The organism is Propionicimonas sp. (assembly GCF_034927565.1).
Lineage (GTDB): Bacteria > Actinomycetota > Actinomycetes > Propionibacteriales > Propionibacteriaceae > Propionicimonas.
The window spans coordinates 1-56,631 of record NZ_JAYFPT010000001.1; the positions used below are offsets into that span (position 1 = coordinate 1).

Annotated in this window: 57 protein-coding genes, 3 tRNA genes and 2 pseudogenes (1 of these 62 only partly in view); 57 read left to right on the top strand and 5 right to left on the bottom strand. The window is 67.9% G+C overall.

All coding sequences use genetic code 11. The annotated features are described in order from the left end of the window. The 12 genes and pseudogenes from VB080_RS00005 to VB080_RS00060 all read left to right on the top strand — a co-directional run. Window positions 1-400 (top strand): annotated as a pseudogene (locus VB080_RS00005) (hypothetical protein); the annotation flags it as partial. Between the two features lie 251 nt (window positions 401-651). Then, complete coding sequence (locus VB080_RS00010; protein ID WP_323416357.1) at window positions 652-1,536, top strand: SIS domain-containing protein; 885 nt, start codon at window positions 652-654, stop codon at window positions 1,534-1,536. Window positions 1,537-1,567: 31 nt separating this feature from the next. Beyond that, the gene (locus tag VB080_RS00015; RefSeq protein WP_323416358.1) at window positions 1,568-2,530 is read left to right on the top strand and encodes a sugar ABC transporter permease; all 963 of its coding nucleotides are present in this window, start codon (window positions 1,568-1,570) and stop codon (window positions 2,528-2,530) included. After that, a complete protein-coding gene (locus VB080_RS00020) occupies window positions 2,530-3,378 on the top strand; it encodes a carbohydrate ABC transporter permease (protein WP_323416359.1) in 849 nt (282 codons plus the stop codon). The genes VB080_RS00015 and VB080_RS00020 overlap by 1 nt, the downstream gene beginning before the upstream one ends. Beyond that, window positions 3,375-4,364: a sugar kinase gene (locus tag VB080_RS00025; RefSeq protein ID WP_323416360.1), complete on the top strand. Its 990-nt coding sequence runs from the start codon at window positions 3,375-3,377 to the stop codon at window positions 4,362-4,364. Before VB080_RS00020 ends, VB080_RS00025 begins: the two co-directional genes overlap by 4 nt. Continuing rightward, a complete protein-coding gene (locus tag VB080_RS00030) occupies window positions 4,361-5,269 on the top strand; it encodes a 1-phosphofructokinase family hexose kinase (protein ID WP_323416361.1) in 909 nt (302 codons plus the stop codon). The genes VB080_RS00025 and VB080_RS00030 overlap by 4 nt, the downstream gene beginning before the upstream one ends. Then, the gene (locus VB080_RS00035; protein ID WP_323416362.1) at window positions 5,266-7,035 is read left to right on the top strand and encodes a hypothetical protein; all 1,770 of its coding nucleotides are present in this window, start codon (window positions 5,266-5,268) and stop codon (window positions 7,033-7,035) included. The genes VB080_RS00030 and VB080_RS00035 overlap by 4 nt, the downstream gene beginning before the upstream one ends. Before the next feature lie 327 nt (window positions 7,036-7,362). After that, complete coding sequence (locus tag VB080_RS00040) at window positions 7,363-9,504, top strand: glycoside hydrolase family 36 protein (protein ID WP_323416363.1); 2,142 nt, start codon at window positions 7,363-7,365, stop codon at window positions 9,502-9,504. A 38-nt stretch (window positions 9,505-9,542) separates the two neighbouring features. Continuing rightward, window positions 9,543-10,862: an ABC transporter substrate-binding protein gene (locus VB080_RS00045; RefSeq protein ID WP_323416364.1), complete on the top strand. Its 1,320-nt coding sequence runs from the start codon at window positions 9,543-9,545 to the stop codon at window positions 10,860-10,862. 57 nt (window positions 10,863-10,919) lie between these two features. Further along, window positions 10,920-11,852, top strand: coding sequence for a sugar ABC transporter permease (locus tag VB080_RS00050; RefSeq protein WP_323416365.1), 933 nt, complete (start codon window positions 10,920-10,922; stop codon window positions 11,850-11,852). 59 nt (window positions 11,853-11,911) lie between these two features. Further along, entirely contained in the window at window positions 11,912-12,703 is a 792-nt protein-coding gene (locus tag VB080_RS00055; RefSeq protein WP_323416366.1) for a carbohydrate ABC transporter permease, read from the top strand. Window positions 12,704-12,738: 35 nt separating this feature from the next. Continuing rightward, window positions 12,739-13,758, top strand: coding sequence for a LacI family DNA-binding transcriptional regulator (locus tag VB080_RS00060; RefSeq protein WP_323416367.1), 1,020 nt, complete (start codon window positions 12,739-12,741; stop codon window positions 13,756-13,758). Between the two features lie 19 nt (window positions 13,759-13,777). Here the strand turns inward: VB080_RS00060 and VB080_RS00065 are convergent, their stop codons facing one another. Next, window positions 13,778-15,169 carry a class II fumarate hydratase gene (locus tag VB080_RS00065; RefSeq protein WP_323416368.1) on the bottom strand — a complete coding sequence of 464 codons (1,392 nt, stop codon included), beginning with the start codon at window positions 15,167-15,169 and terminating at the stop codon, window positions 13,778-13,780. Between the two features lie 57 nt (window positions 15,170-15,226). Between VB080_RS00065 and VB080_RS00070 the strand changes: the two genes are divergently transcribed. The 15 genes and pseudogenes from VB080_RS00070 (at window position 15,227) to rplL (ending at window position 24,065) form a co-directional block, all read left to right on the top strand. Next, window positions 15,227-15,511, top strand: a complete 285-nt coding sequence (locus VB080_RS00070) for an MGMT family protein (RefSeq protein WP_323416369.1) — start codon at window positions 15,227-15,229, stop codon at window positions 15,509-15,511. A gap of 301 nt (window positions 15,512-15,812) precedes the next feature. Further along, window positions 15,813-15,885 (top strand) — tRNA-Thr (locus VB080_RS00075). A gap of 61 nt (window positions 15,886-15,946) precedes the next feature. Beyond that, window positions 15,947-16,019 (top strand) — tRNA-Met (locus VB080_RS00080). Between the two features lie 36 nt (window positions 16,020-16,055). Beyond that, window positions 16,056-16,226 carry a 50S ribosomal protein L33 gene (gene rpmG / locus VB080_RS00085; protein ID WP_323416370.1) on the top strand — a complete coding sequence of 57 codons (171 nt, stop codon included), beginning with the start codon at window positions 16,056-16,058 and terminating at the stop codon, window positions 16,224-16,226. 71 nt (window positions 16,227-16,297) lie between these two features. Continuing rightward, a complete protein-coding gene (locus VB080_RS00090) occupies window positions 16,298-16,729 on the top strand; it encodes an FAS1-like dehydratase domain-containing protein (protein WP_323416371.1) in 432 nt (143 codons plus the stop codon). Next, on the top strand, window positions 16,726-17,145 hold the full coding sequence (locus VB080_RS00095; RefSeq protein WP_323416372.1) for a MaoC/PaaZ C-terminal domain-containing protein: 420 nt from the start codon (window positions 16,726-16,728) through the stop codon (window positions 17,143-17,145). The genes VB080_RS00090 and VB080_RS00095 overlap by 4 nt, the downstream gene beginning before the upstream one ends. Further along, window positions 17,138-18,223 carry a UDP-N-acetylmuramate dehydrogenase gene (locus VB080_RS00100; protein WP_323416373.1) on the top strand — a complete coding sequence of 362 codons (1,086 nt, stop codon included), beginning with the start codon at window positions 17,138-17,140 and terminating at the stop codon, window positions 18,221-18,223. The genes VB080_RS00095 and VB080_RS00100 overlap by 8 nt, the downstream gene beginning before the upstream one ends. A gap of 137 nt (window positions 18,224-18,360) precedes the next feature. Next, window positions 18,361-19,554, top strand: coding sequence for an amino acid aminotransferase (locus tag VB080_RS00105; protein WP_323416374.1), 1,194 nt, complete (start codon window positions 18,361-18,363; stop codon window positions 19,552-19,554). A gap of 113 nt (window positions 19,555-19,667) precedes the next feature. Beyond that, a tRNA-Trp gene (locus VB080_RS00110) sits at window positions 19,668-19,740 on the top strand. A gap of 61 nt (window positions 19,741-19,801) precedes the next feature. Beyond that, window positions 19,802-20,197 (top strand): preprotein translocase subunit SecE, encoded by a 396-nt coding sequence (gene secE, locus VB080_RS00115; protein WP_323416375.1) that lies wholly within the window; start codon window positions 19,802-19,804, stop codon window positions 20,195-20,197. Window positions 20,198-20,219: 22 nt separating this feature from the next. Beyond that, entirely contained in the window at window positions 20,220-21,038 is an 819-nt protein-coding gene (nusG, locus tag VB080_RS00120) for a transcription termination/antitermination protein NusG (protein WP_323416376.1), read from the top strand. 74 nt (window positions 21,039-21,112) lie between these two features. Continuing rightward, on the top strand, window positions 21,113-21,544 hold the full coding sequence (rplK, locus tag VB080_RS00125; RefSeq protein WP_323416377.1) for a 50S ribosomal protein L11: 432 nt from the start codon (window positions 21,113-21,115) through the stop codon (window positions 21,542-21,544). Window positions 21,545-21,660: 116 nt separating this feature from the next. After that, window positions 21,661-22,362, top strand: coding sequence for a 50S ribosomal protein L1 (rplA, locus tag VB080_RS00130; RefSeq protein WP_323416378.1), 702 nt, complete (start codon window positions 21,661-21,663; stop codon window positions 22,360-22,362). Between the two features lie 608 nt (window positions 22,363-22,970). Next, a pseudogene (rplJ, locus tag VB080_RS00135) lies at window positions 22,971-23,483 on the top strand (50S ribosomal protein L10); the annotation flags it as partial. A 186-nt stretch (window positions 23,484-23,669) separates the two neighbouring features. Then, complete coding sequence (rplL, locus tag VB080_RS00140) at window positions 23,670-24,065, top strand: 50S ribosomal protein L7/L12 (protein WP_323416380.1); 396 nt, start codon at window positions 23,670-23,672, stop codon at window positions 24,063-24,065. A 250-nt stretch (window positions 24,066-24,315) separates the two neighbouring features. Here rplL and VB080_RS00145 read toward each other — a convergent pair whose 3' ends face one another. Continuing rightward, window positions 24,316-24,474, bottom strand: a complete 159-nt coding sequence (locus VB080_RS00145; protein WP_323416381.1) for a hypothetical protein — start codon at window positions 24,472-24,474, stop codon at window positions 24,316-24,318. A 123-nt stretch (window positions 24,475-24,597) separates the two neighbouring features. On the opposite strand from VB080_RS00145, the gene VB080_RS00150 reads away from it, so the two are divergent. The 8 genes from VB080_RS00150 (at window position 24,598) to VB080_RS00185 (ending at window position 39,018) form a co-directional block, all read left to right on the top strand. Continuing rightward, entirely contained in the window at window positions 24,598-25,881 is a 1,284-nt protein-coding gene (locus tag VB080_RS00150; protein ID WP_323416382.1) for a helix-turn-helix transcriptional regulator, read from the top strand. Window positions 25,882-26,256: 375 nt separating this feature from the next. Further along, window positions 26,257-29,730 carry a DNA-directed RNA polymerase subunit beta gene (gene rpoB / locus VB080_RS00155; RefSeq protein WP_323416383.1) on the top strand — a complete coding sequence of 1,158 codons (3,474 nt, stop codon included), beginning with the start codon at window positions 26,257-26,259 and terminating at the stop codon, window positions 29,728-29,730. 34 nt (window positions 29,731-29,764) lie between these two features. After that, window positions 29,765-33,646 (top strand): DNA-directed RNA polymerase subunit beta', encoded by a 3,882-nt coding sequence (locus VB080_RS00160; RefSeq protein ID WP_323416384.1) that lies wholly within the window; start codon window positions 29,765-29,767, stop codon window positions 33,644-33,646. Window positions 33,647-33,972: 326 nt separating this feature from the next. Beyond that, a complete protein-coding gene (gene rpsL / locus VB080_RS00165) occupies window positions 33,973-34,344 on the top strand; it encodes a 30S ribosomal protein S12 (RefSeq protein WP_323416385.1) in 372 nt (123 codons plus the stop codon). Next, window positions 34,344-34,814, top strand: a complete 471-nt coding sequence (gene rpsG, locus VB080_RS00170; RefSeq protein WP_323416386.1) for a 30S ribosomal protein S7 — start codon at window positions 34,344-34,346, stop codon at window positions 34,812-34,814. The genes rpsL and rpsG overlap by 1 nt, the downstream gene beginning before the upstream one ends. A 103-nt stretch (window positions 34,815-34,917) precedes the next feature. Next, window positions 34,918-37,029 (top strand): elongation factor G, encoded by a 2,112-nt coding sequence (gene fusA / locus VB080_RS00175; protein ID WP_323416387.1) that lies wholly within the window; start codon window positions 34,918-34,920, stop codon window positions 37,027-37,029. Between the two features lie 135 nt (window positions 37,030-37,164). Further along, complete coding sequence (gene tuf, locus VB080_RS00180) at window positions 37,165-38,358, top strand: elongation factor Tu (protein ID WP_323416388.1); 1,194 nt, start codon at window positions 37,165-37,167, stop codon at window positions 38,356-38,358. A gap of 147 nt (window positions 38,359-38,505) precedes the next feature. After that, window positions 38,506-39,018, top strand: coding sequence for a flavin reductase family protein (locus tag VB080_RS00185; protein WP_323416389.1), 513 nt, complete (start codon window positions 38,506-38,508; stop codon window positions 39,016-39,018). 121 nt (window positions 39,019-39,139) lie between these two features. Here the strand turns inward: VB080_RS00185 and VB080_RS00190 are convergent, their stop codons facing one another. Together VB080_RS00190 and VB080_RS00195 are read right to left on the bottom strand one after the other, a co-directional pair. Continuing rightward, window positions 39,140-40,072, bottom strand: coding sequence for a carbohydrate kinase (locus VB080_RS00190; protein ID WP_323416390.1), 933 nt, complete (start codon window positions 40,070-40,072; stop codon window positions 39,140-39,142). Window positions 40,073-40,082: 10 nt separating this feature from the next. Next, window positions 40,083-40,529, bottom strand: coding sequence for a DUF6325 family protein (locus VB080_RS00195; RefSeq protein ID WP_323416391.1), 447 nt, complete (start codon window positions 40,527-40,529; stop codon window positions 40,083-40,085). A gap of 47 nt (window positions 40,530-40,576) precedes the next feature. Here VB080_RS00195 and gltX point away from each other — a divergent pair, with 47 nt between their 5' ends. The 3 genes from gltX to VB080_RS00210 all read left to right on the top strand — a co-directional run bounded on the left by gltX (window position 40,577) and on the right by VB080_RS00210 (window position 46,751). Next, window positions 40,577-42,046, top strand: a complete 1,470-nt coding sequence (gene gltX, locus VB080_RS00200; protein ID WP_323416392.1) for a glutamate--tRNA ligase — start codon at window positions 40,577-40,579, stop codon at window positions 42,044-42,046. A 114-nt stretch (window positions 42,047-42,160) separates the two neighbouring features. Continuing rightward, window positions 42,161-43,852: a glutamine--tRNA ligase/YqeY domain fusion protein gene (locus VB080_RS00205; protein ID WP_323416393.1), complete on the top strand. Its 1,692-nt coding sequence runs from the start codon at window positions 42,161-42,163 to the stop codon at window positions 43,850-43,852. Between the two features lie 13 nt (window positions 43,853-43,865). Beyond that, window positions 43,866-46,751: a PQQ-binding-like beta-propeller repeat protein gene (locus tag VB080_RS00210; protein WP_323416394.1), complete on the top strand. Its 2,886-nt coding sequence runs from the start codon at window positions 43,866-43,868 to the stop codon at window positions 46,749-46,751. Between the two features lie 10 nt (window positions 46,752-46,761). On the opposite strand, the gene VB080_RS00215 is transcribed toward VB080_RS00210, so the two are convergent. Further along, window positions 46,762-47,757 (bottom strand): EamA family transporter, encoded by a 996-nt coding sequence (locus VB080_RS00215; protein WP_323416395.1) that lies wholly within the window; start codon window positions 47,755-47,757, stop codon window positions 46,762-46,764. A gap of 318 nt (window positions 47,758-48,075) precedes the next feature. On the opposite strand from VB080_RS00215, the gene rpsJ reads away from it, so the two are divergent. The 19 genes from rpsJ to rpsE all read left to right on the top strand — a co-directional run. Then, on the top strand, window positions 48,076-48,387 hold the full coding sequence (gene rpsJ / locus VB080_RS00220; RefSeq protein WP_020488540.1) for a 30S ribosomal protein S10: 312 nt from the start codon (window positions 48,076-48,078) through the stop codon (window positions 48,385-48,387). 11 nt (window positions 48,388-48,398) lie between these two features. Next, on the top strand, window positions 48,399-49,058 hold the full coding sequence (gene rplC, locus VB080_RS00225) for a 50S ribosomal protein L3 (protein WP_323416396.1): 660 nt from the start codon (window positions 48,399-48,401) through the stop codon (window positions 49,056-49,058). Continuing rightward, complete coding sequence (gene rplD / locus VB080_RS00230) at window positions 49,055-49,693, top strand: 50S ribosomal protein L4 (RefSeq protein ID WP_323416397.1); 639 nt, start codon at window positions 49,055-49,057, stop codon at window positions 49,691-49,693. The genes rplC and rplD overlap by 4 nt, the downstream gene beginning before the upstream one ends. Beyond that, the gene (gene rplW / locus VB080_RS00235; RefSeq protein ID WP_323416398.1) at window positions 49,690-49,998 is read left to right on the top strand and encodes a 50S ribosomal protein L23; all 309 of its coding nucleotides are present in this window, start codon (window positions 49,690-49,692) and stop codon (window positions 49,996-49,998) included. The genes rplD and rplW overlap by 4 nt, the downstream gene beginning before the upstream one ends. A gap of 23 nt (window positions 49,999-50,021) precedes the next feature. After that, window positions 50,022-50,858: a 50S ribosomal protein L2 gene (rplB, locus tag VB080_RS00240; protein ID WP_323416399.1), complete on the top strand. Its 837-nt coding sequence runs from the start codon at window positions 50,022-50,024 to the stop codon at window positions 50,856-50,858. A gap of 20 nt (window positions 50,859-50,878) precedes the next feature. Beyond that, window positions 50,879-51,160, top strand: coding sequence for a 30S ribosomal protein S19 (rpsS, locus tag VB080_RS00245; RefSeq protein WP_323416400.1), 282 nt, complete (start codon window positions 50,879-50,881; stop codon window positions 51,158-51,160). Window positions 51,161-51,187: 27 nt separating this feature from the next. Then, complete coding sequence (rplV, locus tag VB080_RS00250; RefSeq protein WP_323416401.1) at window positions 51,188-51,580, top strand: 50S ribosomal protein L22; 393 nt, start codon at window positions 51,188-51,190, stop codon at window positions 51,578-51,580. A gap of 2 nt (window positions 51,581-51,582) precedes the next feature. After that, window positions 51,583-52,401: a 30S ribosomal protein S3 gene (rpsC, locus tag VB080_RS00255; protein ID WP_323416402.1), complete on the top strand. Its 819-nt coding sequence runs from the start codon at window positions 51,583-51,585 to the stop codon at window positions 52,399-52,401. Window positions 52,402-52,403: 2 nt separating this feature from the next. After that, window positions 52,404-52,823: a 50S ribosomal protein L16 gene (gene rplP / locus VB080_RS00260; protein WP_323416403.1), complete on the top strand. Its 420-nt coding sequence runs from the start codon at window positions 52,404-52,406 to the stop codon at window positions 52,821-52,823. After that, on the top strand, window positions 52,823-53,053 hold the full coding sequence (gene rpmC / locus VB080_RS00265; RefSeq protein WP_323416404.1) for a 50S ribosomal protein L29: 231 nt from the start codon (window positions 52,823-52,825) through the stop codon (window positions 53,051-53,053). The genes rplP and rpmC overlap by 1 nt, the downstream gene beginning before the upstream one ends. A gap of 5 nt (window positions 53,054-53,058) precedes the next feature. Beyond that, the gene (rpsQ, locus tag VB080_RS00270) at window positions 53,059-53,331 is read left to right on the top strand and encodes a 30S ribosomal protein S17 (protein ID WP_323416405.1); all 273 of its coding nucleotides are present in this window, start codon (window positions 53,059-53,061) and stop codon (window positions 53,329-53,331) included. Window positions 53,332-53,347: 16 nt separating this feature from the next. Further along, entirely contained in the window at window positions 53,348-53,716 is a 369-nt protein-coding gene (rplN, locus tag VB080_RS00275; protein ID WP_323416406.1) for a 50S ribosomal protein L14, read from the top strand. A 1-nt stretch (window position 53,717) separates the two neighbouring features. Next, complete coding sequence (rplX, locus tag VB080_RS00280) at window positions 53,718-54,095, top strand: 50S ribosomal protein L24 (protein ID WP_323416407.1); 378 nt, start codon at window positions 53,718-53,720, stop codon at window positions 54,093-54,095. Then, window positions 54,095-54,724, top strand: a complete 630-nt coding sequence (gene rplE / locus VB080_RS00285) for a 50S ribosomal protein L5 (RefSeq protein WP_323416408.1) — start codon at window positions 54,095-54,097, stop codon at window positions 54,722-54,724. Before rplX ends, rplE begins: the two co-directional genes overlap by 1 nt. Before the next feature lie 8 nt (window positions 54,725-54,732). Beyond that, window positions 54,733-54,918, top strand: coding sequence for a type Z 30S ribosomal protein S14 (locus VB080_RS00290; RefSeq protein WP_323416409.1), 186 nt, complete (start codon window positions 54,733-54,735; stop codon window positions 54,916-54,918). Window positions 54,919-55,002: 84 nt separating this feature from the next. Continuing rightward, window positions 55,003-55,410: a 30S ribosomal protein S8 gene (rpsH, locus tag VB080_RS00295; RefSeq protein ID WP_323416410.1), complete on the top strand. Its 408-nt coding sequence runs from the start codon at window positions 55,003-55,005 to the stop codon at window positions 55,408-55,410. A gap of 15 nt (window positions 55,411-55,425) precedes the next feature. Beyond that, window positions 55,426-55,968: a 50S ribosomal protein L6 gene (rplF, locus tag VB080_RS00300; RefSeq protein WP_323416411.1), complete on the top strand. Its 543-nt coding sequence runs from the start codon at window positions 55,426-55,428 to the stop codon at window positions 55,966-55,968. Then, on the top strand, window positions 55,968-56,351 hold the full coding sequence (gene rplR / locus VB080_RS00305) for a 50S ribosomal protein L18 (RefSeq protein WP_323416412.1): 384 nt from the start codon (window positions 55,968-55,970) through the stop codon (window positions 56,349-56,351). Before rplF ends, rplR begins: the two co-directional genes overlap by 1 nt. 24 nt (window positions 56,352-56,375) lie before the next feature. Beyond that, window positions 56,376-56,631: the 5' portion of a 30S ribosomal protein S5 gene (gene rpsE / locus VB080_RS00310; RefSeq protein ID WP_323416413.1), read on the top strand. The gene runs 353 nt beyond the window's last position; the window shows 256 of its 609 coding nt (coding positions 1-256); it begins with the start codon at window positions 56,376-56,378; its stop codon lies off the right edge, out of view.

Consider the following 56,631-nt stretch of genomic DNA (forward strand, 5'->3'; position numbering starts at 1 on the left):
CCTGAACGGCGACCACCAGACCGTTTCCGGCCCGGACATCTGGGCGCTGACCGATTCCGGCGACGCCAACGAGAACTACTGGTCCTTCGAACTGCTGAAGTGGCTCACCGACCCAGCCCAGGACCTGCGCTGGAACGTCGAATACGGCAACCTGCCGCTGCGCTCCTCCGAGATGGACACCCCCGAGTTCGCGAAGCAGGTCGAGGCCCTGCCCGGCCTGGACGTGATGGCAGCCAACAGCGCCAACGCGAAGCAGGCCCGCCCGACCGTCGCCGGCTATGTGGGGCTCTCCGAAGCCATCGGTTCAGCGATCTCCCAGGTGCTGCAGGGCAAGGGGACGCCGTCCGAGGCTCTGCAACAGGCGGCCGCGAAGGCCGACGAGGCGCTCTCCGGCGACTAGAGCGTGTCTCCCTATCCCCACGGTGGCCTGCTGCGCGGTGCCCCGCGGGCGTCTCGCGGCGTTGTTGTCGGTCGGCGATGCACCACATCGCCTTCCTCCTCCGCCTTGCGAGCCACTCCGCGGAACCCCGCTCGCGACGGCCAGGGACAGGCAGACACGCTCTAGGCCCTCGCCACCACTCACCGATTCCAACCACGGCCACCGCGGCGTGACCGGAGATGCCGTACCACCAAGAGAAGGAAGCCAACCCCGTGACCATCACCACCGTTGAGATCGAGAGCCAGCCCGCTGTCTGGCGCCGGGCGCTGCAGTTGACCGACACCGCCACCGGGCTGCTGCGGCGACCCGACGAGCGGATGCTGGTGGTCGGCTGCGGCACCTCCGCCTTCATGGCCGACTCGTTCGCGATCCTCCGCGAGACTGCCGGTTTCGGCCCGACCGATGCCGCCTACGCCTCCGAGCCCGCCCGCCCGCGTCACTACGACGCGGTGCTCGGGCTGACTCGCTCCGGCACCACCACCGAGGTCGCCGACGCGCTGCGCGCTGTACCGCCGGGGGTGCGGAAGATCGTGGTCACCGGCGTCGCCGACTCGCCCTGCGCCGCCCTGGCCGACGAGGTGCTGGTCCTCGACTTCGCCGATGAGCAGTCGGTGGTGCAGACCAGGTTCCCCACAAGCTTCCTGCTGCTGGCCCGGGCTGCGTTCGGCGAGGACGTCTCCAGCCTGCCGGACGCGGCCGCTGCCGCCCTGGCCGACGAGCCGGAGGTGCTCACCGGCCCGACTTACGACCACTTCGTCTACCTCGGCCGGGGCTGGACGAACGGACTGACGCAGGAAGCGGCCCTGAAGATCCGGGAGGCCGCCCAGGCCTGGGCCGAGAGCTATCCGTTGCTCGACTACCGGCACGGACCGTTGGCGGTCGCCCACACCGGCTCGCTGGTCTGGCTGCTCGGCGCCGACGACCCCGACCTGCGTGAGCAGATCGCGGCCACCGGCGCCACCACGGTTGCCCGGCTGGCCCCCGATCCGCTGGTCGAGCTGGTGCTGGCGCAGCGGCTGGCGGTTCGTACCGCGGGTCGCCGTGGCTTGAACCCGGACAATCCGCGGTATCTGACGCGCGCGGTCGTCCTCGACTGAACTGCGCGGGCGAGGAACCACAATGGCGAGCATGACCCAGGCCGTCCGGCAACCCCCCGCCGCGCAGCAGGCAGACGTGTCCGGCCAGCAGGACGCGGTGCGTCGCCGGGTGCGACGCCGCAAAGGGGTGCGGGCGGCGGCCGAGGGCTGGTCGTTCATTGCTCCCGGCATGGTGTTCGTGCTCGGCCTGTCGATCTTCCCGGCCGCCTGGGCGTTCCTGCTCTCACTGCAGAAGTGGAACGGCTTCGCCGAACCGAAGCTCGTCGGCGCCCGCAACTACACCAAGCTGGTCACCGATGCCGAGTTCTGGCAGGCAGTCACCCAGACCGGGGTGTACCTGCTGTTGTTCGTTCCGACCTCGGTGCTGGCCGGGCTGTTCCTGGCGGTCGCCCTGAACCGGCAGATCCGGTTCATCGGCTTCTACCGGACGGCGATCTTCGTCCCCTTCGTCGCCTCCGCGGCGGCTACCGGCATCCTGTCCACGTACCTGTTCAGCCCGCAGTACGGCCTGGTCAACAATCTGCTCCGGCTGGTCGGCATCCCCGCCCAGGGCTGGCTGGAGGATCCGCACCAGGCGATGATCGTGATCGCTCTGATGTCGTTGTGGGGCGAGGCGGCGTTCACCACGGTGATCTACCTCGCAGCCCTGCAGGACATCCCGGCCGAACTGCTCGAGGCGGCGAGGGTGGACGGCGCCAACCCCTGGCAGACCTTCTGGCGGGTGGTCTGGCCCGAGCTCTCCCCGGTGACCGTGTTCGTGACGATCTGGCAGGCGATCGGTGCGCTGCAACTGTTCGACCTGGTGTACACCACCACCCGCGGCGGACCGCTGGACGCCACCAAGACCATCGTCTACTTCCTGTGGGAGAAGGCGTTCAAGGGACTCGAGTTCGGCTACGGCTCGGCAGCGGCCTACGTCCTGTTCGCGGCGACCCTGCTGATCACCCTCGGCATGGTGATCTACGCCCGGCGCAAGGGAATGGAGGCCTTCTGATGGCGACCACCATCGTGCCGGTGGCCAACCGGCGCCGCCGCCGGATCAGCGGCTGGCACTTCGTCCTCGCGCCGCTGGCGCTGATCTTCCTGATTCCGTTCCTGCAGATGCTGCTGGCGTCGCTGTCCCCGGCAGAGGAGTTGGTGAAGTTCCCGCCGCCGTTCATCCCGTCCCGGCTCACGCTCGACGGGTTCGCCGGGCTGTTCGCCGACACCCAGATCCTGCGCTGGCTGGCCAACAGCACGATCGTGTCGGTGATCGCGATCTGCTCGCAGCTGGTGTTGTGCTCGATGGCCGGCTACGGCTTTGCCCGGCTGCATTTCCGCGGCCGTGACTTCGGGTTCATGGCGGTGATCGCGACGATCATGATCCCTACCCAGCTGCTGATGATCCCCACCTACATCATGTTCTCCCGGCTCAGCCTGATCGACACCCTGGGCGCCGCCTTCGTACCCTGGCTGTCGTCGGCCTTCGGGATCTTCCTGATGCGTCAGTTCTTCTTGTCGATCCCGGTCGAACTGGAGGAGGCCGCGGCCCTGGACGGCTGCACCCGCTGGCAGGTCTTCGGCAGGGTGATCCTGCCGCTGGCCCGGCCGGCGATGGCGACCCTGGCGATCTTCACCCTGTTGGGTTCGTGGAACGACCTGGTCTGGCCGCTGATCGCGATCAGCAACGAGGACCTGTTCACCGTGCAGTTGGGGATCGCCAACTTCCAGGGCACGCGGCGCACGCAGTGGTCACTGCTGATGGCTGGCAATGTGGTGGCGACCGCCCCGCTGATCCTGTTCTTCCTGGTCGCCCAGAAGCACTTCATTGCCACCATGACCATGTCAGGGTTGAAGGGATGAGCAGTCAGGACGGTGGGAGGCCGACCTCCGCCGGCCGGCCCCGTCGGGAGCCCGGCCCGGTGCTGGTCGCCGGTGACGCCAACCTCGACCTGGTGCTTCGCGGCGACATTCGGCCCCGCTTCGGGCAGGCCGAGCAGTTCCTCACCGGTGCCGACCTGGTGCTGGGGTCGAGCGCCGGGATCATGGCGGCAGGGCTGGCCCGGCTGGGAGTCGAGGTCGGCCTGGTCGCGCGGGTCGGCGATGACTGGTTCGGCGAACGTACCCTCGCCCTCCTCGTCGATCACGGGGTGGACGTCGCCGGCGTCCGGACGGTCCCCGGCCCGACCGGACTGTCGGTGATCCTCTCCGACGACGACCGGGCGATCCTCACCCTGCCCGGGGCGATGGCGGGGCTGCAGGCCGCGGACGTCCGTCTGGCGCTGGCCGGTTCAGGGGCCCAGCACCTGCACCTGGCGTCCTTCTTCCTGCTGCCGGAGTTGGCGCGTGACCTGCCCGTGCTGCTGGCCCGGGCCCGGGCTGCCGGGGTGACCACCAGCCTCGACTCGAACTGGGACCCGACTGAACGCTGGTCCGGCGTCGCCGCCTGCTTGCCGCACCTCGACCTGCTCTTCCCCAATGCCACCGAGGCGATCGAACTCGCCGGGGCGCTCGGGACCGGCCGGCCGGCCAATGCCCTCGAAGGGGCCCGGGTGCTGGCTGCCGCCGGCCCGACGGTGGTGGTGAAGGACGGCGCGGACGGCGGCTTCGCTGTCAGCGGCACGCAGGTGGTGCGGGCTGCGGCGTTGCCCGTTCGGGTCGTCGACACCACCGGGGCGGGGGACAGCTTCGACGCCGGCTTCCTGGCCGGCTGGGTGGAGGGGCAGCCGCTGGCCGACTGCCTGGCCTGGGCGGTTGCCGCCGGATCGCTGTCGGCCACCGCCACCGGCGGCACCGCCGGACAACCCGCCCGTACCGACCTGCTCGCGGCCCTTGGCAGGCAGCCATGATCACCTGTCTTGGCCTCTCCCCGGCGCTCGACATCAGCTACGGGCTGCCCGAGGTCGAGGTCGGACGGATTCACCGCCCGTCCTGGGTGGTCGAACTGCCCGGCGGCAAGTCCCTCAATGTCGCGCGGGCCCTGGCCGTGCTCGGGCAGCCAGTGCGGGCGATCGCCCCGCTCGGCGGCCCGGTCGGTCAGGTGATGGCCGAGGCCCTGGTCGCCGCCGGGATCGAGGTCGAGCAGGTTCCGGTCTCGGCCACCCGCCGCTGCGTCTCGGCGTTCAGCCAGAACGACGGCTCGGCCACCGAGTTCTACGAGCCGGCGCTGCCGCTGGATGACGCCGCCTGGCAGCGCCTGTGCACCGCCGTCGAGCATATCGACGGCGGCTGGCTGGCGGTGTCGGGCTCGGTTCCCGCCGATCGGGTTGGGCCGTTGGCCGACGTGGTGGCGGCTGCCTCGGCGCGTGGGGTGCGGGTGGCGCTGGACGTGCACGGGCCGGCCCTGGCCGCCGTGCTGGCGGCGGCCCCGATTGCGGTGGTGAAGGTGAACCGGGCCGAGGCGGTGGACCTGCTCGGTGACGGCCCGGCAGCGGCCCTCGCGGGCGGGTTGCGGCGGGCCGGTGCCGGGCTGGCCGTGGTGACCGACGGTGCGACCGGGGCGGTGGCGCTCGGCGAGGACGGGGGAGCGCTGTGGGCGACTCCTGGCCAGCCGGGCCGGTACGCCGTCGGCTCGGGAGACTGCTTCCTGGCGGGCCTGCTCGCCGAACTGTGTGCCGGTGGCGAGCTCCGTGCGGCACTGGCTCTGGCCACGGCAGCCGCAGCCGCGAACACCCGGGTGCCGGGAGCCGCACGGTTCACCCGGGCCGATGTCGATCGGGCGCTGCGGCAGGTTGACATCAGGAGTGAGGCGTGACGAGCACCCGACGTCGTCGCCACATCACCTGGCCGGTGCTGCTGATCGCAGGGAGTGTTGTGATGGGTTCCTGTTCCGTCCCCCCGCCTGCCGCCACCACGCCGGTGCCAGGGCAGTCCAGCGCGACCGCGCCACCGTCCCGCTCTGTCGCGCCGCAGGCCACCTCCGTCGCGGACGGACCGGCGTTCCCGCTGGTCGATGCCGGCCCCGACGGGGTGCGGATCACCGACGGCGACGACTGGTCGCTGCCAGCCTGGGTGCGTCCGGCGGTCAACTCCGGCTTCTTCTCCGAGGATGCCTCGGCAAAGAACCGTGTCGAGGTCCGCTCGGTCGACCTGACCTGGCGACAGCTTCGTCCGATCGCCGGCGGCCCGCTGGACCGCACCGCGACCGGCGAGGCCCAGGAGATGGCGCTGGCCGGGCTGGACGATCAACTCGCCGAACCCGGCGACTTCTGGATGCGGCTGTTCGCCAGCGGCAAGGACTGGGCCCCGGCGTGGGTTCAGAAGACCTGCGGCGTAGCGACCTACGGGCCCGACTACGACGGCCAGCGGCACCTGCCGATCTGGAACGAGTGCGTCTGGTCAGAGTTGCTGGACACCTACCGCATGCTGTTCCTCGACACCGGCCTGGCCGCCGACCCCCGGCTTCGATTCGTCTACGTGCCCGGCGCGTTCACCTGGGCCGAGTACGACTACGACATCATCGACGCTGCGGTCAGTAGCGACGATCTCGACAAGGCCGCCTACCTGGCCTGGTACTCCCACGCCTGGACCGATCTGGTCGAGCTGTTCGGCGAGCACGCCACCAAACTGGTGTTCACCGGCGAGGACTACCCCTTCGGCCCATTCGATGACGCCGACGACCTGCTTGCCGCCCAGGCCGTCGCCGCCGGAATGGGGATTCGTACCGGCATCACCGAACTGTCGAACTTCCACCTCAACGAGGCGCCGGCCTACGGCTCCCGGATCCAGCCCGACGGGCACCTGGTGGTGGATGAGACCCTGCCGATCCACTCCGGACGCTATGTCGTGGCCACCGAGAACGAGTGCTACACCGACTGCGGCTACCACACCGACGACCCGTACTACGCGGTACGCCAGTCCAATCTGAAGGCCCTGCAGCTGCGGATAAACTGGATCTACGTGGTGCCGGGGCCGTCCTACCTGGCCGAGTACCCCGAGCACTGGGACTGGGTGCGGCACTCGATCGGCCACACCGCCGCCGACTCCGCCGATGCCTGGGCAGCCTTCCGGGATGCCGAGGACACCTACTGGCAGAACAACGGCCTGGCCCGGTTCGCCGACCCGACGCAGTGGCCGTCGCTGCCGTACGTCCGCAACCTCGAACGCTGGCTGGTACAGGTCGACGAGCCCGGCTCGGTGGCCCACCGGACGACAGCCGATGTCCACGCCGAGGTGTTCGAGGCCGACAACGGCACCGCCTACGAGGGTCTGAGCACGAAGGTGGCTGACGGCGACACCGGCTTCGTGCTGGAGGCCGACCTGGCCTTCGCCACCGCTGCCGCTGGCGGACCGAACCTGGTCAAGGTCACCTACCTCGACTCCGGCACCGGCGAGTTCAGCGTCACCACCGACACTGGCAGCACCGCCGCCGTGGCGCGGCAGGATTCCGGCACCTGGCGCACCGCCACGCTCGCCATGCCCGAGGGTTCCCTGGACGCCGCGCATCGTCGGTTGCGCATCGGGTTGGCCAGCGGCGCGGAGGATCTCGTGGTGAGGTTCGTCCGGGTGCTGCGGGGCTGAGCCGCGACCTCAAGCGGTACTTCCTGAGTGCAGGGACGGTGGCACCACCGGTGCGGACGGACGTGATGAGATCGTCGTTCTCCAAGCCGCGAGCCACGGGTGAATTCCTCGGGTGACGAGCTTCAGTGAGCGGTCACGCACGGCGCAGGTGCTCATCGAGATCCGCAATCCCCCAATGACTGATAGCGGTTTCAGGCTATTGACCCAATAGTTTGAAACCGCTATCGTCTCGTACAATAAAGAATCTGATAGCGGTTTCAGACGTTCCTGTTCACGGACGCGGGCACGTCGCAGCCGACGGCGGCGGGCTTCAAGGAAGAAGGCAGGATGACGGGCAGGGTGATGTGGGGAGACGGCGAGTTCGAGCTCGCGATCGCCTGGGACGCCGGTTCGGCGCCGTGCCTGACCGCCGTACGCTCCGGCGAACTTGAACTGGTGCTGCCCGATTCGCGACCGCTGGTCGAGATCCTGACCGTCGCCGATGGCCACGCCCAAGCCAGCGATCGCCTCGCCGGGACGGCAGTGGGTGCTCGGGCGCGGTATCGGCGGCACAGCGAGACCGCGGACGCCCGTGGCACGACGCTGGTGGTGGAGGTCGAGGATCCCGAGACCGGACTCGCTGGGGCGCTGGAGCTCTTTCTGGCTCACGGCACCCGGACGGTGCGGGCCTGCCTGCACGTGGTCAATGATGGGTCGAAGCCAGCAGTCCTGCGCGCGGCCGCCTCCTGGATATCAGCCCTGGGCTGCCCGACCGGGAAGCAGAACCAGGCCGGTGTGGCGGCGTGGACGATCCATCGCGGGTTCTCCGACTGGCTGGGGGAAGGCCGCTGGGCACAACAGCCCGCAAACCGCTTCCGATTTCCGGATCTGGCCCAGGAGTTGACTGGCCATGATCCTCGAGGCGCGTTCACGGTGGTGTCCACCGGCACCTGGTCGACCGGCAAGCAACTCCCGGTGGCCTGCGTGGAGTCGGACGAACTGGGCGCCGCTTGGGCGTGGCAGGTCGAGCACAACGGGCCCTGGCGCTGGGAGGTCGGGCAGAATGCGGGTGACGGCTACTTCGCGCTGAGTGGCCCGACCGATGTTGATCACCAGTGGGTGAAGACGCTGCAACCCGGCGAGCAGTTCACCACGGTCCCGGTCTCGGTCACCTTGGCCCAGGATTTCACCGACGCGATCGACAATCTGACTCGCTACCGCCGGGCGGTTCGACGCCCGCATGCTGACAACCAGGCACCGAAAGTGGTGTTCAACGACTACATGAACACCCTCAACGGGGATCCGACCACCGCCCGCCTGCTGCCGCTGGTTGACGCCGCCGCGGATGTCGGAGCCGAGGTGTTCTGCATCGACGCTGGCTGGTATGACGACGGCGGCGACTGGTGGGACAGCGTCGGGGCGTGGGAGCCATCCACCACGCGATTCCCCGGCGGACTCGGCGAGGTCATCGGACGAATCCAGGACCGGGGCATGATCGCCGGCCTGTGGCTGGAACCCGAGGTGGTCGGGGTGCGCAGCCCGGTGGCCGGCCAATTGCCGGATGCAGCCTTCCTGCAGCGAAAGGGACAGCGGGTTGTCGAGCATGGCCGTTATCACCTCGACCTGCGCCACCCGTCGGCCCGCACCCACCTGGACGCCGTGGTCGACCGGCTGGTCGGACGCTTCGGAGTCGGCTATTTCAAACTCGACTACAACATCAATCCCGGGGCCGGCACCGATTGGTCTACCGATAGTGTTGGTGACGGGCTGCTGGGGCACAATCGCGCCCATCAAGGGTGGCTCGACTCGGTGCTCGACCGTCACCCAGGCCTGATCCTGGAGAACTGTGCCTCGGGCGCGATGCGGGCCGACTTCGCGATGCTGTCGCGGCTGCAGCTGCAGTCGACCTCCGATCAGCAGGACTTCCGCAGGTATGCCCCGATCGCTGCCGCCGCACCGGTATTGATGCTGCCCGAGCAGGCGGCCAGTTGGGCCTACCCGCAACCCGGGATGTCGCCGGAGGAGGTCGGGTTCTGCCTTGCCACCGGCCTGGCCGGCCGGTTCTACCTGTCCGGGCACCTGGATCGGATGAGCCGTGAGCATCGAGCCCTGGTCAGCCAGGCGGTAGCGCTGGCCAAGGACGTGCGCTCCGACCTGGCCCGGTCCGTGCCGTCCTGGCCACTCGGCCTTCCGCAGTGGGACGCCAGCTGGATCTCGTTGGCCCTGACCGGCCCCAACGCGACTTATCTGGTCGTGTGGAACCGGTCGGATGCCGAGCCGGGAACGACCCTGCTGCTGAATCGCCGGGTGTCCTGCACTACCGGGTTGCGGGTCGAGACGGTGTTCCCGACCGACCTGCCCGCCTGGCCGGTCAGCTGGGATGCCGGGGCAGGCAGGTTGCGGGTGACCAACCCGACCGGGGCGATCGGTGCCCGGGTGTTCCGGATCTCGTCGGACGTCGGCAGTGACGTCCGCTTCGCCACACAGTAACCATCGGCGGCTACCGTCGATCAACCAAGGAGAGATCAATGAAGATTGCAGTGAGGAGCCTGGCCGCGGTGGCCGCGGCCGCGACACTGGTGCTCGCGGGGTGCAGCGACCCGGGATCCGGTCAGCAGACCGGCGCCGCCCCGGCGTCCTGGCCCGCGCAGGACACCAAGCTGGACGGTGTCACGCTGACCATCTGGGCCGCCCAGAACTCCAACAAGACCCCGGACAGCGTGATCGCTGGTTTCGAGAAGCTGACCGGTGCGAAGGTCAATGTGGTCACTATCCCCGATCCCTACGAGCAGGGCATCCAGACCAAGGTGGCCACCGGGGACAAGCCCGACCTGGCCTTCTGGCAGCCCACCGCGTCCATGCTGACCGCGCTGAACGCGACCACCAACCTGCAGTCCCTGGACGGGGCGCCGTGGGTGGACAACTACACCGGCAGCCTCAAGGACATCACCGGCATCCTGGACGGAACCCGCTACGCCGCGCTGGTCACCACTCCTGCGGTGGAGGGCGTCTACTACAACAAAGAGGTCTTCGCCCAGGCCGGGGTAACCGACCTGCCGAAGAACTGGGACGAGTTCATCGCCCTCGGCCAGAAGCTGAAGGCCGCAGGCGTCACGCCCTTCTTCGAGATGGGTGGCGAGAAGTGGGCGACCCAGTGGTGGGTGCAGGTGCAGCTCGCCGACGCCGCCAAGGACGGACTGTGGGATCGCGTGAACGAGAACAAGGAGAAGTTCACCGACCCGACGATCCAGGGTGCGATCAGCAACTACAAGCAACTGATCGACGACGGCCTGTTCAATTCCGACATCAAGACCGCGACCTTCGTTGACCAGGGCAACGCCCTGCTCGGCGGGAAGGCTGCGATGGTGATGCAGGTGAACTCCTTCTTCGGGCAACTCCAGGCGCTGGCAGACACCGATGAGCTGAACCAGAAGATCGGCTTCTTCCCGATCTCGCCCAGCGGCAACGTCGGCACCTTCATTCCCGATCAGAGCAATGCGCTGGTTGCGTTCAAGACCGGTGACGACAAGCGTGAGGCTGCCACTCGTCAGCTGCTGTCCTACTGGCTGGGCGATGGCTATGCCGACTTCGTCAAGGCGCAGAACACCGTATCCCTGCTGTCTGAGGTGACAACGCCGGACACCGTCCCGCTGGCCCTTCAGGACGTTGCGAAGTCGCTGGACAGTTCGGTCGGTTCGATGCAGGCTCTGGCGGTGGCCAACCCCGACCTGTACCTGAACCTTGCCGACATGATCCAGGGCACCAAGAGCCCGACCGAAGTCGCTGAGGCGACCCAGGCGCAGTTCGCCCAGTTGGCGAAGGCCCAGGGCGTCAAAGCGTTCCAGTAGCAGACCCCGGGGTGACCGCTCGGCTGCGGTCACCCCGGCCCTCCCAGGAGGATTCTGATGACGACACAATCCCTGTTCACCCAGACCCGGGCCCAGGGCCGCGGGACCGAGGATCCGTCCCGACGCGCCAGGGCCGACCATCCGCTCTGGTTTCTGCTGCCGGCGCTGGCCGTACTCGCCGTGTTCTTCTTCACCCCCACGATCTACAACTTCGTCTATGCCTTCACCGACTGGTCCAGCTTCAAGTCCGCCATCAATCCCGTCGGCTTCAGCAACTTCGTCGACCTGCTGAGCAACGGCAGTCTGCTGGCCGACCTGCGGATCACCGTGACCTACGCCGTCCTGGTGGCCATCTTCCAGAACCTGTTCGGTCTGGCTCTGGCCCTCATCCTGGAGCGGGACACCCACCTGAACCGCTTCGCCAGAGTGGCCTTCTTCGTTCCGGTCGTGATGTCGGCCCTCGCCGTGGGCTATATCTTCCAGGCGATGCTCAAACCCGAGGGCGCCCTCAACGCGATCCTGTCCGGGCTCACCGGCCAGCAGGTTTCCATCGCCTGGCTGGGAAGCACCACCTGGACCATCCTGGTCGTGGCACTGATCCACTCCTGGAAGTGGATGGGGTTGTCCATGCTGATCTACCTTGCCGGGCTGAAGACCATCAACGAGGATCTCATCGAAGCCGCCCGCCTCGACGGCGCCAGTTGGTGGAACACCTTCCGGAACATCCGCTTCCCGCTGCTCGCCCCAGCGATCACCTTCAATGTCGCAACCGCACTGCTCGGTTCCATGAATGGCTTCGACATCGTGCAGGCCACCACCGGCGGCGGACCGGGAGGCAGCACGGAACTGCTCAACATCTTCATCTTCCGCACCTTCGGTCAGGGCCTGTTCGCCCAGGCCACGACGATGAGCCTGGTGTTGTTCCTGATGGTGACCCTGCTCGCTTTCCCGGTTATCCGGATCCTCCGCAAGAGAGAGGAAGTTCTGTGAGTTCCCCGACGATGGTCCCGGTCCGGCCGCGGTTCCGCCTGGGCAGCCTGGCCCAGCCCATGACCACGGTCCTGCTGATGGTCTTCCTGCTCGGAGTGCCGTTCTGGCTCGTTGTAGTCACCGCAGGCAAGGACCAGGGCGAGGCGCTCAATCCGAGCCTCGCGCTGCCCACCCAGTGGCACCTGCTGGAGAACTTCGCCACCGTCATCACGGACGGACGCATGGTCAGCGCCTTCTTCGGCAGCCTGCTGATCATGGTCCCGGCCGTGCTCGGGGTGCTGGTCTTCGGCTCCATGGCGTCCTGGATCCTCGGCCGCCGCAAGGGCCGCAAGATCTCGTTCATCTATGCCTTGGGAATCAGCGGCATCGTGCTTCCCCCTGCCGTGGTCACCATCGTGCTGCTGCTGCGCCAGATGGGGCTGGCCGGCACCGCCCCCGGCATGGTCGGGGTTTACATGGGCATGTACATGTCCACGGTGATCTTCTTCGTCACCGGGTTCGTGCGGACGATTCCGTTCGAACTGGAGGAGGCCGCCCGGGTGGACGGTGCCGGGCCGGTCCGGATCTTCGTGCAGATCATCCTTCCGCTGCTCGGCCCGACCCTGGCGACCGCGACCATCCTGATCTGCCTCTACATCTGGAACGACGTCTTCTACGCGTTGTTCGTGATCGGCGGCCGGATCGACACCCTTCCGCTGAACCTCTATCAGGTCGCCAGCGCGGGGCTGTACCTCCAGAACTGGCACCTGATCTTCGCGTACATCATCTTGATGAGCCTGCCGCTGCTGATCACCTTCGCGGTCATGCAGCGCAAGATCATCTCCGGCATCACCGGCGGGGCGGTCAAGTGATTGGTGTGGAGACCACCCTCTACACTGAGGGACTGATGACCCTCCACAGCTCCCGCGCCCCAGTGATCGCCGATGTCGCCAGGGCTGCGGGTGTGTCGGTCCCGACCGTGTCGCGGGTTCTGACCGGTGCGGCGCGGGTGAGCGACGAAAAGCGTGCGAAGGTTCTCAAGGCCATCGACGAACTCGGCTTCGTGCCCTCGGCTGCTGCCCGGACGCTGTCCTGGGGGAGACCCCAGCTGATCGGCGTGATCGCCGGGAACACCTCCCGCTACGGCTACGCCGAGACGGTACGCGGGATCGAGGAGGGGGCCAGGTCGGCCGGTTTCACGGTGACAATCACCGTCGTCGAGTCCACTGAGGACGAGGAGGTGGGACGGGCAGTCTCCTCGGTCCTGGGCCAGTCCATCGCCGGGATGGTGGTGCTGAAGTTCGACCCGCCCGGGGTCGCGGCACTGAGGCGCATTCCGGCGAGTATCCCTACCGTGTCGGTCTCCGGGGTCCGCGAACCAGGTGTCCCCCAGGCGGTGCTCAACGAGTCGGCTGCGGCCCGGGAGGTGGTCGGCTACCTGCTTGATCTCGGCCACCAGACCGTCCACCACGTCCGGGTGCCGCCCTCCCGCAAGGAAGACGGCCGGACCACCGGTTGGCGCCGGGCGCTGGTCGAGCGGGGGAGAGCCGTCCCGCCGATCATCGATGCCACCTGGCAGCCCGAATCCGGTCGTCAGATCGGCTTGGCGCTGGCGGAACGCCCGGAGGTTACCGCAGTCTTCTGTGGCAACGACGAGATCGCCATGGGGATGATCCGCGGCATCTGTGAGACCGGTCGCAGCGTCCCCGGCGATGTCAGCGTCGTCGGTTTTGACGACCACCCGTTGGCCGGCTACTACAACCCCCCGCTGACCACCGTCCGGCAGGACTTCTGCGAACTCGGAGGCCGCGCGTACAGGATGCTGGAGGCCATGCTTCAAGGCCGGCCAACCAACAAGTACTCCTCGATCAAGCCGGCCCTGATCCGGCGGGAGAGCGCCGGGGCGCCGCCGGCATTCCGGGCCTGAGCCGGCGGCACCCGCTGCGTCAGGACTGCTTCGGTGCGGTCATGGCGGCCACGTCCAGGGCCGTGGCCAACTGCTCCTCGGTGACCTCGCCGCGCTCGACGTAGCCGAGATCGCGGACGGCGTCGGCGACGGTCAGGTTCTGCTTCACCGAGTGCTTGGCGATCTTGGCCGCCGCCTCGTAGCCGATGACCCGGTTCAGCGGCGTCACGATCGACGGGCTGGACTCGGCCAGCTGCAGGCAGCGCTCGACGTTGGCAGTGATCCCGTCCACGCAACGGGTGGCCAGCACCCGGGCGACATTACCCACCAGGGTGATCGACTCCAGCAGGTTGCGGGCCATCACCGGCAGCATCACCAGCAGGTCGAAATTGCCCTGGGCGCCGGCGAAGGCGATCGCCGCGTCGTTGCCGATCACCTGAGCGGCGACCTGCACGGTCGCCTCCGGCAACACCGGGTTCACCTTGCCGGGCATGATCGACGACCCGGGCTGCAGGTCGGGTAGGGCGATCTCGCCGATGCCGGTCCGCGGACCGGAGCCCATCCAGCGCAGGTCGTTGGCGATCTTCACCAGCGAGACCGCGATCGTCCGCAGTGCACCCGAGGTCTCCACCAGCGAGTCCTGCGCGGCCTGGGCCTCGAAGTGGTTGCCGGCCTCGACCAACGGCAGGCCGGTGTGCTCGGCGATCAACTCGATCACCCGCGCGGAGAACCCGGGCGGGGTGTTGATGCCGGTGCCGACGGCAGTGCCGCCCAGCGGCAACTCGCACAGCCGGGGCAGCGCTGCCTTCACCCGCTCGATGCCGTAGCGCACCTGGGTGGCGTAGCCGCTGAACTCCTGGCCCAGCATGATCGGGGTGGCGTCCATCAGGTGGGTGCGGCCCGACTTCACCACGGTGGCGAACTCGGCGGCCTTGGCCTCCAGCGAACCGGCCAGCACCTCCAGCCCGGGCAGCAGTTCGTCGTGGACGGCCTGGACGGCGGCGATGTGGATCGAGGACGGGAACACGTCGTTGCTCGACTGCGAGGCGTTGACGTGATCGTTCGGGTGCACCTTCGAGCCCAGCTTCCGGCTGGCCAGGGTGGCGACCACCTCGTTGGTGTTCATATTGGAAGAGGTGCCCGAGCCGGTCTGGAAGACATCGATCGGGAACTGGTCGTCGTGCTGCCCGGCGATCACCTCGTCAGCGGCGGCCACGATCGCCTGCGAGATCTCCGGGGGGATCACCCCGAGTTCGGCGTTGGCCAGCGCGGCGGCGCGCTTGATCTGGCCGAGGGCTGCGATGTGGTGGGAGGACAACCCGCGTCCGGAGATCGGGAAGTTCTCGACGGCCCGTTGCGTCTGGGCGGCGTAGAGCGCATCGGCGGGGACGCGCACCTCGCCCATGGTGTCATGCTCAATGCGGTATTCCATGGCTTCACCCTATGCCGTGCCGGCGGACCTCGGGTGGCTCGCCGCTAGCCTTGGTATATGGGTGTAATCACGGCGGTGACCGATTCGGTGCTGCTGGCGGTCGCCTCCGTCCCGCCCGGCCGGGTGACCAGTTACGGGGCCATCGGACGGCTGGTCGGCGCTGGTCCGCGCGTGGTGGCCAGAGTGCTTGCCGGCCGAGGTGACGAGGTCTGCTGGTGGCGGGTGATCCGGGCCGACGGGACGATCGCCCCGCAGGTCGTGGAGCGGGCGTCGGTCCTGCTGGCGGAAGAAGGTGTGGTGGTTCGCGACGGGCGGGTGGACCTGCGTCAGTACGGTGCGTGAGCCGGTGGCGCCGCGCGTCCGGCCCAGATGTGGCGCCGTCGGCTGCACAATCCGGGTGATCCAGCCCACTCGCGTGCACTATCCACTCGACTGGTCGGGATTGCCCGGATTCTGCGCGGAGGACAGGGGAGTGCCGGGCCAGGTGCCGGGCAGCTGGATCCGTCACGAAGGCGTGTGGGACTGATGTGGCGGGTGTGACGCGTGGGGCGCCTGTTCACCGCCTGAGCAGGAGCCCCACGAGCACCATCGCCAGCTGATTTGAGGCTGGGGCCCACGGTCGTGTAATGTCGGCCGAGGTCCGGCCCCTATAGCTCAGTCGGCAGAGCGTCTCCATGGTAAGGAGAAGGTCTGCGGTTCGATTCCGCATGGGGGCTCTGTGTTTGACAGAGACGGAATAACCGCCCGTCATTCCCGGTTCGGGTCTGTCGAACGCGCGGCGGGATAGCTCAGGCGGTAGAGCAAGCGGCTCATAATCGCTGTGTCGCGGGTTCAAGTCCCGCTCCCGCTACCGCAGACGTAGCTACGCGTAGGAAGAGAGAGGCCGATGGCCAAGAAGGCAGCCGACGTCCGGCCGAAGATCACGCTTGCCTGCACGGTGTGCAAGGAGCGGAACTACATCACCAAGAAGAACCGTCGTAACGACCCCGACCGGCTTGAGTTGAAGAAGTTCTGCCCGAAGTGCCACGCGCACACCGCGCACCGCGAGACCCGCTGAGGCTCCGACCGCACAGCCGTCCGCCGTTGGCGGGCGGCTGTGCTGCGTTCCGGGGACGCTAGTCTTCCCCCATGCCGATCAGCGAGCAGCATGCCGGCCGGTGCTATCCGGCAACCGCCCCCTACCAGGTGAGCCGGGCGAAGATCGCCGAGTTCGCAGCCGCCCTGGGGGACGCCAATCCTGGCTACGTCGGGGAGCAGCCGATTGCCCCGCCAACCTTCGCCATCGTGCTCGCCGCCGCAGCCTGGGACGCCTACTTCGACGATCCCGAGCTGGGCGTCGCGCTGCGGCGGACGGTGCACGGCGACCAGCGGTTCAGCTGGCAGCGTCCGCTACGTGCCGGGGACGAGGTGCGGGCGACGCTCACCATCGAGAAGGTGCGCCGCCGCGGTGCGACTGCTTTCGTCACCATCTCGGTGGCGCTGGCGACCACGGACGGTGAGCAGCTCTGCACCTCGGTGTCGACCCTGGTCCACACCGACGAGGCGGAGGCGGCAGCATGAACCCGGAAGCCCGCGCACACGCCGAAGCTGGCGACGAACTGCCCGGCTTCACCGTCACCCTGACCCGCGCCGACCTGGTGCGGTACGCCGGCGCCTCCACCGACTTCAACCCGATCCACTGGTCGCCGACCGCTGCTGCGGCTCTCGGCCTGCCGGGCGTTCTCGCCCACGGCATGCTCACGATGGGGATGGCGCTGCGCGTGGTGACCGACTGGATCGGCGACCCGTCCCGGATCGTCAGCTACGGGGTGCGGTTCACCAACCCGGTGGTGGTCGACGAGCAGGCGGGTGCCACGGTCAGCTTCGGCGGCACCGTCACCGCCGTCGCGGAGGGCATCGCGACCCTTACCCTCACCGCGACCTGCGGCGAGCAGAAGGTACTCGGGGCCGCGAAGGCCGAGGTGCGCCTTGACTGACCTCGCCGAGCTCACCACCCTGCGGGTCGGGGGTCCGGCGAAGCGGGTTGTGACGCCTGCCTGCGAGGAGGAACTGATCGCGCTGGTGCGCGACTGTGACGCCGCCGGCGAACCGGTCCTGGTGATCGGCGGTGGCTCGAACCTGCTGGTCGCCGACGCCGGTTTTGCCGGGACGGTGATCCGCACCGACGGCCTGCGCGGCATTGAGCACGAGGACGTGACAGCCTGCGCGGGGGCCTTCCTGCAGGTCGCCGCCGGCGAACCCTGGGACGATTTCGTCGCCTCCTGTGTCGGGCAGGCCGAACAACGGCAGGGCTTCGTCGGTGTGGAGGCGCTCTCCGGCATCCCCGGCCTGGTCGGCTCGACGCCGATCCAGAACGTCGGCGCCTACGGGCAGGAGGTGTCCCAGACCATCGCCCGGGTGCGGGTGTGGGATCGCCAGCTCGGCCAGGTGACGACCCTGTTCAGCGTCGACTGCAGGTTCGGCTACCGCACGTCGGTGTTCAAGCGGAACCCCGGGCGCTACGTGGTGCTCTCGGTGAGCTTCCAGCTGGCCCTGGGAAAGCACTCCACCCCGCTGCGCTACGGCGAGCTCGCCCGCCGGCTGGGGGTGGCTGACGGGGAGACCGCCCCGCTCGCGGACGTCCGGGACGCCGTCCTGGAACTGCGCCGCGGCAAGGGCATGGTGCTGGACCCCGCCGACCACGACACCTGGAGCGCCGGCAGTTTCTTCACCAACCCGATCCTTACCTCCGAGCAGGCCGCGGCGCTGCCGCCCGAGGCGCCGCGTTTCCCGGCGGCACAGCAGCTGTTCGGCAAGGGTGGTGCCCGCCAGGTGCCCGACCAGCGGGTGAAGACCAGCGCCGCCTGGCTGATCCAGCACGCCGGCTTCGCCCGCGGCTACGGCACTCCGCCGGCCACCCTGTCGACCAAACACGTCCTCGCTCTGACCAACCGCGGCGGCGCCACTGCCGCCGACCTGCTCGCGCTGGCCCGCGAGGTGCGCGACGGCGTACAGCGGACCTTCGGCATCCGGCTGGAGCCCGAACCCGTTCTGGTCGGCCTTGCCCTGGACTGAGCACCCGTCGCGCCCTGACCGCCGGGGTGTCCACCGCTCCCGGGAACCCGGACCCGACCGGGCGCCCTCGGTAAGCTGGCTCGTGCCTGAAAGAGCCTGCCGAGAACCGGTTGGTCCGTAACCGATGAGGAATACCTGTGAGCATCCTGGCGAGCGTCCCCCTGGCCCCCCGTGACCCGATCCTCGGCCTCACCGAACAGTTCAACGCCGACGACCGGCCCGGCAAGGTGAACCTGGGCGTGGGCGTCTACCAGGACGAGCATGGCAAGGTTCCGCTGCTGGACTGCGTACGGACCGCCGAGGCCCGCCTCGACCGGGCGCCTGTGGCCCGCAGCTATCTGCCGATCGACGGCCTCCCGGCCTACGACCGGCTGGTGCGCGAGCTCATCTTCGGCGCCGACTCGGCCGCGGTCGCTGCCGGACAGGTGACCACCGTCCAGACCCTGGGCGGTACCGGTGGGCTCAAGATCGGTGCCGAGTTCCTCAAGACCACCGGAGCCGGACGCCGGGTGCTGATTTCCACCCCGTCCTGGGAGAACCACCACGCGCTGTTCACCAAGGCCGGCTTCGAGGTCGGCAGCTACCGCTACTACGACCGCGACCTCGGTGGGGTCGACGTCGCCGGCATGCTGGCCGACCTGGCCGCTGCCACGCCGGGCACGATCGTGGTGCTGCACGGCTGCTGCCACAACCCGACCGGCTATGACCTCACGTCGTCCCAGTGGCAGCAGGTGGCGGCCGCGGTGGTCGAGCGCGGTCTGGTGCCGTTCGTCGACCTGGCCTACCAGGGCTTTTCCGAGGGCCTGGAGCCGGACGGCGCGGTACCGCGACAGTTCGCCGAACTCGGCGTTCCGGTGCTGGTCTCCACCTCCTTCAGCAAGAGCTTCAGCCTGTACGGCGAGCGGGTCGGCAGCCTCAGCGTGATCAGCGCGGACGACGAGGAGGCGGCGCGGGTGCTCTCCCAGCTCAAGGTCGCCGTCCGAACCACCTACTCCAACCCGCCCACCCACGGTGCGGCCGTGGTGGCCGCCGTCCTGGCAGACCTGGAGCTGCGGGCCGGCTGGGAGGCCGAGCTGGCCGGGATGCGCGACCGGATCAAGGGCATGCGTCGCGCGCTGCTGGCTGGCCTGGCAGCTGCCGGCGTCGACGGCTGGGGTTTCCTCACCGAACAGGTCGGGATGTTCAGCTACACCGGGCTGTCGGCCGAACAGATGCGCGTGCTGCGTGACGAGCACGCCGTCTACGGCACCGACGCCGGGCGAATCTGCGTGGCGGCGCTCAACGACAGTAACGTCGAGGCGGTGGCCCGGGCGATCGCAGCGGTGGTGTGAGGAGTCGCCGGTTCGACTCGACTGGGCAAACCACGTACAATCTCCGTCTTGGTGACCTGCACCGTTTCCGCCATGCCTTCGCAGGCGTCGGGTACGGTCGGATCTCCACCCCAAGGGCAATAGCTCAATTGGCAGAGCAGCGGTCTCCAAAACCGCAGGTTGGGGGTTCAAGTCCCTCTTGCCCTGCTGGATCGGTGCGACCGGCACCGGCCCCGCAACCCGACTGCGACCCGAAGGATGGCCCTCAGTGGCAGATGAACAGGACAAGGCGAATGCCGATGTCCCAGGTGGGCCTGTCACCGAGCCGGTGGAGCTTGAGGATCTGCCCCTGAGCGAGGCCGAACAGGTGGCGATCGCCGCAGCGGGCGCCCGTCCGGCGCGCAAGGCCGCCGTTGTCGAGGCCAAGGGCCACGCCACCCGCAAGCGGTCGGACGCCACCGCCCGCGACGACCGCAAGAAACGCACCACGCCCGCACAGTTCGTGCGCGAGGCGATCGAGGAACTGAAGAAGGTCGTCTGGCCGTCGCTGACCCAGTGGCAGCAGTACTTCGTGGTGGTGCTCGTGTTCGTCCTGTTCATGATCGCGATCGTGACCGGCCTCGACCTGCTGTTCGGTTGGGTGCTGTTGAGGATATTCGGCTGAGTCGGCGAGAAGTAGGAGCGACGTGACAGAAACCCCAGGTACCGAGCCGTACGAGCCGTCCGACGATTTCGAGATCGATCTGGGCCAGCTTGAGTCCAGCGCGGACGAGGTCGAACTCAACCTCGACTTCGGCAGCGACCTCGATGAGGCGTCAGCCGAGGACGACATTCTCCTGCCCGGGCTGGAGGAGGACGAGGCCTCCGAGGCCCAGACCGGCGACGAGTTGGACGCCGACGAGGAGGCAGTGCTCGCCGAGTTGCACGAGACCCTGCGCGGCCAGGTTGGCGACTGGTACGTGATCCACACCTATTCGGGGATGGAGAACCGGGTCAAGCAGAACCTCGACAACCGGGTGAAGACCCTCGGTATGGAGGACTACATCTACGAGGCGGTGGTTCCCACCGAGGACGTGGTCGAGACCCGCAACGGCACCAAGAAGACCGTCACCCGCACCGTGCTCCCGGGCTACGTGCTGGTGCGGATGGAGCTCACCGACGCGTCCTGGGCCGCCGTCCGCCACACTCCGAGCGTGACCGGCTTCGTGGCCCACGCCAATGCGCCGGTGCCGCTCAGCCTCGACGAGGTCGAGAAGATGCTCGCTCCCGCCGCCCTGGCAAAGGCCGCCGCAGCGACCGCCGGGGCCAAGCCGAGGAGCAAGAAGGTCGAGATCGCCGACTTCAACGTCGGTGACTCGGTCATGGTGGTCTCCGGGCCCTTCGCCGGGGTTCATGCGACCATCACCGAGATCAATGCGAACAGCCAGCGGCTCAAGGCGCTGGTCGAGATCCTCGGCCGGGAGACCCCGGTCGATCTCACCTTCAGCCAGATCTCCAAGGTCTAGCCGAAGCGGTTTCGCATGGCGGCCGGCCAGCCAGGCCGGTCACAGGAAAGAACCATCACACAAAGGACCCATCCATGCCTCCCAAGAAGAAGGTAGCGGCGATCGTCAAGGTCGCCCTCAACGCGGGTGCAGCAACTCCCGCCCCGCCGGTCGGTACCGCCCTCGGTCCGCACGGCGTGAACATCATGGAGTTCGTCAAGCGCTACAACGCCGAGACCGAGGCGATGCGCGGCAACGTCATCCCCGTGGAGATCACGATCTACGAGGACCGCACGTTCACGTTCATCACCAAGACTCCGCCGGCAGCCGAGTTGATCAAGAAGGCCGCCGGCCTGACCAGCGGCTCCGCCCGTCCGCACAAGGACAAGGTGGGCAAGCTCACCGCCGATCAGGTGCGCGAGATCGCCAACACCAAGATGCCTGACCTGAACGCCAACGACATCGAGGCCGCGATGAAGATCGTCGCCGGCACTGCTCGTTCGATGGGCGTTACCGTCGAGGGCTGACCCCTCGGCACCACCCCGTGGGAGGGGCGGTCCCCGCGCCTGGCGAGGGGAACTCTCCGCACCACACCTGGCACCCGGCCCATACGAGGGCCGCACCAACAAAGGAAAGACCAGACATGAAGCGAAGCAAGGCCTACCGGGCAGCCGCCGCCGAGATCAGCGACGCCCAGCTCTACACCCCGGAGGAGGCTCTCGCCCTGGCGAAGAAGGGCGCCTCCCACAAGTTCGACGAGACCATTGAGGTAGCGATGCGCCTCGGTGTCGATCCCCGCAAGGCGGACCAGATGGTTCGTGGCACGGTCAACCTTCCCAACGGCACTGGCAAGACGGCACGGGTCCTCGTCTTCGCCACCGGTGAGAAGGCTGCCGATGCCCTGGCGGCCGGGGCCGACGAGGTCGGTGCCGACGAGCTGATCGACAAGATCGCCGGCGGCTACCTCGACTTTGACGCCGTGGTGGCCACCCCCGACCTGATGGGCAAGGTCGGTCGTCTGGGCCGGGTGCTCGGCCCGCGTGGCCTGATGCCGAACCCCAAGACCGGCACCGTGACGATGGATGTGACCAAGGCCGTCACCGATATCAAGGGCGGCAAGATCGAGTTCCGGGTCGACCGGCACGCGAACCTGCACTTCATCGTGGGCAAGGCATCCTTCTCCGAGAAGCAGCTGGCCGAGAACTTCTTCGCCGCTTTCGACGAGGTGATGCGTCTCAAGCCGAGCGCCGCCAAGGGCCGCTATGTGAAGAAGGTCACTGTCGCCTCGACCATGGGCCCCGGCGTCCCGGTCGATCCGACCCGCACCAAGCCGTCGGCGGAGTGAGCTGACGCCAGTATCGCGGTCATCAGCGCAGCGGTCGCCAGCACCGCGGTGACTCACCAGCATGGCAGGGGCCCCGTCCCACCGGACGGGGCCCCTGCCATGTTTCTGCACCTCCCCGATCACGTAAGACCTCCCCGATCGCGCAAGCTGTGATTGGGGTTCCGTCTTCGGGGGTGTGGTCACAGCTTCGCGATGGGTGGTGAGTCGGCATTGTCATGTTCGCGCAAGCTGTGATCGGGGTTCCGTCTTCGGGGGTGTGGTCACAGTTTGGCGATGGGTGGTGAGCCGGCACTGTGGTGCTTGCACAAGCTGTGAGTGGCATTCCGTCCTTGGCCGTGGCGTCACAGGCTGGGTGATCCTCGGAGGGCGAGGGCGAGGGCGATCGGCGGCCGATCGCCGATCGATTTGGCCGGGGGAGTGGGCGTCCCGTAAACTCGTGCCTGCCGAAGACCGCTGGTTCGGTTCTGCGTGAGCAGGGCCGGTAAACCCCGCGCAGGTGAAACGTGAATCCGCTCGTTCGAGTAGTTCCCCGTGTCGCCCTGCGCGTCCGGGGTTTTTCTTTGCCCGCGGATCCTCGGCTGACACAAGAAGAAGTGGGAAGGAGACCCATGGCGAGGCCGGACAAGGCAGCAGCCGTTGCAGAGTTGAAGGATGCCTTCGACAGCTCTGCGGCGGCAGTGTTGACCGAGTACCGCGGTCTCACCGTCAAGGACCTCAAGGCTCTGCGCCGGTCCCTCGGTGAGGACGCCACCTATGCCGTTGCGAAGAACACCCTGACCACGATCGCTGCCCGCGAAGCGGGCATCGAGGGCCTCGATGACCAGCTCACCGGGCCCACGGCGATCGCCTTCATCCACGGTGACGTAGCCACCGTGGCGAAGGGGCTGCGTGATTTCGCGAAGGCCAATCCGCTTCTGGTCATCAAGGGCGGCGTCATGGATGGGCGCGTGCTCAATGCCGATTCGGTCAAGAAGCTGGCCGATCTGGAGTCTCGCGAGGTTCTGCTCGCGAAACTCGCTGGTGCGATGAAGGGCAATCTGGCCAAGGCTGTCGGCCTCTTCGCCGCACCTTTGTCCCAGACGGCCCGCGCCGTTGCCGCGCTGGCAGACCAACGCAGCTCGAGCGGAGAGTGAAGTTCGCTTCATTCTCCCGAGAGCAAGGCAGGTCGTGTGCGACAGCGAACAGACCAACGCAGCTCGAGCGGAGAGTGAAGCTCGCTTCATTCTCCCGAGAGCAAGGCAGGTTCTGTGCGACAGCAACCAGACCAGAAGCAGTCGAACGAGTAAGAAAACGAAAGGACGCCCAACATGGCGAAGCTCAGCACTGACGAGCTCCTTGAGGCCTTCAAGGAGATGACCCTGATCGAGCTCTCTGAGTTCGTGAAGCTGTTCGAGGACACCTTCGGCGTGACCGCCGCTGCTCCGGTGGCCGTGGCCGCCGCTCCGGCAGCCAGCGGTGGCGACTCCGGTGCCGCCGAGGAGGCCGAGGAGTCCTCCGAGGTCGACGTCATCCTCGAATCCGCAGGTGACAAGAAGATCCAGGTCATCAAGGAGGTGCGTGCGCTCACCAACCTCGGCCTGAAGGAGGCCAAGGATCTGGTTGAGGCCGCCCCGAAGCCGGTCCTGGAGAAGGTGGCCCGCGACGCGGCCGCCAAGGCCAAGGAGTCCCTCGAGGCTGCCGGTGCCGTCGTCTCCATCAAGTGAGCGATACGCACAGCTGACAAGCACAGCGGGGGCGGTTGCGTTCAGGAACCGCCCCCGCTGTGCGTTCCGCGATCATCAAACCGGCACCAGAACGGAGCTGTCCTGAGCCCGGGGAGCTGAAAGCTGATGGCGCAGATCGGCGGCGGTCCTGCGGTGGACCGCCGCCGATCTGCGCCAAGGGGGTGGGTAGTTGGCTTGTGTGGCTTGCCGACTGAGCTTGGGGGGTGCCCAGCGACTGCGCGGAAGTTACTCAGCGAGCCAGCGGCCAGTTGCCCTGGCCACCGCCATTGACGACGACGGTGGTGGAGCCCTTCACCAAGGAAGCGGCCTGAGCGTCAACGACGCCGATGCTGACGGCCAACGCGGCGGCGGTGATGGTGGTGGCAACGATCTTGCGGATGGTGGTCATGTTGTAATCCCTGACTCTCGTGGATGGTGTCGAACGAACTCCTCGTTGACGAAGGTAGGGGAAACTTGACTGGCTTGTCAAGATTTGACAGAGTTTCCACCACGAGCGAGCAGAGGAGACGCTGTGGCGATCCAGACGACTGGCGTCGAGTTCGGTCGGCTACTCCGTGAGAGCCGCCGCAGCCAGAAGATGTCCCAGGCGGAACTGGGAGGTGATCGGTATTCCGGCAGTTACATCTCGCATCTGGAGAGTGGCCGGCGGACACCGACCCCGGAAGTGGTGGAGTTCCTGGCTCGCCGTCTCGGTGTGTCCCCCCTGGAGTGGGGGATCCGCGAACACTTCGACAAGGCCGCGACGATGCGTGCCGAGCGAACCGTGCACCCCGGCGCCGTGGAGGACCTGCTGGTCGCCGAGCGTGCCTGGTACGACCGCGACTGGTCCTCGGCGGAGGCGCACGGCCAGCGGGCCGCCGTCCGCGCGAAGGCCGCCGGTGACGCGATCCGCTACTGGGAGGCCATGTACGTGGTCGCCCAGGCAAGGTTCGCGAACGCACAATTCGCCGACGCGGCCCGGATCGCCGAGGAGATCTCCGAATGGGAAGCGGCCACCACCTACGCCGTGGCGCGGGCGCAGTCGCTGAGCCTGGCGTCGATCGCCAACCGGGCGGGAAGCCGGGTCGGCTGGGCGATCGCACTGGGGGCGCGGGCCGTGGAAGCGGCTGGCGATGCACCGCCGATCATCCTTACCGAAGCTCTGATGTCCCTTGTCAGCGCCCTTTCAGAGGCAGGGCATGGGGCCGATGAGACCGGGCCCTACCTGCAACGGCTGGTCGATCTCATGCCGCAACTGTCAGCCAACCACTCCCGCGGGATGGTCGCCTGGACGATCGGCACCGCGGCCTACAACAATGGCGATCCGGTGGAGGGTGCGGCGCGTTACGACCAGGCCCGGGAGCTGCTGAACCCGCAACGCGATCTCCGGCTGTGGCTGCGGTTCCACCGCAGCGACGCCAACTGCCGGCTCGACCTCGGCTCGACTGACGGTGTGGCCGAACTGCTCCGGATCAGCTCGACCGGGCTGGAGATCATCGGCAACCCGTTCGACGTCGTCGAACTGCGGCAGGCGCGCGCGCGGCTGGCCCTGCTGGAGCACAACCCCAGCGAGGCGGCGTCAATCATCGAGGGGATCCTGAGCGACCCGGTGCTGGGCAATGCCGAGTACAACCACGGGATGTCGGAGTGGATTCTCGGCGCGGCGACACAGGAACTGGGCCGGCGCGAGGAGTCCTGGCAGCACTACCGCGCGGCAGGTGAGTTGTTCGAGGCCGACGGCCGGCTCAAGCAGGCGCTGGAGGCCTACCGTCATGTCAGCGAACTTTGTTGTCCAGAACTTGACTCCAGGAGTTGACACGACAGTCAAACCATGATGTGATTAACACATCGGCGCCCCCCCACAATGCGTCGGATGAGTACACCTCAACGATCGGTGCTTGCGTCAGGCCACCCCTCCCGTGCCTGACAGCAAGCACCGATCACCGTTTTGGGGACAAGCCTGTCGGCAGCAGGCCGTGGCTTGGCAGCAGGTGGGGATCGGCTCTACGCTTCGTCGGACGGGTGCCCAGGCCAGGGCCGTCCGCTCACTGACGAGCGGGCTGTTGCGTGTGTCGCGGTTGGGCTGTAGGCTATTGCTTTGCCCATTGCCATCGACGACCCGTGACTTTGACGCGGGCCGTTCTGCGTGCAACGAACCGGCAACGCGCCGGGTTTCTGGAAGGACTCCACCTTGGCCGTCTCGCGCACTGCGTCGAAGAACACCAATGTCGTCTCCCCTAGCGGTCGGATCTCCTTCGCAAAGGTCCATGAGCCGCTCGAGGTTCCCAATCTGCTGGATCTCCAGATCGAATCCTTCGACTGGCTCGTCGGCAACGAAACCTGGCGCGAGCGGGTAGCCGCGGCCCAGGCCGAGGGTCGTACCGACATCAACACCAAGTCCGGCCTGGAGGAGATCTTCGAGGAGATCTCGCCGATCGAGGATCTGTCGCAGACGATGTCGCTGTCGTTCCGCGACAACCGGTTCGAGGATCCCAAGCATTCGGTGGAGGAGTGCAAGGACCGCGATGTCACCTATGCGGCCCCGCTGTTCGTCACCGCTGAGTTCATGAACAACGACACCGGCGAGATCAAGAGCCAGACGGTGTTCATGGGCGACTTCCCGCTGATGACGGACAAGGGCACCTTCATCATCAACGGCACCGAGCGCGTGGTGGTGAGCCAGCTGGTTCGCTCCCCGGGCGTCTACTTCGAGCAGACCGCTGACAAGACCTCCGACAAGGACATCTTCACCTGCAAGATCATTCCGAGCCGCGGCGCGTGGCTGGAGTTCGAGATCGACAAGCGCGACATGGTCGGCGTCCGGCTCGACCGCAAGCGCAAGCAGAACGTCACCGTGCTGCTGAAGGCACTGGGCTGGACGAACGAGCAGATCCTGGAGGAGTTCGGCGAGTTCGAGTCGATGCGGTTGACCCTGGAGAAGGATCACACCACCAACACCGATGACGCGCTGCTGGACATCTACCGCAAGCTGCGTCCGGGCGAGCCGCCGACGCGTGAGGCCGCCCAGCAGATGCTGGAGAACTACTACTTCAACCCCAAGCGCTACGACCTGGCGAAGGTCGGCCGGTACAAGATCAACAAGAAGCTGGGCACCGGTCTGCCGTTCGACACCCAGGTGCTGACCCTGGACGACATCGTTGCCGCGATTCGCTACGTGGTCGCGCTGCACGAGGGCCGCGAGACCATCGGCGACCTGGTGGTCGAGACCGACGACATCGACCACTTCGGCAATCGCCGGCTGCGCACCGTCGGTGAGCTGATCCAGAACCAGCTGCGGATCGGCCTGGGCCGGCTGGAGCGCACCGTCCGCGACCGGATGACCACCCCGGACATTGAGGCGATCACTCCGCAGACCCTGATCAACATCCGTCCGGTGTCGGCGGCGCTGAAGGAGTTCTTCGGAACCTCACAGTTGAGCCAGTTCATGGACCAGACCAACCCGGTCGCCGGCCTGACCCACAAGCGGCGGCTGTCCGCGCTCGGCCCGGGCGGTCTGTCCCGGGACCGCGCTGGCATGGAGGTCCGCGACGTTCACCCGTCCCACTACGGCCGGATGTGCCCGATCGAGACCCCGGAAGGCCCGAACATCGGCCTGATCGGCTCGCTGGCCTCGTTCGCCCGGGTGAATGCCTTCGGCTTCATCGAGACGCCCTACCGCAAGGTGGAGGACGGCCACGTCACCGAGCAGATCGACTACCTGACCGCCGACGAGGAGGATCGCTACGTCATTGCCCAGGCCAACGCCAAGGTGGGTGCGGACGGACGCTTCCTGGAGGACCGCATCCTGGTCCGGGTCAAGCACGGCGACGCCGACGAGGTGCCGGCCGCCGACGTGCAGTACATGGACGTCTCACCGCGTCAGATGGTGTCGGTGGCAACCGCGCTGATCCCGTTCCTGGAGCACGACGACGCGTCGCGGGCCCTGATGGGCGCCAACATGCAGCGCCAGGCGGTGCCGCTGATCCGCAACGAGTCCCCGTTCGTCGGTACCGGCATGGAGTACCGCGGTGCGGTGGACGCCGGCGACGTGACGGTCGCCTCGAAGCCCGGCGTGGTCACCTCGGTGAGCGCCGACCTGATCGAGATCGCCAACGACGACGGCACCTACACCACCCACCGGCTGGCGAAGTTCACCCGCTCCAACCAGGCCACCTGCATCAACCAGCGTCCGCTGGTCGCGCCGGGCGACCGGGTCGAGGTGCGCACCCCGCTGGCCGACGGCGCCTGCACCGACGGCGGCGAGATGGCACTGGGCCGCAACCTGCTGGTGGCGTTCATGCCGTGGGAGGGCCACAACTACGAGGACGCGATCATCCTCAGCCAGCGCCTGGTGCAGGACGACGTGCTCACCTCGATTCACATCGAGGAACACGAGATCGACGCCCGCGACACCAAGCTGGGTGCCGAGGAGATCACCCGCGACATCCCGAACATCGGCGAGGACATGCTCGCCGACCTGGACGAGCGGGGCATCATCCGGATCGGTGCGGAGGTACGTGACGGCGACATCCTGGTCGGCAAGGTCACCCCGAAGGGCGAGACAGAGCTCACCCCGGAGGAGCGGCTGCTGCGCGCCATCTTCGGCGAGAAGGCCCGCGAGGTCCGCGACACCTCGATGAAGGTGCCGCACGGCGAGACCGGCACGGTGATCGGCGTCCGGGTGTTCGACCGCGAGGAGGGCGACGAGCTGCCGCCGGGCGTCAACCAGCTGGTGCGGGTCTACGTCGCCCAGAAGCGCAAGATCTCCGACGGTGACAAGCTCGCCGGCCGGCACGGCAACAAGGGCGTCATCTCCAAGATCCTGCCGGTCGAGGACATGCCGTTCATGGAGGACGGCACCCCGGTCGACATCGTGCTGAACCCGCTGGGCGTCCCGTCCCGGATGAACGTCGGCCAGGTGCTGGAGACTCACCTCGGGTGGGTGGCCAAGACCGGCTGGGACATCGCGGACGTGGACGAGCCGTGGGCGAACCGGCTCAAGGAGGTCGGCCTGGCCCAGGTGCCGGGCGACTCCCGGCTGGCCACGCCGGTCTTCGACGGCGCCAACGAGCAGGAGATTGCCGGGCTGCTGGAGCACGGCCTGCCGCAGCGCGACGGCATGAAGCTGGTCGACGCCGGCGGCAAGGCCAAGCTCTTCGACGGCCGCTCCGGCGAGCCGTACCCGGAGCGGGTCGGTGTCGGCTACATCTACATGCTGAAGCTGCACCACCTGGTGGACGACAAGATCCACGCCCGCTCGACCGGCCCGTACTCGATGATCACCCAGCAGCCGCTGGGCGGCAAGGCGCAGTTCGGTGGCCAGCGGTTCGGCGAGATGGAGGTGTGGGCACTGGAGGCCTACGGCGCCGCCTGGGCGCTGCAGGAGCTGCTCACCATCAAGTCCGACGACGTCCCCGGCCGTGTGAAGGTCTACGAGGCGATCGTCAAGGGCGAGAACATCCCCGAGCCCGGCATCCCGGAGTCCTTCAAGGTGCTGGTCAAGGAGATGAAGTCCCTGTGCCTGAACGTCGAGGTCCTGTCCTCCGACGGCACGGTGGTCGAACTGCGGGACTCCGAAGACGACTTCCGCTCCGCCGAGGAGTTCGGGATCGACCTGTCCCGGCGCCCCGGTGCGGATTCGTACCAGTCCATCGACGAAGTCTGAGCAGAACCCTCTCAGGAAGAAAGGGCACACAAACGTGCTGGATGTGAACTTCTACGACGAGCTGCGCATCGGGCTGGCCACGGCCGACCAGATCCGCGAGTGGTCGCACGGCGAGGTGAAGAAGCCGGAGACGATCAACTACCGGACCCTGAAGCCCGAGCGGGACGGCCTGTTCTGCGAGAAGATCTTCGGTCCGACCAGGGACTGGGAGTGCTACTGCGGCAAATACAAGCGGGTGCGCTTCAAGGGCATCATCTGTGAGCGCTGCGGCGTCGAGGTGACCCGCTCCAACGTCCGCCGCGAGCGGATGGGCCACATCGAGCTGGCGGCTCCGGTGACCCACATCTGGTACTTCAAGGGCGTGCCGAGCCGGCTGGGCTACCTGCTGGACATCGCTCCGAAGGACCTGGAGAAGGTCATCTACTTCGCTGCCTACATGATCACCGCGGTGGACGAGGAGGCTCGTCACCGCGACCTGTCCTCGCTGGAGGCCAAGGTCGAGGTGGAGCGCAAGCAGATGGAATCCCGGCGCGACGCCGAGATCGAGACCCGGATGCGCAAGCTCGAGGAGGACCTCAAGCAGCTGGAGGACGAGGGCGCCAAGGCGGACATCAAGAAGCGGGTGCGCGATTCCGGCGAGCGTGAGGTCAAGCAGGTGCGCGACCGCGCACAGCGCGAGCTCGACCGCCTCGATGCCGTCTGGCAGCGGTTCAAGACCCTCAAGGTGCAGGATCTGGAAGGCGACGAGATCCTCTACCGCGAGATGAAGAACCGCTTCGGCAAGTACTTCGAGGGCTACATGGGTGCCGAGGCGATCAAGAAGCGCCTGGCCACCTTCGATCTGGCCGCCGAGTCCGAGGACCTGCGCACCATCATCCAGACCGGCAAGGGGCAGCGGAAGACCCGTGCCCTGAAGCGGCTCAAGGTGGTGTCGGCCTTCCTGAACACCACCAACAGCCCGCTGGGCATGGTGCTGGATGCCGTCCCGGTGATCCCGCCGGACCTGCGTCCGATGGTGCAGCTGGACGGTGGCCGGTTCGCGACCAGCGACCTCAACGACCTGTACCGCCGGGTGATCAACCGGAACAACCGCCTCAAGCGACTGCTCGACCTGGGCGCGCCCGAGATCATCGTGAACAACGAGAAGCGGATGCTGCAGGAGGCCGTCGACTCGCTGTTCGACAACGGCCGCCGCGGCCGTCCTGTCACCGGGCCGGGCAACCGTCCGCTGAAGTCGATCTCCGACATGCTCAAGGGCAAGCAGGGCCGGTTCCGCCAGAACCTGCTGGGCAAGCGCGTCGACTACTCCGGCCGTTCGGTCATCGTGGTCGGCCCGCAGCTGAAGCTGCACCAGTGCGGCCTGCCGAAGAACATGGCCCTGGAGCTGTTCAAGCCGTTCGTGATGAAGCGGCTGGACGACCTGAACCTGGCGCAGAACATCAAGAGCGCCAAGCGGATGGTCGAGCGGCAGCGTCCGGTGGTGTGGGACGTCCTGGAAGAGGTCATCAGCGAGCACCCGGTGCTGCTGAACCGTGCTCCCACCCTGCACCGGCTGGGCATCCAGGCCTTCGAGCCGCAGCTGATCGAAGGTAAGGCGATCCAGCTCCACCCGCTGGTCTGCACCGCCTTCAATGCCGACTTCGACGGCGACCAGATGGCCGTCCACCTGCCGTTGAGCGCGGAGGCGCAGGCTGAGGCCCGGATCCTGATGCTGTCGACGAACAACATCCTCAAGCCCGCCGACGGCCGTCCAGTGACCCTGCCCACCCAGGACATGGTGATCGGGCACTACTTCCTGACCCTGCAGACCGACGGGTTGCCGGGTGAGGGACGTGCCTTCTCGTCCACTGCGGAGGCGATCATGGCCTTCGACCGTGGCGAACTGGGCATCGGCGCGCGCTGCCGAATCCGCTTCACCGACGTTGTTCCGCCGACCGGTATGGAGCCGCGTCCGGACGGCAGCATCGTGCTGGAGACCACGCTGGGTCGCGCGCTGTTCAACGAGGCGCTGCCCGAGGACTACGCGTTCGTCAACGAGGAGGTCGGCAAGAAGAAGCTCGGCCAGATCGTCAACGACCTCGCCGAGCGCTACCCGAAGGTGCAGGTCGGTACGACGCTGGACAAGCTGAAGGATCTCGGCTTCAAGTGGGCGACCCGGTCGGGCGTCACGGTGTCGATCTCCGATGTCCAGACCCCGCCGAACAAGCCGGAGATCCTGGCCGGCTATGAGGCCAGGGCAGCGAAGATCACCAAGCAGTACGAACGTGGCAAGGTGACCGAGGAAGAGCGGCACCAGGAACTCGTCCAGCTGTGGACCGACGCCACCGCCGAGTTGACCGCTGCGATGGAGGCCAACTTCACCAAGAACAACCCGATCTTCATGATGGTGCACTCCGGCGCGCGAGGGAACATGACCCAGATGCGCCAGATCGCCGCCATGCGAGGTCTGGTGGCCAACCCGAAGGGCGAGATCATCGCCCGGCCGATCAAGTCCAACTTCCGTGAGGGCCTGTCCGTGCTGGAGTACTTCATCTCCACCCACGGCGGCCGGAAGGGCCAGGCCGACACCGCGCTGCGGACCGCCGACTCCGGCTACCTCACCCGGCGGTTGGTGGACGTCTCCCAGGACGTGATCATCCGCGAGGAGGACTGTGGCACCGAGCGTGGCCTGATCAAGGTGATCGCGGCCGAGGGCAAGAACGGCAAGCTGGTTCCGGCTCGCAACATCGAGACCGCGGTGTATGCCCGTACCCTGGCCTCCGACGTGGTGACCGCCGACGGCAAGGTGCTGGTCAAGGCCGGGGTCGACCTGGGCGACGTCAACATCAAGAAGCTGCTGAAGAACGGCATCACCGAGGTCCGGGTTCGTTCGGTTCTCACCTGTGAGGCCGCCACCGGCACCTGCGCGATGTGCTACGGCCGGTCGCTGGCCAGCGGCAAGCTGGTCGACGTCGGCGAGGCGGTCGGCATCGTCGCGGCGCAGTCCATCGGCGAGCCCGGCACCCAGTTGACGATGCGTACCTTCCACACCGGTGGTGTGGCCGGTGACGACATCACCCAGGGCCTGCCGCGTGTGGTCGAGCTCTTCGAGGCCCGCCAGCCCAAGGGCAAGGCCCCGATCGCCGAGGCCGCTGGCCGGGTGTCGATCGTGGACGGGGAGCGCAGCCGCAAGCTGGTCATCGTCCGCGACGACGGCGAGCCCGACCTGGAGTACCCGCTGCCTCGGCGGGTCCGGCTGGAGTGGGAGGACGCTACCGGCGTTCGTCACTCGATCGGCGACGGCGACCACGTCGCCGCCGGCCAGCAGCTCTACGCCGGAACGCCCGATCCTCAGGACGTGCTGCGGGTCTCCGGCCTGCGCAAGGTCCAGGAGCACCTGGTCGAGGAGGTGCAGGCCGTGTACCGGACGCAGGGCGCTCCGATCCACGACAAGCACATCGAGATCATCATTCGGCAGATGCTCCGCCGGATCACCGTGATCGAGTCGGGTGACACCTCGATGCTGCCGGGCGAGTTGATCGACCGGAACAGCTTCGAGGCCGAGAACCGGCGGATGGTGACCGAGGGTCTCACCCCGGCCCAGGGCCGTCCGGTGCTGATGGGCATCACCAAGGCCAGTCTCGCCACCGAGTCCTGGCTGTCGGCGGCCTCCTTCCAGGAGACCACCAAGGTGCTCACCGACGCAGCGATCCATGCCAAGTCCGACTCGCTGGTCGGTCTGAAGGAGAACGTCATCCTGGGCAAGCTGATCCCGGCCGGTACCGGCCTGGACCGGTACCGCAACATCCGGGTGGAGCCGACCGCCGAAGCCCGGGCGGCCGCCTACGACCTCTCCTACGATCCCTACGACTACGACCTGAACGTCGGCGGCGGGATCCTCCCGCTGGACGAGTTCGACACCGGCGAACTGCGCTGAAGCCCGAACTGGCGGCCCCCTGCCGGGGTGCCGCCGGTTCGGCGTCGCCGCACCTCGTCGTCCTGTTTCATCGAGCGCTTCCCTTACCGTCGAGCGCTCGTGCCTAGGGCCTGGCGCTCGACGTGAAGGCAGGCGCTCGATGGTGGGGAGCGCATGGTTTTGCTCCAAGCGGGGGACAGCGACTAAGCTATTCCACTGGGTCTGGGAGACCAGGCTCTTGTGCGCGGGTATCGCCGGGTCTCACGACCGCGATCCCACCGCCGCCACCACACGACTTGCGTTCACCCGAACGTGCCAACCCGAATAACGGAAAGAGATACCAGCCGGTGCCCACTATCCAGCAGTTGGTCCGCAAGGGCCGTGCTGACAAGGTCAGCAAGTCCAAGACGCCCGCGCTCAAGGGCTCGCCCCAGCGTCGCGGGGTGTGCACCCGGGTTTACACCACGACCCCGAAGAAGCCGAACTCCGCGCGGCGCAAGGTTGCCCGCGTCCGGCTCTCCTCCCAGGTCGAGGTCACTGCCTACATCCCCGGTGTCGGCCACAACCTGCAGGAGCACTCGATGGTGCTGGTGCGCGGCGGTCGTGTGAAGGATCTGCCCGGCGTGCGCTACAAGATCATCCGCGGCTCGCTCGACACCCAGGGTGTGAAGAACCGCAAGCAGGCACGCAGCCGCTACGGCGCGAAGAAGGAGAAGTAATGCCTCGCAAGGGTCCCGCCCCGAAGCGCCCGGTTGTCGTCGACCCGGTCTACGGTTCCCCGCTGGTGTCGCAGCTGGTCAGCAAGATCCTGCTGGACGGCAAGAAGACCGTCGCCCAGAGCATCGTCTACGACGCGCTGGAGGGCACTCGCGCCAAGACCGGTGTGGATCCCGTTGCGACCCTGAAGAAGGCGCTGGACAACATCCGTCCGGCGCTGGAGGTGAAGAGCCGCCGGGTCGGTGGCGCCACCTACCAGGTGCCGGTCGAGGTCAAGCCCGGCCGCGCCAACACCCTGGCCCTGCGCTGGTTGGTGTCGTTCTCCCGGCAGCGCCGCGAGAAGACCATGACCGAGCGGCTGATGAACGAGCTGCTGGACGCGTCCAACGGCCTGGGCGCTTCGGTGAAGCGTCGCGAGGACACCCACAAGATGGCCGAGGCGAACCGCGCCTTCGCCCACTACCGCTGGTGAGTCCCCAGGACAACTGAGTTCCTGTTCAGGGCACGGTGTTGGCACCGTGCCCTGAACCCTGACAACAGACTTATGCATTCGACAGACGGAAGGTTGACCCCTCGTGGCCATTGACATCAGGACGGATCTGGCCAAGGTTCGCAATATCGGCATCATGGCCCACATCGACGCGGGCAAGACCACCACCACCGAGCGCATCCTGTTCTACACCGGCATCAACTACAAGATCGGTGAGGTGCACGACGGCGCCGCCACGATGGACTGGATGGAGCAGGAGCAGGAGCGCGGCATCACCATCACGTCCGCCGCGACCACTTGTTTCTGGAAAGACCACCAGATCAACATCATCGACACCCCGGGCCACGTCGACTTCACCGTCGAGGTGGAGCGTTCGCTGCGCGTCCTGGACGGTGCGGTGGCGGTCTTCGACGGCGTCGCCGGCGTGGAGCCGCAGAGCCAGACGGTGTGGCGTCAGGCCACCAAGTACGGTGTGCCGCGAATCTGCTATGTCAACAAGCTCGACCGCACCGGTGCCTCCTTCGACTACTGCGTGAAGACGATCAAGGAGCGGCTGAACGCCACCACAGCGGTGCTGCAGCTGCCGATCGGCGCCGAAGCCAACTTCACCGGCGTCGTCGACCTGGTCGGCATGCGCGCCCTGATGTGGCACGGCGAGACCAAGATCGGCGAGGACTACACCGTCGAGGAGATCCCGGCCGATCTGGTCGCCGCCGCGGCCGCCGCGCGCGAGGAGCTGATCCACGTCCTGGCCGACTACGACGACGAGTTCGCCGAGGCCTGGCTGGAAGCCGAGGAAACCGGTGAGGAACTGACCTCAGCCCAGCTCAAGGCCGCGATCCGGCGCACCGTGATCGCGAACAAGCTGACAGCGGTGGTCTGCGGCACCTCGTTCAAGAACAAGGGCGTGCAGCCGATGCTGGACGCGGTGATCGACTACCTGCCGTCGCCGACCGACGTGCCGGCCATCGAGGGCTTCCGCCCGGGTCACCCCGAGGAGGTCGTCGAACGGCATCCGTCCACCGACGACCCGCTGGCGATCCTGGCCTTCAAGATCGCGGCCGACCCGCACCTGGGCAAACTGACCTACATCCGGATCTACTCCGGCGTGCTCAAGTCCGGCCAGCAGGTGATCAACTCGACCAAGGGCCGCAAAGAGCGGATCGGCAAGATCTATCAGATGCACGCCAACAAGCGTGAGGAGATCGAGGAGATCGGCGCCGGCATGATCGTGGCGGTGATGGGGCTGAAGGACACCAGCACCGGCGACACCTTGTGCGACTCGGCCAACCAGGTCGTGCTGGAGTCGATGGACTTCCCGGCACCGGTGATCGAGCAGGCCATCGAGCCGAAGACCAAGTCCGACCAGGAGAAGCTCTCGGTCGCCATTCAGCGGCTGGCGGAGGAGGACCCGACCTTCCAGGTGCACACCGACGAGGAGACCGGGCAGACCATCATCGCCGGTATGGGCGAACTGCACCTGGAGATCCTGATCGACCGGATGAAGCGCGAGTTCCGGGTCGAGGCCAACATCGGCAAGCCGCAGGTGGCCTACCGCGAGACGCTGCGCCGTCCGGTGGAGAAGGTCGAGTACACCCACAAGAAGCAGTCGGGTGGTTCGGGCCAGTACGGCCGGGTGATCATCGCGCTGGAGCCGCTGGAGCCGGGCTCGGGCTACGAGTTCGTCAACGCGGTCACCGGCGGCCGGATCCCCAAGGAGTACATCCCGGCCGTCGATCAGGGCATCCAGGAGGCCATGGCCTTCGGTCCGCTGGCCGGCTACCCGGTGGAGGACATCAAGGTGACCCTGCTGGACGGCGCCTACCACGACGTCGACTCCTCGGAACTGGCCTTCAAGATCGCCGGTTCGATGGTCTTCAAAGAGGCTGCCCGCAAGGCGGACCCGGCCCTGCTGGAGCCGCTGATGGCGGTCGAGGTCACCACGCCGGAGGAGTATCTGGGCACCGTGATCGGCGACATCAACAGCCGCCGCGGTCAGGTGCAGGGGATGGGCGAGGCACACGGCAACCAGGTCGTGCGCGCGCTGGTGCCGTTGAGTGAGATGTTCGGCTACGTCGGTGACCTGCGTTCCAAGACCTCCGGGCAGGCGTCCTACTCGATGGAATTCCACTCCTACGGTGAATGCCCCAAGTCGGTCGCGGACGAGATCATCGCCAAGGGACGCGGCGGCGTCTAGACACGCCGGTTTGACTCACGGGTCGGCGTAGAGAAAACTTGGTCAGGTCCGCCCTGGAGCGGATCGTGACCATGCAGTCAGAAAACCAACAACGCCCCGCGGAAAGCGCGTGGCGACATCCGAAAAGGAGCCCAAGTGGCAAAGGCCAAGTTCGAGCGGACCAAGCCGCACTGTAACATCGGCACCATCGGGCACATCGACCACGGCAAGACCACTCTGACCGCGGCGATTACGAAGGTGCTCCACGACAAGTACCCCGAGCTGAACGCCGTCTCGGCCTTCGATCAGATCGACAAGGCCCCCGAAGAGCGCCAGCGCGGTATCACCATCTCGATCGCGCACGTCGAGTACCAGACCGAGAAGCGCCACTACGCGCACGTCGACTGCCCCGGTCACGCCGACTACGTGAAGAACATGATCACCGGTGCTGCCCAGATGGACGGTGCGATCCTGGTCGTGGCCGCCACCGACGGCCCGATGCCGCAGACCCGCGAGCACGTGCTGCTCGCCCGTCAGGTCGGCGTCCCGGCGATCGTGGTTGCGCTGAACAAGTGCGACATGGTCGACGACGAGGAACTCATCGAGTTGGTCGAGATGGAGGTCCGCGAACTGCTCAGCTCCCAGGAGTTCGACGGTGACAACTGCCCGGTTGTCCGGGTGGCCGCCTTCCCGGCCATGAACGGCGACGAGAAGTGGTCGGAGTCGATCCTCGAGCTGATGAACGCTGTGGACGACTACATTCCGCAGCCGGAGCGCGAGACCGACAAGCCGTTCCTGATGCCGATCGAGGACGTGTTCACCATCACCGGTCGCGGCACCGTGGTGACCGGTCGGATCGAGCGCGGCATCGTCAAGACCGGCGAGGTCGTCGACATCATCGGCATCCGTGACGCCAAGCAGTCCACCACCATCACCGGTGTGGAGATGTTCCGCAAGATCCTCGACGAGGGTCGCGCGGGTGAGAACGTCGGCCTGCTGCTGCGCGGCACCAAGAAGGACGATGTCGAGCGCGGCATGGTCGTGATCAAGCCGGGTTCGACCACCCCGCACACCGACTTCGAGTCCAACGTCTACGTGCTGACCAAGGAGGAGGGTGGCCGTCACAAGCCGTTCTTCTCCAACTACAGCCCGCAGTTCTACTTCCGTACCACCGACGTGACCGGTGTGGTGCAGTTGCCGGAGGGCACCGACATGGTGATGCCCGGCGACAACACCGACATGACCGTTCACCTGAACAAGCCCATCGCCATGGAGGACGGCCTCAAGTTCGCCATCCGCGAGGGCGGCCGCACCGTGGGTGCGGGTCGTGTGACCAAGATCCTGAAGTGATCTAGTCCGCAAGCCAGCAGGACGCCGGTTCCACTCAGGTGGGGCCGGCGTCCTGCTGTTCTACGCAGGGTTGCCAAGACCGGCGGCCGGCGGCGGCCTTGCGCGGCGGGTCGCGGGCTCTGACGCTGGTGGGATGAAGGAGGAGCAGTGACGATCCACACCACCCATCCGTTCGCCGACCCCGACTGGGCCAGGGGAGCGGTCCGCCGGTTCCGGGGGCGGCTGGCACACGGGGTGACCCTGTGGGCGTCCGGCACCGGGCGGGACCGGGCGGGGTTGACCGTGTCGTCCTTGATGGTTGCCGGCGGTGAACCCGGACGGGTGCTCGCCCTGCTCGACCCGCTGTCTGACCTGGCCGGCCAGTTGCAGCAGACCGGGACGGCGGCGGTCACGCTGCTGCGCCACGACGAGCACTATCTGGCTCAGGTCTTCGCCGGGCTGGCCCCGGCGCCCGGCGGACGGTTCACCCAGACGGGATTCGCCGATACCGACTGGGGGCCGGTCCTGGCCGGTGAGCGCACCTGGGCGGGGCTGCGGCTGGAGACGGCTGTCGAGGTGGGCTGGTCGACGCTGGCCACCTGCGTGCTGGAGCACCTGGAGCTGGCCGACGAGACCGATCCACTGATCCACCTACGCGGCAGGTACCCGCGCCTGGCGTGAGCCGGGGGCGGGAACCGTCCTCACCCGAGCAAGCTCCCCTGCACAAACCGGGCAGCAGAGGCCACTCGCGTGGATTATCCACGCGACCCTCCGGAATCACCCGGTTTGCGCACCTGCGGGCTCAGTCGGCCACGGCCGCCAGTTCGAGTTCGCCGCGGGTGGGCGGGTTGGCGCCCGCCCGGGATACGGTGATCGCCGAGCAGACGACGGCGCGCTCCACTGCGGAGCTCACCTCGTCCCAGCCGGCGGTGGCGAGCCGGGCGCGAGCCGCAGTGCCGCCCAGCAGGCCGGCATCGAGCAGGCCCGAGATCAGCCCTGACATGAACGAGTCGCCCGCCCCGACGGTGTCGACCACGGCCACTGACCGGGTCGGGATCCGGTGGACCTCGTCGCCGAACAGCACGACCACCTCGCTGCCGCCCTGGGTGGCTGCGACCAGGCGGGGCCCGCGGGCGGTCCAGCCGCGCAGCACCTCCTCGACCGGGACACCGGGGTAGAGCCAGTGCAGGTCCTCGTCCGAGGCTTTCACCACGTCGGCCAGTGCCACCAGCGACTCGACCACGGCCCGGGCGCCAGCGGCCGAGCCCATCAGGCTCGGGCGGGCGTTGGGGTCATAGGAGATGGTGGCATGCGGTCGTGCGGCTTCGACGATCGCGTGGACGTCGGCACCGCCGGGGGGTAGCACCGCCGCTATCGAGCCGGTGTGCAGATGGCCGCCGTCGGCGACCGGCAGGGCGGGGTCCACCTGCCAGTCCAGGTCAAAGGTGTAGCTGGCGGCGCCGGTCTCGTCCAGCCTGGCAGCGGCGGTCGAGGTGCGGACGGCGGTGGTGCTGCCCGGGGCCAGCGTCACCTCTTCGGTGGCCAGCAGGGCAGCGATCCGGTCGCCGCGCTGGTCGCGCCCCAGATGGGTGGCCAGCTCGACCTGGTGGCCCAGCCGCGCCAGCCCGATCGCGACGTTGGCGGGGCTGCCGCCGACGTACTCGGCGACCTGGCCGTCAAGCGGGATGACGATGTCGATCAGGGCTTCGCCCACGACGGTGACCGGTGCGTCCATGGGCGGCATCCTAGACCCCGGCGGCGGGGGGTTCGGCCGAGTCGTCGATCCTCCGGGCGAGATCGTCGGCGTCCACCGGACCCTCCACCAGGGCGCGGCTGCCGTAGGTCTCGAAGGCGGCGATCACCGGCAGCATCGACAGGTGCTCGACGAAGACCACGGCGATGACCGCCCCCACCTCCACCTCGGCGAGCAGGCCGATGATGTCGGTGTCGGAGAGCAGGCCGGTGGCGCAGCCGTCGAAGCCCGGCAGGGTGACGCCGAGCGCCTCGGGAAGGTCGGCGGCGTCTAGCACCTCGGCCTCGTCCTCACCGACCCGGTGCAGGAACTCCAGGTCGAGCAGCCGCAGCAGGCCGGCGTCGACCGCGGCGTGCAGGTGGTGCCAGGGCTCGGGCGACATGGCGGTGGGAAGTTCGAGAGCGATGATCTCGACCGGACCGAGGTGCTCGATGGGCATGGGGCCAGCATAGGATTCCCGACCGACTGCAATAGGCTGGTTCGGCCATGACTGATGACCTGATTCCCGCGCGGCTGCGCGTCGCCCCGTCCCCGACCGGTGATCCCCATGTTGGGACGGCCTACATGTCGCTGTTCAACCTCGCCTACGCCCGCAAGACCGGCGGGTCCTTCGTGCTGCGGATCGAGGACACCGACCGTGCCCGCTACGTGGCCGACTCCGAGGAGCAGATCTTCTCCACCCTGCGCTGGCTGGGCCTGGGCTGGGACGAGGGCCCTGACATCGGCGGCCCGTACGCCCCGTACCGGCAGTCCGAGCGGTTGGACACCTACCGCCCGTTCGTTGACAAGCTGATCGCCGACGGGCACGCCTACTACTGCTGGTGCTCCACCGAGCGACTGGCCCAGATGCGCGCCGCGCAGGCTGCCAGCAAGCAGGCCGTGACCGGCTACGACCGGCTGTGCTACGGCAAGACCCGCGAGCAGCGCGCCGAACTGCCGGGCTTCAGCCCCACCCCGGTGGTCCGGATGCTCATCCCGCAGGACGCCCCCACCGGTTTCGAGGATCTGATCCGTGGCGAGGTGAGCACCCCCCGTCCGGACGACCAGGTGATCCTCAAGGCGGACGGCTTCCCGACCTACCACCTGGCGGTGGTGGTGGACGACCACCTGATGGGCATCACCCATGTGGTCCGCGGCGAGGAGTGGATCTCGTCCACCCCCAAGCACCTGCTGCTGTACCGCTGGCTGGGGCTCACCCCACCAGCGTTCGCGCACATGCCGCTGCTGCGCAACCGTGACAAGTCGAAGATCTCCAAGCGGAAGAACCCGGCCGCCCGGCTGATGTGGTTCCGGGAGCAGGGCTACCTGCCCGAAGCGCTGCGCAACTTCCTGCAGCTGCTCGGCTACCCGCCCAGCGACGACGCCTCCGAGGTGGCCAGTTTCGAGGAGTTCGTCGAGCATTTCGCCTGGCAGAAGGTGGCCACCGTCGGACCGATTTTCGACCTGGACAAGCTGAACTGGCTGAACGGCCACTACATCCGTGCTCTCGACCCGGCCGACCTGGGGGAGCGCATCGTCGAGCACCTGGTCTGGACCGGGCAGTGGGAGCCGGAACCGGACCCGGCCCGGGTCGACCGGCTGCTGCGGGCCGTGCCGCTGATCCAGGAACGGCTGGTGACCCTCGACGAGGCGCTGGGCAAGCTGCAATTTCTGTTCACCCCCGACGACGAGCTGGCGATCGCCGAGGATTCCCGCGCCGGTGTCGAGGGCGACGCCCAGGCCGTCCTGGTCGCGGCCGTCGAGGCGCTGGAGGGGCTGGAGGCGTTCGACCACGAGTCGCTTCAGCAGCTGCTGCGCGCCCGGTTGGTGGACGGCCTCGGCCTGAAGCCGAAGTTTGCCTTCGCCCCCGTCCGGGTGGCGATCACGGGCTCGCGGGTGTCGCCGCCGCTGTTCGAGTCGATGGAGCTGCTGGGCCGGGAATCCTGCCTGGTCCGGTTGCGGGCTGCGCTGGCCTGAGCCCGTCGTGCCGCCACGGTGTGCGTCGGGGTCCGAGGACGGGGTCACAGTCACAGCGTGCGGGTGGGTGGCGGCCGTGCGGCCGGGCCTCGCCGGAATGGTAACTTTTCGGGCATGACCTGGCTCGAGACCTCTTCCGCCGGCGACTTCATCGCCGACGCCGTTGTTGCCGACAACGCCGAGGGGACGTACGCGGGCCGGGTGCAGACCAGGTTTCCACCCGAGCCCAACGGCTACCTGCACATCGGCCACGCCAAGGCGATCACCGCGGACTTCGGCATCGCCGAACGGTTCGGAGGGGTGTGCAATGTCCGCTTCGACGACACCAACCCCGACACCGAGGAGGCCGAGTACGCCGAATCGATCCTGGCCGACATCGAATGGCTGGGATTCCACCCGGCCGCGGTGCTGCACGCCTCCGACTATTTCGGGGCGCTCTACGCCTGGGCCGAGTCGCTGGTGACCCGTGGCCTGGCGTATGTGGACGACCAGGACCAGGAGACGATCTCCGCCCAGCGGGGCGGCTTCGGCAAGCCGGGCATCAACAGCCCCTACCGCAACCGCACTCCCGAGGAGAACCTCGACCTGCTGCGGCGGATGAAGGCCGGCGAGTTCCCTGACGGGTCGCGCGTGCTGCGCGCGAAGGTCGACATGCAGGCCGAGAACATGCAGTTGCGTGACCCGATCATGTACCGGATTCGCCGTGGTCACCACTTCCGCACCGGCGACGAGTGGTGCATCTACCCGACCTACGACTGGGCGCACGGGCAGTCCGATGCCCTGGAGGGCGTCACGCACTCGATGTGCACCCTGGAGTTCGTCGCGCACCGTCCGCTCTACGACTGGTTCCTGGAGCAGCTCGATCTGCCCTTCGAGAAGCCGCGGCAGCTGGAGTTCGCCCGCTTGGAGCTCACCCACACGATCACCTCCAAGCGGAAGCTGATGCAACTGGTCAACGACGGCGTGGTGGACGGCTGGGACGACCCCCGCATGCCCACCCTGCGGGGGCTGCGCCGACGCGGCTACCCCGCATCCGCGATCCGCGCCTTCTGCGCCCACATCGGCGTCAACAAGACCAACTCCCGGCACAGCATCGAAGAGTTGGAGGCGTTCGTCCGGACCGAGTTGAACCGGGTGGCGCAGCGTCGGATGGCGGTGCTGCGCCCGCTGAAGCTCGTCATCGACAACTGGCCGGCCGACGAGACCGGCGCCCCGGTGGTCGAGTGGTTCGAGGTGGGCAACAACCCCGAGAACCCGGCAGAGGGCACCCGCAGCGTGGCCTTCAGCGGCACCCTCTACATCGAGCAGGAGGACTTCGCCGAGGTGCCGCCGCCGAAGTTCTTCCGGCTCTCGCCCGGTCGCGAGGTGCGGCTGCGGGGCGCCTACCTGGTCACCGCCACCGCTGTGGTCAAGGACGCCGACGGCGCCGTCGTCGAGGTGCACGCCAGCTACGATCCGGAAACCAGGGGAGGGGACGCCCCCGACGGCCGCAAGGTCAAGTCGACCATGCACTGGGTCTCGGCCGGCCATGCGACCGACGCCACCGTGGCACTCTACGACCGGCTGTTCACCGCCGAGGTTCCCGGAGACGCCACCGGTGACCCGCTGGACGACCTCAACCCGGCCTCGGTCGACCTGCTCACCGGCTGCAAGGTCGAGGCCGGGTTGGCCCGAACCGCCCCCGGCGAGGTGGTGCAGTTCGAACGCCTCGGCTACTTCGCTGCCGACCCCCGCACCCCGCTGCTCTTCCACCGCACCGTCGGCCTGCGCGACGAATGGGCCGCCATTCAGAAGCGGCAACGCTAGCCGAGGAGCCGGGATGAGCACATCCTTCGAACCGGTGGTCCCGGCGATCACACCGGCCACCACGGCGGAGGAACTCGCCCGGATCGCGGCGACCAGGCCCGACCTGGGCGCCGTCGTGGCCTGGCATCCGAACGCCTACGACGAGCTGCTGGACTGGCTGGCGGTCTATGGCAGCCAGGCTGCCCGCGATGCCGTCCGGGCTCGCCGCGCGCAGCCGGCGGCGGTCCTCCAGCCAGCGGCCCCGACCGTCCCACCCTCACCGGCACCACGCCGCCGGCGCCCGGCGGTGGTCGCCGGTGTCGCCGTCGGGGTGGTGGTGTTCGCCGTGGTGGCGGCCTTCGCCGTCGAGCCGGTCCGCAGCCTGTTCGCCGGCCCGCGGCCGACCGCCTCCGCTCCGGTCGCCCCGGCCCAGACCGATGTCCCCGCCGCCGACAGCTTCGGGGTGGACGCCGCCTCGTCCTTCGTGAACGGCATCGGGGTTGCCTGGACCCTCGACCTGGACGACCTGGAGCCAACAGGAGAGGACCGCGGGTTCTCCGGCGTCACCGACTACGGCGCCTTCTGGCTGGTCTCCAGTCACCAGTCGATCGGCGACCTGGCCCACGGTGGCCACGCCACGGCAGTCGATGCCGCCACCGGGACGGTGCTGTGGTCGCTGCCCGACGGCGGCGTCGAGCGGCAGTGCGCCAACCGGCTGGTGGCCGGGCAGTTGATCTGCCTGCACACCACCGATGAGGGCCGGCAGGTCGAGAGCATTGAACCGGACACCGGGGCGGTGGCGGTCGAGAAGTCGCCCGGGTTCAGCGCCGGCGCCGTGGCAGCCCTGGACGACGCCTACCTGCTCGTCGGTGATGACGCCTCAGGGAAGTCGTCCACGGTGAGGCTGGCCCTGCTACGTCCGGGTGGCGAGTTGGTGTGGACGTCCCGGATCCCGGGCTGGTGCACCACTCCCGGGCGGTACGACCTGACCACCCTGGACGCCCGGCAGACCGGGGGCCAGCTGGTGGTCACGGTGAACAACTGCCTGGCTGCGACCCTCGACCCGGCCACCGGTGAGGTTGCGGACTCCTTCGGGGCGCAGAACCTGGCGGTGCTGACCGGCGGACTCGCCGCGGAGGCGCCGTACTGTCAACTCGACAGCGCGGCCTCTGACGACTGCCGCGGCACCGCCCGGCGCCGCCCTGACGACGTCGCCCAGCCGGACGGCAGCCGGCTCCCGCTGCGCCGGCCGGCCCACGGCGGCTATGTCTGGAGCGGTACCGACGGGCTGCTCGATCAGGCACCGGCGTCCTGGTATCTGGTCGGTGGCGACGACTGCTTTCTGTCTGCGGTCGTGGACGCGGCCTCGGGCCGCGAGCTGTGGCGCTCCAGTGACGCCGTCGGCGGGTTCTGCCCCGTGCAGGTGGGCGACGGCCAGAACGCCCGTCCCGCTTTCCTGGTCAACGGAACCGACGGTGGCGACCTGCTGACGCTGCTGGATCTGGCGAGCGGCGAGCCGGTGTGGCAGCGTCCCTTCTCCGGGTTGACCCGGAGCCAGGATTCCTTCGGCTACTTCGCTGCCTCGCCCGACGCGCAGACCATCCTGGAAGCCGACGACCACGGGCTGAACGCCTTCGCCACCGCCGATGGCCGGCTGGTCTGGCAGGGCTTCCGCGCCCTGGACGATAGTGCCGTCTGGTGGCAGGTGGTGCCCGGCCCGGGCCGCTCCTCCGTGGTGGAGCAGACCGCGCAGCACCTTGCCCGGCTGGTCCCGGCCACGGCCCCGACCCGCGTCGAGCCGATGCCGCAGGAGGTTCCCGACTGCCCGGCGGGCTGGAGCCCGGTCAGCTGGTCGACCTGGGTCGGCGGTCACACGCTGGTCTGCAGCACTCCCTCGCTGGCCACCTGGTACCTGGAGTTCGTGGACGGGCAGACGGTCTACCGCACCGACGCGGCGACCCAGACCCCCACCGGATGGTCCTGGACGTCACCGACCGGGGTGGTGGTTTCGGTGGCCTTCGCTGGCGGGCTGGTGCAACTGGCCGGCGACGGCGAGGAGACCACCCGGTTCCCGGCCGCCGCCTGGCACAACGGCACCTCGACAGCGCTCACCGACCCACCGGCCTCGGTTCCGGTCTGCCCCGCCGGTGCCTGGCCGCTGTCGCTGTCGGTCTGGAAGGACGGCTGGCTGCTGGTCTGCGGCACCGCCGCTGATGCGCCGGTCCGGCTGACCTTCTCCGACGGTGCCAGAACCCTTGAATCGACGTCGGTCAGCTACCAGGACGGCACGTACTGCGGCCAGGCCGGCGACGCCCGGGTGTGTGCCTATCAGGCACCTGCGCTGGTGACCGTGGAGTCGGACGGGGGCCAGGTGGTGCAGCACAGCGTGGCCGAGAACTGGTACGCCGGGGCCGGCCATGGCGGCGCCGGGGAGGGCACCGGCTCCTACGATGTCGATACTCCCGAGGGCACCGCCGCTGACCAGTTGCGCTACCTGGACCAGATCCTCGACCGCTCCCGGGCGGCCCGCAAGACCCTCACCCCGAGCATCGACGACGTCCTGGCCTGCCGAAAACTCGGCTCGGCGATCACCCGGATCGACGCGGTGACGGCCAACCGCGACGCACTGCTGGAGGCGCTGCGCTCCACCCCGGTGGACGCGCTGCCCGAGGGTGAGCGGATCGTCACCGACCTGCGCTTTGTCCTCGACCTCTCCCGGGCCACCGACCAGGCCTATGCCGACTGGGCCCGCACCGAGCAGGACAATGGCTGCACCGGCGGCCGGACATCGCCGGAGTGGGCGGCGGCCCAGGCTGCCGACGACGCGGTCGACGGACCGAAGGACGCCTTCGTGGCCTACTGGAACAGCTCGATCGCGCCGAAGTACGGCGTCCGCGACCTGGCCAACAGCGACATCTGAGCGGTCGCGGTCAGGGCTGAGCCGGCTCCGGCTCGGCGTCGGGCAGGGTGGCGGTGAGGGCCGGCACCGCCGGTTCGTCCCGGTTTGCCGCCAGCCGGATCAGCACCACGCCGGCGACCACCAGCACGCCGCCGGTCAGCTGCACTGCCGAAGGCACCTGGTGCAGCAGCAGCGCGGCCAGCAGCACGGCGAAGAGCACCTCGGACAGGCTGACGAAGCTTGACAGCCGTTCTCCCATCCGGGCGATTCCGGCGACGCCGAGGGAGTAGGCAAGGGCGCCGGCCACCAGTCCGACGACACCGAGCGGCAACCACCACGGCAGGTGCGTGCCCAGCAGGGAGACCTCCACCAGCGGGGCCGCGTAGGGCAGTATGCCGATCAGGCAGGCCAGGCCGAGCAGCACGGCACCGACCGCCAGCCCCAGCCCGGGCAGCGCCAGCGGCGGCAGTGGGCTGGGACGGGCAGCGATCACGAAGTAGGACGCGGCGCCGACCATCGCACCGAAGGCGAACAACACCCCGAGCGGGTCCGGGGTGGCGCCGGCGAGGTCGAGGACGCAGAGCAACCCGATCACGCTCACCACGACACCGGCCAGCACCAGCGGGACCGGGGGACGCCGGGTACGGACCCAGGCAAGCAGGACGAGCGCGACCGGCGCCAGGTACTCCAGCAGCAGGGCGATGCCGACGTCCATCCGGTCCACGGCGGCGAAGTAGCACAGCTGCGAGACGGCGACGCTGAGCACGCCGAACCCGAGAACCGGCCGCCACTGGGTGCGCAGCAGACCGAACCGGCCGCGCAGCTGCCACAGCGAGAACGGCAACAGCGCCACGGCGGCGATCAGCACTCGCCAGAAGACCGCCGCACCGGGCGTCCAGCCGGCCTCGAACAGGGGTGTGGCGAACACTCCCGAGGTGCCGAACGCCAGTGAGGCGGCCAGCCCCAGCGCGATGCCGGCCGTCACCTGGCTGGAGCCGGCCGTGAGCCCAGGAACGGGGGTAGTCACCGCACCATTGTCGCCGGTATCCCGGTCGGCTCGTGCCGGGCTGCCGGCCGTGGAACGCTCGGCCGGTCAGCATCACCCGCTGATTTTGCATCAGGGCTTCCCGCGTGGGAGAATCGACAGGTTGCTCCGACGGGGACGCCATCGCGGCGGCCCCTCGGCAAGTCTGGCGCGTCAGTGCCGGGCCCTACCACGAACCATTCAAAACGGATCGTGTGCGGCCCAGAACAGGCCCGACACGCCCGACCCCGGGGGTCGGAGGAACGCACTTGTCCGGAAGATGCACCGGGTGAGTAACGATCGAGTTGAAAAGGACATCCAGTGGCGGGACAGAAGATCCGGATCCGACTCCGGGCTTACGACCACGAGGTCATCGACTCCTCGGCGAAGAAGATCGTCGACACCGTGACCCGTACCGGCGCGAAGGTGGCTGGCCCCGTGCCGCTGCCGACCGAGAAGAACGTATTCTGCGTGATCCGTTCGCCGCACAAGTACAAGGACAGCCGCGAGCATTTCGAGATGCGCACCCACAAGCGGCTCATCGACATCCTCGATCCCACGCCGAAGACGGTCGACTCGCTGATGCGGCTCGACCTGCCGGCTGGTGTGGACATCGAGATCAAGCTTCCGTGAGGTCAGCCGGTATGAGTAGCGAACGCACAGTCAAGGGGCTGCTGGGCACCAAGCTCGGCATGACCCAGGTGTGGAACGAGGCCAATCAGGTCGTTCCCGTCACCGTTATCGCGGCCGGCCCGAATGTGGTCACCCAGATCCGTACCCCCGACGCCGACGGCTACGCAGCCGTCCAGCTCGGCTTCGGTGCGGTCAAGGCCAAGAACGTCACCAAGCCCGCCGCGGGCCACTTCGAGCGCGCCGGGGTCACCCCCCGCAAGCACCTCGTCGAGTTGCGCACCGCGGACGCGAGCACCTACACCCTCGGCCAGGAACTGACCGCCGAGGTCTTCGCCTCCGGCGAGATCGTGGACGTCACCGGCGTCACCAAGGGCAAGGGCACCGCGGGCGTCATGAAGCGGCACGGCTTCGGCGGTCTGCGCGCCTCCCACGGTGTGCACCGCAAGCACCGCTCGCCCGGTTCGATCGGCTCCTCGGCCACCCCGTCCCATGTCTTCAAGGGCACCCGGATGGCGGGTCGCATGGGTGTGGAGAAGGTCACCGTGCAGAACCTCACGATTCACGCCGTCGACGCCGAGCGCGGGCTGATCCTGGTGAAGGGCTCCGTGCCCGGCCCCAAGGGCGCCCTCGTGGTGGTCCGGACGGCCGCCAAGAAGGGAGTCCAGGCATGAGCCTCACCGTTCCCGTGCTGGGCACGAAGTCCGACACCGTCGATCTGCCTGCCAAGGACTTCGACGTCCAGACCAACATCCCGCTGATCCACCAGGTCGTGGTGGCCCAGCAGGCCGCGGCCCGCCAGGGCACCCACGCCACCAAGACCCGGGGCGAAGTCTCCGGCGGTGGCGCCAAGCCGTGGCGCCAGAAAGGCACCGGCCGTGCCCGGCAGGGTTCCCGCCGGGCCCCGCAGTGGGTTGGCGGCGGCATCGTCCATGGTCCGCAGCCGCGCAGCTATGCCCAGCGCACCCCGAAGAAGATGATCGCCGCCGCGCTCCGCGGGGCACTGTCCGACCGGGCCCGCGAGGGACGCATCCACGTGGTCTCGGAGATCGTCGTCGGCGAGACGCCGTCCACCAGGACCGCACTGCAGGCCCTGGCGCAGGTCACCGGCCCGCGGCTGCTGGTGGTGCTGTCCCGCACCGAAGACGTCGCCTGGCTGAGCCTGCGCAATGTCGCCACCGTGCACGCGCTGGCCGCCGACCAGCTGAACGCCTACGACGTCCTGCTCGCAGACGACGTGGTCTTCACCACCGCAGCCCTGGCCGACTTCACCGGCGCTGCCGCAAGCGAAGCCGAGGAGGAGAAGTGAGCGAGATCAAGATCCGCGACCACCGCGACATCCTGCTCGCCCCGGTCGTCAGCGAGAAGAGCTACGGCCTGCTGGACGAGAACAAGTACACCTTCGTCGTCGCGCCCGACGCCAACAAGACCGAGATCAAGATCGCGGTCGAGAAGGTCTTCGGAGTGAAGGTCACCGGGGTGAACACGATCAACCGGATCGGCAAGCGCAAGCGCACCCGCTACGGCTGGGGCAAGCGCGCCGACAGCAAGCGCGCGATCGTGAGCGTCGCCGACGGCCAGCGCATCGACATCTTCTCGGGCCCGGCGGTCTGAGAGCCAGAGAGGACTACGAACCCATGGCTATTCGCAAGTACAAGCCGACCACCCCGGGCCGTCGCGGCTCGAGCGTGGCCGACTTCGTGGAACTGACTCGCTCCACCCCGGAGAAGTCGCTGACCACCTCCAAGCCGAAGACCGGCGGCCGCAACAACTCCGGCCGGATCACCACCCGGCACATCGGTGGCGGTCACAAGCAGGCCTACCGGCTGGTCGACTTCAAGCGCTACGACAAGGACGGCGTGCCGGCCAGGGTGGCGCACATCGAGTACGACCCGAACCGCACCGCCCGGATCGCGCTGCTGCACTACGCTGACGGCGAGAAGCGCTACATCCTGGCTCCGCTCGGGCTTGAGCAGGGCGCCACGGTGGAGGCCGGTGAGGGCGCTGACATCAAGCCCGGCAACAACCTGCCGCTGCGCAACATCCCGGTCGGCACCACGGTGCACGGTGTGGAGATGCGGCCCGGTGGCGGCGCGAAGCTCGGCCGCTCGGCCGGTGCCCGGATCCAGCTGGTCGCCCGCGAGGGCAAGTACGCCACGCTGCGGCTGCCCTCGGGCGAGATGCGGATGGTGGACGTGCGCTGCCGCGCGACCGTCGGCGAGGTCGGCAATGCCGAGCAGTCGAACATCAACTGGGGCAAGGCCGGCCGGATGCGCTGGAAGGGCGTCCGCCCGACCGTCCGCGGTGTGGTGATGAACCCGATCGACCACCCGCACGGCGGTGGCGAGGGACGCACCTCCGGCGGTCGCCACCCGGTGACCCCGTGGGGCAAGCCAGAAGGCCGCACCCGCGACAAGAACAAGGCCAGCAACAAATTGATCGTCCGTCGCCGCAAGGCCGGCAAGAAGCGCTGATTGGACAGGTGAGGTAAGAGATGCCACGCAGCCTGAAGAAGGGCCCCTTCATCGACGACCATCTGGCCAAGAAGGTCGACGCCCAGAACGAAAAGGGCACCAAGCAGGTCATCAAGACCTGGTCCCGGCGCTCCATGATCAGCCCGGACATGATCGGGCACACGATCGCGGTGCACGACGGTCGCAAGCACATCCCGGTGTTCATCACTGAGGCGATGATCGGCCACAAGCTCGGGGAGTTCGCGCCCACGCGCACCTACCGCGGGCACATCAAGGACGACAAGAAGGCACGCCGCCGCTGAGCGGGCCGGAGAAGGAACTGATTTCAAGTGAGTAGCAAGAGTGAGCGACCCAGCCGTCGCGCTGCCCTGCTCGGGGATCGTCCTGGCTCGTACGCCATCGCGCGTCACGTGCGGATGTCTCCGCTGAAGGTGCGCCGCGTGGTCGACCTGGTCCGAGGGATGGACGTCAATGCCGCCCTCGATGTGCTGAGGTTCGCCCCGCAGGCGGCCTCCGAGCCGGTCTACAAGGTGCTGGCCAGCGCCAAGGCGAATGCCGAGTCCACCGAGGGGTTGCGGGGCGACGACCTGTACGTCTCCGCCGCCTTCGTGGACGAGGGTATGACGCTGCGCCGGATCCGGCCGCGGGCCAAGGGCTCCGCCAGCCGCATCCTGAAGCGAGCCAGCCACATCACCGTCGTCGTCGAACCCAAGGGAGCCTGAGCATGGGCCAGAAGATCAACCCCCATGGCTTCCGCCTCGGGATCACCACCGACCACAAGACCCGGTGGTACGCGGACAAGAACTACGCCGACCTGGTCGCCGAGGACGTCAAGATCCGCCGCTACCTGGCCAAGACCCTGGAGCGTGCCGGGATCTCCTCGGTGGAGATCGAGCGCCGCAGCGAACGGGTGAGCATCTACCTCTACGCCGCGCGTCCGGGCATCGTCATCGGCCGCAACGGTGCCGAGGCCGAGCGCGTCCGCGCCGAGCTGGAGAAGCTGACCGGCAAGCAGGTCCAGCTGAACATCCTCGAGGTGAAGAACCCCGAGACCGATGCCCAGCTGGTCGCCCAGGGGATTGCCGAGCAGCTCGGTGCTCGCGTGGCCTTCCGGCGCGCGATGCGCAAGGCACAGCAGTCGGCGATGCGCTCCGGCGCCCTGGGCATCCGGATCCAGTGCTCGGGTCGTCTCGGTGGCGCCGAGATGAGCCGGTCGGAGTTCTACCGCGAGGGACGGGTGCCGCTGCACACCCTGCGCGCCGACATCGACTACGGCTTCTACGAGGCCCGCACCACCTTCGGCCGGATCGGTGTGAAGGTGTGGATCTACAAGGGTGACGTCTCCGGCAACCGTGCCGAGCGCGCCGCCCAGAAGGCCGCCCGGCAGGCTGCCGGCGGTCGCGCCCGCCCGGCCCGCGGCCCACGCCGCGAGGGTGCCGGCGGTCGTCCCGATCGTCCAGAGCGTGGCGGACGCCGCCGCGCCGAGGCCGTGGCCGAGGGCGCTGCGCCCGAAGCCGCGGTGAGTGAGAACGCAGGAGCCTGACCATGTTGATTCCGCGCAGGATCAAGCACCGCAAGCAGCACCATCCCAGTCGGGACGGCGTTGCCAAGGGCGGTACCAAGCTGGCCTTCGGCGAGTACGGCATCCAGGCCCTGGAGTCCTCGTACCTGACCAACCGTCAGATCGAGAGCGCCCGTATCGCGATGACCCGTCACATCAAGCGTGGCGGCAAGGTGTGGATCAACGTCTACCCCGACCGTCCGCTGACCAAGAAGCCGGCCGAGACCCGGATGGGTTCCGGCAAGGGCTCGCCGGAGTGGTGGATCGCGAACGTGAAGCCCGGCCGGGTGCTCTTCGAGCTCTCCGGCGTGACCGAGGACGTGGCCCGCGAGGCGATGCGCCTGGCGATCCACAAGCTGCCGTTCAAGGCTCGCTTCATCAAGCGGGAAGCAGGTGACATCTGATGGCAAACACTGTGACGGCTGCCGAGCTGCGGGCTCTGTCCCGTGACGAGCTCAACGCCAAGGTGATCGAGCTGAAGGAGGAGCTGTTCGGACTGCGGTTCGCCGCTGCCACCGGACAGCTGGAGTCCCACGGCCGGCTGCGTGAGGCCCGCAAGGACATCGCGCGGATCTACACCGTGCTGCAGGAGCGCAACCTCGGCATCATCCCCGATCCCGATGAGGACAAGTGAGTGTCATGAGTGAGCAGAACGACGCCAAGCGCGGCGCGCGCAAGGTCCGCGAGGGCATTGTGGTGTCCGACAAGATGGACAAGACGGTCGTCGTCAAGATCGAGTCCCGGGTCAAGCACCCGCTCTACGGCAAGGTCATGACGAAGTCCGAGAAGCTCAAGGCGCACGACGAGGCCAATCAGGCCGGCATCGGCGACCGCGTTCGGGTTGCAGAGACTCGGCCCACCTCGGCCACCAAGCGGTGGCGCCTGGTCGAGATCCTCGAAAAGGCCAAGTGACCAGGAGAGATAGCAGATGATCCAGCAGGAGACGCGACTCAAGGTCGCCGACAACACCGGTGCGAAGGAACTGCTCTGCATCCGGGTGCTCGGCGGCTCGACGCGTCGCTACGCCGGCCTGGGCGACAAGATCGTTGCAACGGTCAAGGACGCCATCCCGGGCGGCAATGTGAAGAAGGGCGAGGTCGTCAAGGCGGTCGTCGTCCGTACGGTGAAGGAGACCCGCCGTCCCGACGGCTCCTACATCAAGTTCGATGAGAACGCCGCCGTGATCCTGAAGAACGACGGGGAGCCCCGCGGCACCCGCATCTTCGGCCCGGTCGGCCGTGAGCTGCGCGAGAAGAAGTACATGCGGATCATCTCGCTGGCCCCGGAGGTGTTGTGAGATGGCGAAGACTCTTCACGTGAAGAAGGGCGACCGCGTCAAGGTGATCGCCGGCAAGGACAAGGGCGCGACCGGGGAGATCATCTCCGTCGATCCCGAGGCCGGCCGCGTCGTGGTCCAGGGCGTGAACCTGGTCAAGAAGCACCGTCGCGAGCAGCCCAACCCGCAGACCCGTCAGCCGCTCAAGGCCGGCATCATCACGACCGAGGCGCCGATCGACGCCTCCAATGTGCAGCTGCTGGTGAAGGTGGACGGCAAGGAGGTGGTGACCCGCGTCGGCTACGAACGCCGTGAGGTCACCAAGCGTCGGTCCGACGGCAGTGAGTACACCGGTACCCGCAGCGTCCGGATCGCGCGCAAGACTGGGAAGGAAATCTGATGACTGCCGCCACTGCAGAAAAGCAGCTGCCGCGTCTGAAGCAGAAGTACCGCGAGGAGATCGCGCCCGCGCTCCACCAGGAGTTCGGCTACGCCAACGTCATGCAGATCCCCGGTCTGGTCAAGATCGTGGTGAACATGGGCGTCGGCGAGGCTGCCCGGGACTCCAAGGTGATCGACCACGCGGTGCGCGACCTGACCGCGATCACCGGCCAGAAGCCGACCATCACCAAGGCCCGCAAGTCGATCGCGCAGTTCAAGCTGCGCGAGGGCATGCCGATCGGCTGCCACGTCACGCTGCGAGGCGACCGGATGTGGGAGTTCGCCGACCGGCTGCTCACCCTGGCGCTGCCCCGGATCCGCGACTTCCGCGGCCTGTCGGCCCGCCAGTTCGACGGCCTGGGCAACTACACCTTCGGTCTGGACGAGCAGGTGATGTTCCACGAGATCGACCAGGACAAGATCGACAAGCTGCGGGGCATGGACATCACGTTCGTGACCTCGGCCAGCAACGACGACGAAGGCCGTGCGCTGCTCAAGGCGCTGGGCTTCCCGTTCAAGACCCCGGAGAACGAGGTCGCGAAGGTCGCCAAGAAGCGCCCGGCATTCACCGGCAAGAAGAAGAAGTGAGCTGATCCATGGCCAAGACTGCCCTGAAGGTGAAGCAGGCCCGCAAGCCGAAGTTCGCCGTCCGTGCCTACACCCGCTGCTCCAAGTGCGGGCGGCCCAAGTCGGTGTACCGCAAGTTCGGCCTGTGCCGGGTGTGCGTGCGTGAGATGGCCCACAAGGGCGAGCTCCCCGGCGTCATCAAGTCCTCCTGGTGAGAGTCCCTCGAAACCAGTCCAACCCGACCCGCTGAAGGTCCGCTGTGACAGCGGAAACCGCGGCGAGAAAGTGAAAAACAAGTCATGGTAATGACTGACCCGATCGCAGACATGCTGACGCGTCTGCGCAACGCCAATCAGGCGTACCACGATTCGACGACCATGCCCCACAGCAAGATCAAGGCGGGAATCGCCGAGATCCTGAAGGCCCAGGGCTACATCGCTGACTTCGAGGTGCTGGACCCGGCCGAAGGCGAGGTTGGCAAGTCGCTGAAGCTGCAGCTGAAGTACGGCGCCAACCGTGAGCGGGCGCTGTCCGGCGTCCGCCGGATCTCCAAGCCCGGCCTGCGCGTCTACGCCAAGTCGACCGCGCTGCCGAAGGTTCTCGGCGGCATGGGGATCGCCATCATCTCGACCTCCCAGGGTCTGCTGACCGACAAAGAGGCCAAGTTCAAGTCCGTGGGCGGCGAAGTCATCGCCTACGTCTGGTGATCGGAGGATAGGACAATGTCACGCATTGGAAGGCTCCCGATCGCCGTGCCCGCAGGGGTGGACGTCACCCTGGACGGCCAGACCGTGTCGGTGAAGGGCCCCAAGGGTGCGCTGAGCCACGTCGTGCGCGAACCGATCAAGGTCGGACGCAACGAGGCCGGCGAACTGGAGGTCACCCGCCCCGACGACGAGCGGGAGTCCCGTTCGCTGCACGGCCTGACCCGGACGTTGGTGGCCAATATGGTCACCGGCGTCACCACCGGCTACGAGAAGAAGCTCGAGATCGTCGGCGTGGGCTACCGCGTCACGGCCAAGAGCCCGACCCAGTTGGAGTTCGCGCTGGGCTTCTCGCACCCCGTCGTGGTGAACGCCCCGGAAGGCATCACCTTCTCGGTGGAGAGCAACACCAGGTTCACCGTGTACGGCATCGACAAGCAGGCTGTGGGCGAGGTTGCCGCCAACATCCGCAAGATCCGCAAGCCTGAGCCCTACAAGGGCAAGGGTGTGCGGTACGCCGGCGAGCGGGTTCGCCGCAAGGTTGGAAAGGCGGGTAAGTGATGGCTATCTCACTGTCTACGCACAAGGGCGTTGCCGCCCGGAAGGCGGCGCAGCTGCGCCGCCAGGTCCGTGGCCGCAAGAAGATCGCCGGCACCCCGGATCGTCCACGCCTGGTGGTCACCCGGTCGAGCCGCCACATCGTGGCACAGGTGATCGACGACACCCGGGGCGTCACCCTGGCGTCCGCCTCCTCGCTGGAGGTGGACGTGCGGGCGACCGACGGCGACAAGTCGGCCAAGGCCAAGGTCGTCGGCAAACTGGTCGCCGATCGTGCGAAGCAGGCCGGCGTGACAGACGTCGTCTTCGATCGCGCCGGCAACAAGTACCACGGGCGGATCGCGGCGCTGGCTGACAGTGCCCGCGAGGCCGGCCTCGGATTCTGACGGAACTCGGAAAGGTAACGAGCGATGAATGGAACCCAGCGCCGCGGTGGCGGTGCCGGTGGTGAGCAGCGTCGCGGCCGCGAGGACCGTCGTGGCCGGGATGCTGCCGCCGAGAAGGAGAAGAGCAACTACCTCGAGCGGGTGGTAGCGATCAACCGGGTGGCGAAGGTCGTCCAGGGCGGTCGCCGGTTCAGCTTCACCGCGCTGGTCGTGGTGGGCGACGGTGACGGCATGGTCGGCGTCGGCTACGGCAAGGCCAAGGAGGTGCCCGCGGCGATCG

Coding starts and splice junctions, on each gene's coding strand:
- VB080_RS00205 (WP_323416393.1), top strand. CDS start 42,161: ATGACCTGGCTCGAGACCTCTTCCGCCGGCGACTTCATCGCCGACGCC.
- VB080_RS00030 (WP_323416361.1), top strand. CDS start 4,361: ATGATCACCTGTCTTGGCCTCTCCCCGGCGCTCGACATCAGCTACGGG.
- rplX (WP_323416407.1), top strand. CDS start 53,718: ATGGCGAAGACTCTTCACGTGAAGAAGGGCGACCGCGTCAAGGTGATC.
- rplF (WP_323416411.1), top strand. CDS start 55,426: ATGTCACGCATTGGAAGGCTCCCGATCGCCGTGCCCGCAGGGGTGGAC.
- VB080_RS00050 (WP_323416365.1), top strand. CDS start 10,920: ATGACGACACAATCCCTGTTCACCCAGACCCGGGCCCAGGGCCGCGGG.
- rpsC (WP_323416402.1), top strand. CDS start 51,583: ATGGGCCAGAAGATCAACCCCCATGGCTTCCGCCTCGGGATCACCACC.
- rplR (WP_323416412.1), top strand. CDS start 55,968: ATGGCTATCTCACTGTCTACGCACAAGGGCGTTGCCGCCCGGAAGGCG.
- rpmG (WP_323416370.1), top strand. CDS start 16,056: ATGGCCAAGAAGGCAGCCGACGTCCGGCCGAAGATCACGCTTGCCTGC.
- VB080_RS00210 (WP_323416394.1), top strand. CDS start 43,866: ATGAGCACATCCTTCGAACCGGTGGTCCCGGCGATCACACCGGCCACC.
- rplP (WP_323416403.1), top strand. CDS start 52,404: ATGTTGATTCCGCGCAGGATCAAGCACCGCAAGCAGCACCATCCCAGT.
- rpsQ (WP_323416405.1), top strand. CDS start 53,059: ATGAGTGAGCAGAACGACGCCAAGCGCGGCGCGCGCAAGGTCCGCGAG.
- VB080_RS00015 (WP_323416358.1), top strand. CDS start 1,568: ATGACCCAGGCCGTCCGGCAACCCCCCGCCGCGCAGCAGGCAGACGTG.
- VB080_RS00290 (WP_323416409.1), top strand. CDS start 54,733: ATGGCCAAGACTGCCCTGAAGGTGAAGCAGGCCCGCAAGCCGAAGTTC.
- VB080_RS00045 (WP_323416364.1), top strand. CDS start 9,543: ATGAAGATTGCAGTGAGGAGCCTGGCCGCGGTGGCCGCGGCCGCGACA.
- rplD (WP_323416397.1), top strand. CDS start 49,055: ATGAGCCTCACCGTTCCCGTGCTGGGCACGAAGTCCGACACCGTCGAT.
- VB080_RS00145 (WP_323416381.1), bottom strand. CDS start 24,474: ATGACCACCATCCGCAAGATCGTTGCCACCACCATCACCGCCGCCGCG.
- rpmC (WP_323416404.1), top strand. CDS start 52,823: ATGGCAAACACTGTGACGGCTGCCGAGCTGCGGGCTCTGTCCCGTGAC.
- rplN (WP_323416406.1), top strand. CDS start 53,348: ATGATCCAGCAGGAGACGCGACTCAAGGTCGCCGACAACACCGGTGCG.
- rplE (WP_323416408.1), top strand. CDS start 54,095: ATGACTGCCGCCACTGCAGAAAAGCAGCTGCCGCGTCTGAAGCAGAAG.
- VB080_RS00065 (WP_323416368.1), bottom strand. CDS start 15,169: ATGGAATACCGCATTGAGCATGACACCATGGGCGAGGTGCGCGTCCCC.
- gltX (WP_323416392.1), top strand. CDS start 40,577: ATGACTGATGACCTGATTCCCGCGCGGCTGCGCGTCGCCCCGTCCCCG.
- rpsG (WP_323416386.1), top strand. CDS start 34,344: ATGCCTCGCAAGGGTCCCGCCCCGAAGCGCCCGGTTGTCGTCGACCCG.
- VB080_RS00060 (WP_323416367.1), top strand. CDS start 12,739: ATGACCCTCCACAGCTCCCGCGCCCCAGTGATCGCCGATGTCGCCAGG.
- VB080_RS00020 (WP_323416359.1), top strand. CDS start 2,530: ATGGCGACCACCATCGTGCCGGTGGCCAACCGGCGCCGCCGCCGGATC.
- VB080_RS00095 (WP_323416372.1), top strand. CDS start 16,726: ATGAACCCGGAAGCCCGCGCACACGCCGAAGCTGGCGACGAACTGCCC.
- rpsS (WP_323416400.1), top strand. CDS start 50,879: ATGCCACGCAGCCTGAAGAAGGGCCCCTTCATCGACGACCATCTGGCC.
- rplA (WP_323416378.1), top strand. CDS start 21,661: ATGAAGCGAAGCAAGGCCTACCGGGCAGCCGCCGCCGAGATCAGCGAC.
- rpsH (WP_323416410.1), top strand. CDS start 55,003: ATGGTAATGACTGACCCGATCGCAGACATGCTGACGCGTCTGCGCAAC.
- VB080_RS00195 (WP_323416391.1), bottom strand. CDS start 40,529: ATGCCCATCGAGCACCTCGGTCCGGTCGAGATCATCGCTCTCGAACTT.
- rplC (WP_323416396.1), top strand. CDS start 48,399: ATGAGTAGCGAACGCACAGTCAAGGGGCTGCTGGGCACCAAGCTCGGC.
- VB080_RS00090 (WP_323416371.1), top strand. CDS start 16,298: ATGCCGATCAGCGAGCAGCATGCCGGCCGGTGCTATCCGGCAACCGCC.
- rplL (WP_323416380.1), top strand. CDS start 23,670: ATGGCGAAGCTCAGCACTGACGAGCTCCTTGAGGCCTTCAAGGAGATG.
- VB080_RS00025 (WP_323416360.1), top strand. CDS start 3,375: ATGAGCAGTCAGGACGGTGGGAGGCCGACCTCCGCCGGCCGGCCCCGT.
- VB080_RS00040 (WP_323416363.1), top strand. CDS start 7,363: ATGACGGGCAGGGTGATGTGGGGAGACGGCGAGTTCGAGCTCGCGATC.
- VB080_RS00190 (WP_323416390.1), bottom strand. CDS start 40,072: ATGGACGCACCGGTCACCGTCGTGGGCGAAGCCCTGATCGACATCGTC.
- rplK (WP_323416377.1), top strand. CDS start 21,113: ATGCCTCCCAAGAAGAAGGTAGCGGCGATCGTCAAGGTCGCCCTCAAC.
- VB080_RS00055 (WP_323416366.1), top strand. CDS start 11,912: ATGACCACGGTCCTGCTGATGGTCTTCCTGCTCGGAGTGCCGTTCTGG.
- rplB (WP_323416399.1), top strand. CDS start 50,022: ATGGCTATTCGCAAGTACAAGCCGACCACCCCGGGCCGTCGCGGCTCG.
- VB080_RS00070 (WP_323416369.1), top strand. CDS start 15,227: ATGGGTGTAATCACGGCGGTGACCGATTCGGTGCTGCTGGCGGTCGCC.